Source organism: Ruegeria sp. H7, assembly GCF_056532945.1.
In genome coordinates this window covers 1,020,246-1,065,910 of record NZ_JBQFNZ010000001.1, presented here as the reverse complement: position 1 = coordinate 1,065,910, position 45,665 = coordinate 1,020,246, and the positions used below count along the sequence as shown (strand labels likewise).

Genomic DNA, 45,665 nt, shown 5'->3' with positions numbered 1-45,665 from the left:
CAACGCCTCTGATGCCCGCACTGCTGGCCATCCACCTCGGATCGGTCCTGACCTTCTTCCTGCTGACGCCCTACACAAAAATGGCACACGGCTTCTATCGGCTTGCGGCGCTGGTCCGGGATGCACAACGGAAAAGAGAAGTGTCCGCAGTCCGTTAACAGCCCGTCGCGCCTGTGTGAGCAGAAAGAACATGCAATTGGATCAAAAATTATCTTGAAGATCTCTGCGCCGCAGAACTTCGAGTTGCGGACAACGTCCGGATTGGGCCGGTTGGTCTTGATAGTTATTTAGCCGAGCTGCAGAAGCTGCAGCCGCCAATGACCTCAAGTTCCAAATGTTCTCGGGTTTTGGCAATAATAAGATTGGTCATTCTGTTTCTGACGACCTTGCCCATAAATTGATATCTTCTTCCGAACTGATTTCATCGATCTTTTTCAACTCGTCAGAACTGAAGTCGAGATTATCAACAACGCCTGCGCAGTCGACGATCTGTTCCGGCCGGGACGCACCAATCAGAGCGGTCGTCACCCGTCCGCCCCGAAGCACCCAGGCCAGAGCCATTTGCGCCAGAGTCTGACCACGTGCTTCGGCCATGTCGTTCAGAGCACGGACACTTGCCAGGGACCGCTCGTTGATCATGCCATCGAGCAACGACTTTCCTTGCGTGGCACGGCTGCCATCCGGAACATGGCGCAGATATTTTGACGTCAGAATGCCTTGTGCCAGTGGCGTGAATGCAATCGATCCTACCCCAAGATCATCCAGCGTATCGAGCAAACCGTCCCGCTCCACCCAACGGTTGAGCAGATTGTAAGAAGGCTGGTGAATTAGACAAGGTGTCCCAAGATCGTTGAGAATCTTCACCGCCTCGCGCGTGCGTTGGGAGTTGTAGCTCGAGATACCTGCGTAGAACGCGCGACCCGACCGTACGATATGATCCAAGGCACCCATTGTCTCTTCGAGCGGGGTGTCGGGGTCAAAGCGGTGGGAATAAAAGATGTCGACATTATCAAGCCCCATGCGCGCGAGTGATTGGTCACAGGACGCAATCATGTACTTGCGCGACCCCCATTCTCCGTAAGGTCCCGGCCACATGTCGTAGCCTGCTTTGGAGGAAATGATCAGCTCATCCCTGTAACCCGCGAAATCCGTTTTGAGGATCTCGCCAAATGCCTCTTCGGCTGAACCGGGTGGTGGACCGTAGTTGTTCGCCAGATCAAAGTGAGTGATCCCATGATCGAACGCCGCACGACACATGGCGCGCTTGTTTTCGTGCGGTGAGTCTGTGCCGAAATTGTGCCACAGCCCCAAGCTGACAACAGGGAGTTTTATACCGAACCGCCCACATCGCCGATACGCCATCCGCTCGTAGCGGTCCGGCTCCGGGGTGTACGGCATGGGTTTTGGCTTTGGCGGTCGTTGAGCTTTGGTCATGCGCACATATCCCGCGAAAGTCAGTCATATTGGCGGATTGAGAAATGGCGGCGGTCGTGAAACCGGCTGGGAAATCGAAACGGTAATCAATCATGCCCGGCGATTTGACCCATGCGTCAATGGTATCCCTAGTGTTTACCGAGAGTTCAAACTGAACGGGTCGCCGGGTTTGCTCTGGGTCACAGACACACTCTCGCGAACGCCGTCATCTCTGACCAAATCGCTGACGCACAGTTTCACCAAATCGCATCCGCGAAGCTTGCTGTCGACGGCCACGTTGGACAGCGCAAGGTCGCGCAGATTACGCGCCAGTTCGAGCCGCGCGTGGCTCGCCCAGACCTGTTTCGGCAGCAGCGACATTTTCTGGCCGACGGTCCGGGCCCTGTTCCAGGCTCTGCGTTTCGGGGTGACTGCGGGAAGTTGGCCTCTTGGCATATTAGGTCCTCCAATCCTCCCTCCAAGCCCAGGCATCAGCATCGCGCTGACACCTGACTCTAACTGGCGTTTAGAACGGCCGTTGTCCGGTTGCTTGTTCGTTGGGAAATGCCGTGGCAGCATTGGGCCGGTCTGAGCCCATGCCTCCCGAATGCCGCACAGCGTTCGAAGGGCGGGTTTTGAAACTTCTAGCAGAGCAGCGAAACGACTTGATCGGTTTCGGGCCTCCGCTTGCCAACATCAGGCAGTTGAGCGCACAGATGACGCCCGGCATGGCAGGTGCGTTCGCTGGCAGGTTTCAGCGCTCCGTTCGCCAGGGCGTCTTCAATCAGGCAAAGATGCCCGATCAAGACGCCGGCACCGGCCTTGGCCTCTTCTACCGCAAGGCTATAAAGGGAAAACCTCGGGCCGCGCGTCGGATCGCTTGTGGGCGTGGCTGTTGCCTTTGACCAAACGGCCCAGTCATCTGCCCAGGTCTGGTCGTGCAGAAGCGCCGCTGTCTCGAACTCTGCGCCCCGTTCCAGAAGCGCAGGTGCGCACACGGGAACAATCTCATCGGCACAAATCGCGACCTGATCGGGGGATCCATCCGGCACATCGAAGAAGATCGCCAGATCGAACAGTTCTCTCGACAGGCTCGGCGGGGCTTCCATGGCCGTGACCGAGAAGTTGATCATGGGGAAGTGCGCTCTGATCTTGTTCAGTCTTTTAGGCAACCAAAGCTGAGCGACAGAGGGAAGGGCTGCGATGTGAAAATCCACGTCCGGTCCAAGGTTTCGCAAGGCGCGCGTTGCATCCGCCAAAGCGTCAAAGGCAGATGTGAACCTCGAGATCAGCGATGCTCCGGCCTTTGTAAGCTCAACTCCTTGAGCGTTTCGGCGAAAGAGTGACGTGCCTGCCCAATCTTCCAGAGTTTTGATATGCTGGGAGATCGCACCGGGCGTGACGCAAAGCTCATCCGCAGCCGCGACAAAACTGACGTGGCGCGCAGCGGCTTCAAAGGCCCGCATGGCGTTCAGTGGTGGTCCTTTCGGACGTTTGGGGGCGACACTCATTTTTAACCTTAGTTTTTCTACGCCAAGAAATAGCAAATCTGCTTTGCGCTGTCACGCTTTGGGCGCCAGATTGGCGCAAACAGGAGGATGGTGGATGATACTTGCACAGCGAAACTGGGTTCCCGGAACGAGCGAAACTCTGGTTCAGGATATTGCCAACCAGACTGCGTCCAATACCTCGGCCGATCTTCTTGCCCGGGTTCAGGACCTCGCAGAACGGAACCGTGTGATCCACGAGGAGGAATGCTTCAACCTGAACCCGGCAACCAATGTCATGAACCCCAGGGCAGAGGCGCTCTTGTCGTCAGGTATCGGTTCGCGCCCGTCCTTGGGCTATCCCGGTGACAAGTATGAAATGGGATTGGAAGCGATCGAAGAGATCGAGGTCATCGCCGCCCAGCTGTCCGCCGAGGTGTTCGACGCCAGATTTTCTGAAGTCCGCGTGCCCTCTGGCGCGATCGCGAACCTTTACGGATTCATGGCGACGTGCAAACCGGGTGACACGATTATTGCGCCGCCTGCGTCGATTGGCGGGCATGTGACGCACCATATCGCGGGCTGTGCTGGGCTTTACGGCCTGCGAACGGTCGAGGCTCCGGTAAACGCAGATGGCTACACGGTCGATCTGGATCAGCTTCGAGTATTGGCCCGGGCCGAACGACCCAAGCTGATCACAATCGGCGGCAGTCTGAACCTGTTTGAACACCCAGTGGCCGACATCCGTACAATTGCGGACGAGGTCGATGCCAAGGTTATGTTCGACGCGGCCCATCAATGCGGGATCATCGCCGGGCGGGCATGGTCGAACCCGCTGAAGGAAGGGGCCCATTTCATGACGATGAGCACTTACAAAAGCCTTGGGGGGCCGGCTGGCGGACTGATCGTCACCAACGATGCCGAGATAGCAAAGGCGCTGGATGCCATCGCGTTTCCCGGGATGACTGCCAACTTCGATGCTGCGAAGACGGCTGCTCTGGCGGTGACCATGCTGGATTGGCGCGACTTCGGGGAAGCCTATGCCAAAGAGATGATCGCAATGTCACAAGCCTTGGCTGCGGCATTGGACTCTGAGGGGGTTTCGGTCTTCGTAGGGGCCGATGGATTTACGAACTCCCACCAGTTCGCCGTATTGGCCGAACCCTTTGGTGGCGGTCAGGCGGCGTCGAAGAAGCTGCGCCCGAATGGATTCCTTGCCTGCGGCATCGGACTGCCTGTGGCTGCGGTTGACGGCGATATGAACGGGTTGCGCATTGGCACGCCAGAACTGGTCCGTTGGGGCATGACGACGACCGATGCAAGTCAGCTTGCCGGGCTGATAAAGCGTGGCCTTAACGGCGACGATACGGGTCAGGAGGTGGCCTCATGGAGAAAAGACTTCGACACGCTCTGCTTTGTTCATTGAGACTGACAGCAGCCATTGGTGCCTTCCTGACGACAGGCGGCTTTGTCACGCATGTGAGAATTGCCGTCGAGATTTTCGCTGCGCCATGAACGAATGGCAGCGATCTCTTCCACCACGCGGCGTCCTAAACCGAGCACCTGCGGCGATTTTCGTGCTGCGCGCGCTCGCAGCGAAAATCTGAGAGATCTCCTATTGGCTCAACGCGGACCTTAGCCGCAGCGCTAGTGAATGGCCGTTGTCTATGTTGGGTCAGAATTGCTTGACGTTTGGGTCAGAATTGGATGACGCAGTTTATCCATTTGTTGAGGTTTTGGAAGTCGGTTGAGTCAGAAAACAGTGACGTTCCACAGCTTTGTCTGGCGACACATAGTTCTGCCACCAGCGACAGAACCTTGTCATTTTCGCCTCACTCCCTTTATCCAGCTTCCAGGCCGACATTATTGATCTGACTTCCTTTTGGGAAAATCAGGGCTGATTTGCAGATCAGACGCCAAAGGCGCCTGTTCCTGCTGATCTGCCACGTAGCGAACGCGGATGGGGGCGAGGCAATGCTATTCGACAATAGTGGTGCGGCCAGCAGATTATAGAAGCTGAGCTTCGTTGCGCTCTGCCTCATGAGCCAGTCGGGGTTAGTGTCGCCGTGCGCTCTTCGAATTGGAGACGCGAGAGCGCAATCCATACGGCCATGATTGGATTATGAAGTTCAGGTTTCGCGTCATAGGCCTAATATTCCCATTAGGATTGCGAATCTAACATTAATGTCAGATAATACTCTCACCAAAAATTAAGACGCAGTGGGAGGAACTAAGACAATGCGCAGAAAGACACGACTGAAGCACCTCGCCGAAAAAGTACAAAAAGGCGAGCGTATCGTCGGCATGGAGTGCCATGACACGCCAAGTGCAGTCATGGCAGAAGAGCTCGGAATGGACCTTCTGTGCTGCGGCAGTCCAGGACCCATGGGACTTATGGGCCATCCGTCCATGGCAACGGTCGACTTCGAAGAACAACTCTACATGCTGGAAGGTGTTCTCAGAGGCGCGTCGTCCCCGTTCATCATTTGCAACATGCCGAACACAACGGCCTGTATCTCGATTGAAGAGTCAGTGCGCAACGCAGCAAAAGTCGTGAAACTTGGTGCTGACGGGGTCCACATCGAACCCTCTCTTGGAACTGTAGATCACATCCGAGCAATCGTAGATGCTGGGATACCTGTTGTTGGTCATTTTGGTGTTCAAGGTGAACGTGCTGTCATGAACTCTGGTCATTCTCCCGCAGGACGAACGGCCGAAGAAGCCGCCCAGATTGTCGAATTGGTGAAGGCTTCGATTGATGCTGGTATTTTCGCGGCGCTCTTCGAGCATACATCTGTTGAGCTTACGAAGTGGTGCTATGAAAACCTACCTGTGGCCGTGGCCAGCCTTGGATCTGGCCCTCACGCGCACGGGATTTTCCATGTATCGAGCGATATCATCGGGTGCTCGGTCTTTCCTATCCCGCCAAAGCGAGAGGTTTTCGGCGATGTATGGGGCGAGATGCAACGTGCCTACGGAGCCTACTTCGCTGCCGCAACGAACGGGCAGTTTCCTAAGCCTGATCAGAGTCATACGATGCATGAGGGCGAACATCAAAAGTTCCTCGCAATGATCAACTAGGATATGGATCACACAACGCAGCCAGGCCCCGCAGATTTCTTGCGGTGGCTTGCTGCTTTGCCCTTCAAACGAGACTTATGTGTGGAATGTGGAGCCGGTCGAGCCGAGTTTTCCGCATACTTGCAGCCAATGTTTAGCCGGGTCATCGCGACCGATTCCGCGCCGCCATGCAAGTCGTTGCAATACGTCCCCGTGCAAAAGTGCCGTGCAGAGGCGTTACCGTACTCGGCAAGCAGCGTAGACCTTCTATTTTCTATGCAAGCGGCTCACTACTTTGATCTTCAAAAACATACTCATGAGGTAAGAAGGGTCTTGCGGCCCGGCGGGATTTTCGCTGTCTTTTCATGGGGAGTGGCAGAGTTGCCAATTCAGGTAACTCAGGCCTATGCGCCCGTCTTTGAAGCGATTTCCCCATTTTGGGAGACGGAGCGAAAGTGGGTTGTCAGCGGATATAAAGGTTTCAGGTTCCCGGGGCTGCGCATTGAGATCCCACAGTTCCACCTCACAAAGTGGCTTACACCAGAGGGTCTTGAGACCGAAATGGCGTCATGGTCTGGGGTCCAAGCGGCCTCCAGGGGCGGCATCGAGTTTCCAGAACCACGACTCGCGTCTTGCGGCTTGCACGAAAATACAAAATTTGAATGCAGGTGGCGTATTATCGGTCAGGTGTATCGTTACTGACTACTTCCAGACCATCGCGGCCACTGAATTGTGATGGACCACATCATTCATCGGGCAATCCGGGCAAGTCTCCGAAGCCGGAACGTTCTTGCAACCCTGGCACTTACTGACTGTCTTGGATGCTTCGACAATTTCAGACCTGAGTTCCAAAGCCTGTTGCGCTTTCTCAGAAAGCAACTCGGCAAGGTTATCCAACAACCCCCCAACAGATGATGCCGACTCATCACCGGTCTGATGTTTCAGGCGCTCTTGCGCTATTTCCGAGAGGCTGTCCAAACCGATATCCAGCAATCGCAACCGATGAATCAAGCGCGCAACCGACAAGTCGGAATCGCTGTATAGTCGCGTACCCCTTGCCGACTTTGTTGGTGCAATAATCCCAAGACTCTCGTAATGGCGCAGCATTCGCTCCGTCAAACCTGATTTTTCGACGATCTCACCGATTTTCATAGCAACGCTTCTCGTGAATGTGGGCTTGTTTATCTAACATAGTGTCAGAAAACCAGCGTTATTGCTGGTTCAATTGCTTCACCGCAGCACCGTCATGTTGTGCAAGCCTCTGCTCTGCAGACATCAGTTAAGCCCATTTCTCTCCATCGCTCGCCGCGCAGGTATTTGAGCTAAGCTCTTTATTTTGTTTGCTTCCGGCGGGAGTAGTTGCGGGAGGCTTTGGCTCTGTTTCCTCAGGTTTCCATGATGCACCACTTGCGCCGGGCGTTTTTGGTTTCGTCAAGAAACAGCCAGCCGCAATCGGAGCCGGGGCACGTCTTCACGCGAGTCAGTGCGCGCTTATCGCTCAGTATCGACAACGCGGAGATTGCGATCAGCCGAATCAAAGGCCAGCGGCGCAGGCTTAATAAAGACCGGTTTGGCAAGGCTTCAAGCCTCTGCAATTGTATATCAATGTTCAGATCTATAAATTGTGCGGGGTTCAAAATTGCACTTCTCAGGTTTGATCTGAACGCACGAATTGTCTCGTTTGACGAAGAGTGAAGCGCATTGGGCAGCCCGAGTTTCTGAGCCAAAATGTCTAAATCAGCGGTCGTTCCAATTTTCTCGTTTAGGACCTGATTGTCGTTCGTCCAGTTTGCCGTGTTCAGGGAATCCAATGCCAGCCTGCCTGTAATCTGTCGAACAATGGTGTGTGTACTGTAGTTCGTGACGCTTTCTAACCACTATAAGGGTTGATCTGCATTGCGCTTTGAACCCTACCTTTACCATGGTTAGAAAAATGCTGCGCCCAAAATATGTTATGAAAACCGTAGGTTCGTCCAGACAAGGCGGGGAGTCCTGTGCGGAGCGCTGCGGTTGGCTCCAATAACCATCTTTGTAATTCCGTTTGGAGTGGGCTTTGGAGAACCGGCCATTGAAAATGGGTTAAGCGTCTTTCAGACCGCGATGATGTAGAGATCGATGAATGGTGCGTTGATCTGATCAATATTTTGGCCGAGCGCGGGGCCCTGGATCACCTGAACCCCGAAGAACTCTTAAAGCTGGGCCAGTATCCCGTTCGAGTCTATTGCCCCGTTTTCGGTTTGCGTCGAAACGGCAGATAACCGAGCATACTTAGTCAGTGAAGCAGACAGTTAGTTAAGAATATCAGCTATGGCACCTATCAGGTTCAACACCTTGTGCGTCTCTCGGTTCACCTGATACACATAGTCTCCGGCACGCACATAATAGCCGTTTCGCCGCAGCCCATATCGGCTGGGATTGTCGATACGCACATACCCATCATAGATGTAATCCCCAACCCGATATCGTTTGACTTGCCCCGGGGGCACGCATGGAACCGCTTTCTTGGCCAATCCCGGTGGGCAATGTTTTGCTTTGGATTTAACGAGAACGGGCTGCAGTTCCGTGTTAATATCGATAATATGTTTAAGATTGTGAGAATGAGCGTCGAAGTTCGCGCTCGAAACAGGCGCGGTCTGAGCGATGAATAACGTCGCCGCGAATCCCAATGCCGTTTTCATCACTTTTGCCTCCTTTTGCGTCATATCCCAGTTATGATCTCCGTTCGGATTTATCCAACCCATAGGCGGAGAATGGCTTGTCGATGGCGACTTGAGCTATGCCGCGTTGGTTTGTTTCGCACGACATTCTCACCTAACGACCTTCCAAATCGTCAAACCGGAAGGGGCAATAGCTGGGTCGCGCGGCCAGACAATTCATTTGTTTTTGTCTCGTAAACAACATTAACCGAAGGTGAACAATGTATTCTCAATGCGTTCAACCAAGCTTGGGCATAGTGATCGAGTTGGATCGAACGACACCTAGTTCGTTTGGTGGAAACAAGGGGAATAAGATGGTCAAGCCTGCCTTTGTGACTGAAGACGACAGCAGAGCTGCTGCGATGCGAACCGCCGGCAAATCTGTTGAAGAGCGTCTGCAAACCACGATGAATTCGAGCAATGGTCGCTTCCCTCCTGTCGAAAATGCACTGACAGAGATTATTAAAAACAAGCGGCTATCCGAGGCTCACCAAAACGTCTGAAGGCGAGTCAGCTGACCCCCGAACAATTCTCGATTTCGTCCTAAATATCGGAATTGTACCTAAATCCCGTCCCATCTTGGGGCGGGATTTTCTTTGTGCGCGCCGCGGTTGCCGAAAGCCAACGCTTGAAGCGTCGAAAGGCCCTTGACCGTCCCGGCTTTCGGTACGTCCAAGAGTGGAGGTCAACAATGGGCAATCAGCTTCAGTTCATAGCCCAAGAAGCGATTTAACCTGCGCTTCAACCGCGTCGGTGACCGGTTTGTTGGCGGCTGCTTCCAAGGCTTCACGTTCAGCCAGGTCCTGCTCTTCAACAAGCTCTGCCAGTTCTTCCGCCTCTTCGACAGCTTCGTTGTAGTCAATGGCGGCCTGTCTTTCGTCATTTAGGTCCTGGGCTTCCTCGATCGAGTCGTCCAAAGCGGCCTGGGCTTCTGCCAGCTGTGCTTCGATGTCAGGATCTGTACCACCCGCGTCTTCCAAAGCCTGCTCAAGCTCTTCAACCTTGTCGCGGTTGGCTTGAACGTCGCCCAGCGCGGCTTCCAAATCATCCTCGATTTCTTGAACTGACCGGTCTGGTTGTTCCAGTCCTGCAAGAACCTCCAACTGTTCTTCCAGTTCCTCACGCAATGGCTCACCTGCCAGCACCGTGTCTCGGTACTTGGCTATTCTGCCAACCCGTGAATTGGGTGCGGCATTGGCCAGTGCAGTTGGGCTTGCATTGGCCGCGTTAAGCGCGCCCAGTTCCGAGGGATGAGCGCCAAGAAGCGCTGCAAGACGGTTGCCTTTGGTTCGGGAAACAGGGCGTTTCGACTCTTCCACAATTACAGTCTCGCGAACCGTTTTTTGCGCCTTGGCCTTTTGCGCTCCACGTGTTGTCGTGGCGCCCTTGCGAGTGGATTCTGTTTTGCGGGCTTTGCTTTTTCCTTTGAACAAGTCCTTCAGAGAGAACCCTCCGCCTTTCTTCTGACCGGACCGAGCAGACTGAGACTTTGTTTTACTCTGTCCGGATTTCCCGGCCTTGCTGCCGCCACGGCTTTTGTCGGCCCCTTTCCCGCGACCGCTATTGCCAGCAGAGCTGCGATCCCCGCTGTCGCCCTTAGCGCCGTTGCCGTTGCCACCACCATTACCGTTGCCGCCGCCATTGCCATTGCCGCCGCCATTACCGTTGCCTGGCTTGGCATAGGCAAAATCGGGAGTTGCGACAGTGGCGACAATGGCTGTTGAGCCCAACAAGGCGATTGCGATTGTCGAGGCTTTCAGCAGTCCGCAATTGGTGGTTTTCATCTCAATCTCCTCACAACTCACAGCAACGGCTGTCAGCATTCACAGCTTAGCCGCTGTATCCGGGCAGCATGATCCCTGGTCGAATCAACAAAGTTGGGCTGCATTAAACTTGAGGTCGCTTGAACGCAGGGCTAACTGCTTGTTCATCATCGGTTCACGTCCGGCCTTATAGTCTTCGTCGACTGTGTTTGAGGGTGTAATGCAAGCCAAAGTGTTATTTCTGGTTGTGGCTTTGCTGACCGTCTTGTCCGGAGGGCAAGCGGATGCGGACGCGCGTGAACTCAAACAGTCTGAACTGCGCATGGCGACGTTGTCCGGCAACGCAATACGGCTGAACCGTGTCATCAAGGGCGTGGAAAAAGCCTTCGGTGGAACGCCAGTCGATGCGCGCGCATTCAAAACGGACAAGATTTACTATCGTATTCTGGTCAAAAAGCCGGGCGGAAAGATCGTCAGTGTGATCGTAAATGCCCAAACCGGCACAGTCGTCTCGAACCGTTCAAGTATCGGGCGCGAGATTTCCGAGGCCGCACGCAATTCAACCAAATCCAAAAGCAATAATGGTCAGAGCGCCTCTGCCACCCGTGGAAACAGCGCAGGTCGCAGCAATGCCGGCGGCAACAGCAACGGTGGTGGCAACGGTAACAGCGGTGGCAATGGTAACGGTGGCGGCAATGGCGGTGGCAACGGTAACGGAGGCGGCAATGGCGGCGGAAACGGGGGCGGCAACGGCGGTGGAAATGGCAACGGTAATGGCGGCGGCAATGGTGGCGGCAATGGTGGTGGAAAAGGCGGCGGTAAAAAATAGCGTGAAGCTGACGACCCTTTACCTATAGTTTCTCGATATGCGAATACTCCTTGCTGAAGACGAACCCCAGCTTTGCGAGCAAGTGAAAAAGCTGTTGGGTGCGGAAGGCCGCGTGGTCGATGTGGCAAATAATGGGACGGATGCCCTGCATCTGGGGTCGACCGAACCGTACGACATGATCATCCTCGACATTGGCCTGCCCGAGCGTGACGGTATCTCGGTTCTGCGTGAATGGCGCAGCGCGGGTGTCAAAACCCCGGTTTTGATCCTGACTGCCCGAGACGGCTGGAGCGAACGTGTCGACGGCCTGGATGCCGGCGCGGATGACTATATGACCAAGCCGTTTCACATGCCCGAGCTGGCCGCGCGGGTTCGTGCCATCTTGCGACGCCAAAGCGGCCAGTTGAACCCCGTGATAGAAATGGGGGATGTCTCACTGGATACACGAAACGGTCGGGTCAGTGTAGGAGGCATTCCTGTCGATTTGACCGCGCAGGAGATCGCAGTTCTGACCTATCTGGCGCATAACATTGGTCGTATGGTGTCACGCACTGAGTTGTCCGAACATATCTACGAATATGACGGCGACAGAGATTCCAACACGATTGCCGTATTCGTTACACGCCTGCGCAAAAAACTGGGCTCCGATTTGATCACTACCGTCAGGGGGCGGGGCTACATGATCGATCCAACCTGATGCTCTCGTTGCGTCAACGGGCCTTACTCGGTGGTATCGCCTCGGGAGCTTTGTCGGTAGGCGTTGGTACGTTGGTGGTGTTTTCCTACATCAATACGCGCGTTCTGGATCAGTTCGACGGAGCGTTGCAGGACCGGCATACCCAACTTGTCGTTGGTCTCAGCGCCACCACGGATGACCCTGAAACCTTGCGACAATTGGTGTTCGACCCGGCCTATGGCACGCCTTACTCGGGACGCTATTGGCAAGTAACGGACAGTGCCGGGGCCATCTATACGTCTGCCTCGCTCTTCGATGAAACGATTGCCGAACCTCCAAGCGCAAGTGGCGAAACAACCGTTTGGAACACCATGGGCCCGGATGGTGAGGCCATTCGCAGCGTCTACCAGAAGATTACGTTCGAAGACGGGACGGAATGGGGCGTAACAGTCGCCGAAAGCAGAAGCGAACTGATCAACGAACGCAGCGCCGCACAAAGAAACTTGCTACCGGTCTTCGGCTTGGTCGGTTTGATCGGCGTGGCCAGTTCTCTTTTGCTGATGTCCGCCATTGTCGGCCCGCTCAGGAAATTGCGCGCCGATGTGGCCCATCGCTGGGATCAGGGCGATGATCTGGTTCCCAAAGACTACCCGGACGAGGTTTCCCCCTTGGTGGAAGATCTCAATAAATTGCTGCATCGAAATCGCGAAATTGTCGCCGGTTCGCGAAGGCAGGCGGCGGATCTGGCGCATGCGCTCAAAACACCGACGGCCATCTTGCGAAACGAATTGGCCGAACTGGCAGACGCCGGAGCACATACCGAGCCCGCGGAAGAGGCCCTGACCCGAATAGACGCGCAGCTTAGCCGTTCACTCGCGCGCATGCGTGCATCAAACACCGGAGAGCTGACGCATTCCAGGACAGACCTATCGAATTCGGTCGAACGGCTGTCCCGGCTGTTCTCGGTCATGGCAGAGCGCGAGGGGAAGACGCTTGTCTCGGATTGCGAGGCTGGTCTTCGCGTCCGAATGGACCCTCAGGACATCGAGGAAGTGATCGGAAACCTTCTCGACAACGCCCTTAAGTGGAGCCGGGCAACATTCCAAATCACCGCGAAACGCACGGACAGCGGTATCGAACTTTGCGTGGAAGATGACGGGCCCGGTATTCCGGAAAGTGCCCGAGATGAGGTCTTGCGTTCCGGCAGTCGGTTGGACACTTCTATAAGGGGGACAGGGTTGGGCCTGTCTATTTCCGTGGATTTGTTGGCTGCATATGGTGCGAAGCTAGAACTCGGAGCATCGAAACGTTTAGGCGGCTTGGCTTGTGAAGTGACGATTGATCTATGAGAAAAGCGTATCGTCAAATGTAGCTGGCGTCTCGGCTCTGTTCCCACACTACGCTAAAGTCTCTGGTTAATTCAAAAGTAGACCTTGTAGAAGTTGTAGGGAGAAGGGGCAACAAGGGACGCCCCTCAGTTCAAATTGGCCTGGACTATGGCTTCAGATATTTACTGATAGCCGCAATACCTGCTTCGGCGCAGATGTCTTCGAATTCCTTGCCATCTGCATCCTCACCAAGAGAACCGACAATTCCGATGCAACCGATGACGGCGCCTTCGTAAACGATCGGGATGTCCTCTGAGAGGGTAACCAGGCCGATTTAATTGAAGACAGCACCTAACGTAGGTTCATGCTCATTTTGGGCCTCAATCACCGAGGACGCTTCGCGGCGTGATGCGGCCGTGTTTGCTTTGCGGCTGTTGGTGTGAACGGTGTGGGGAAACGCGCCTTCGCGTATCAGTTGGACGCGGGGCTACGCGCGTTGGTTTGCGACCGTAACCGTGGTGGCAAATCCCATACCTGCGCAGCTTTGAGATGCGACTGTGGCCGCAGTTTGTGCCCATTCTAGGGGAATACTCATTTCCATGTACGGATCGGCCAGCGCAGCGCCGGTCAGCAAAGCCGAGGAGAAACAGGGTGTCTTGGCAAACATATTCATTTTGACGTCCTTTTCCGAGAGGTAGTTGGGCGAGTGGTTGAAAGGAAGGATCTGCACTGGCCGTCGTTTTGCAGTTTTAAACGTGGCTCTGCGAAACTAATTTGGACCAGCTCTACACACGCGTTGACGAGGTCGTGCGTTTATGCGGCGCACATCTTATGTCGCACGAACCGGCAGGTGTATTGGGGATGTTGGCAGGTCTCCTCAGCCAATGGGTAAGGCGACGCTCGGATTTGCTGGGGCTGCATTGAACAGCATGCTGGCAAGCTTTGACATGCGGCCTCAGCCCGTCGATGACTGGAGTGTACCGATCCTTGCAGCCGCCCAACAGATCGGGGTGTGAACCGTCGCTACTGCCTATCCACCCATCGGTCCCGTAGGACGCATCTGGACAGAGCCGAACCCAAATTGGCCGAGGCTGGTGTTTCGCTGCACCGGGTGAGGCGCAAGTACGATAGTGTCGCCTGGCCCCACGCAAAATCCGGCTTTTTCACTTTGAAAAAGAAAATCCCAACCATTCTGGCAAATCTGAACTTGTTGCGATGAATCGTTCCGGCGCGCGCAAACGGCGGCGACCGGGGCAAAAGAAGAACAATTATTTGCCAAAGGTACGGCGCGTCATATTTCGCTTCTAAACAGAACGTGCCGGAACGACCATGCCCATTGCCACAATCCTTCTGCCCAACCAGCTATTTACCGATCATCCGGGTTTTGCAGAGCCCCCGGAGCTGGTGGTTCTGTTCGAGGATCCATTGTTCTTTGGCGACGCGAGATATCCCGCGCGGATGCATAAGCAAAAGCTCTGGCTCCATCGGGCCAGCATGGCGCGTTACCAGCAGGATTTGATCGCCAAAGGTTTGAATGCCGAAATTTACCCTTATGAAATGCGGACAGATGCTTGCACACGTCTGTTTCAGCGGCTGGCAAGGACAGGGATTGATCGCGTCGTAATGGCGGATCTGGTGGATTTCATTGCGCGAAATCGAGTCGAAAAGGCCGCAGAGATTGTGGGTATCGCTCTGGAGATACGTCCATCGCCCGGCTTTCTGAACACAGGTGCAGATAACGCGGCGTGGATCACAGGCCGAAAACGTTGGTTCATGGCCGAGTTCTACAAAAGTCAGCGTCGTCGTCTGGATGTCTTGATGGACGGCGATCAACCAATGGGGGGCCGGTGGAGCTTTGACGGGGATAATCGCAAAAAGGTTCCAAAAGCGCTGCTTGGCAGTTTGCCGTGGATTGATTGGCCCACGCATGGCGCCGTTGACCAGGCTGCAAAGGATAGCGTGATCTCTGAGTTTCCGGACGCGCCTGGGTCGCTGGACAGGCTTTACTATACGACATCGCATGGGGCCGCAGCGGATTGGTTGCAACAATTCCTCGAACGCCGGTTTCGTCAGTTCGGCGATTTTGAAGATGCCATCGTTGAAGGGGAAGGCTGGCTTTGGCACGCTGTTCTGACACCCGCGCTGAACATCGGGCTGCTGACGCCCAAACAAGTGCTGGACGCGACGCTTGAACACGCGCAGACACGGGATATCCCCCTCAATTCGGTCGAGGGGTTTATCCGACAGATCATTGGCTGGCGAGAGTTCATGCGCGCCACCTATGAACATCTTGGCGTCGAGATGCGGACCACCAATCATTGGGGCCACAGCCGCAAGATGCCCGCCTCTTTCTACAATGGCACCACCGGCATCGACCCGATTGACGACACAATCGGGCGCATTCTGCAGACTGGCTATTGTCATCACATCGAACGGCTGATGGTTCTGGGAGGTTTTATGTTCCTGTGCGAGATCGACCCTGATGAAGTTTATCGCTGGTTCATGGAGATGTTCGTGGACAGCTATGACTGGGTCATGGTTCCAAACACCTATGCCATGAGCCAGCACGCCGATGGTGGGCTGATGACCACCAAACCCTATTTTTCGGGTTCAAACTATATCCGGAAGATGAGCCATTGGGGCAAAGGCCCTTGGGCAGAGGTTTGGGACGGCCTGTATTGGCGTTTCATTTTCAAACATCTGGACAGGCTTGCACAAAATCCGCGCTGGTCGATGATGTGTAAAACGGCAATACGGATGGATTCGGAGACCAAGAAAAAGCACCTGATCGTCGCCGAGGTTTTTCTGACTCGGCAGCAATGAAAGCGCTACCGGACATTGACCTGTTACCCGATAGAGTCTGTTACGAAGTCCGTTCCAGAATGGCCGAAAAGGTGTTTCTGGCTTGTTTTCGCCAAACCAAAGAGGTTCAGGCTTTGGCTCAAGGATCTATTCGGCCACACATCCTCAGCATTTGCGGGTACGGTTGCCATCAACAGTGATATCCGGAGTAGTTGGGCAAAGGCGATCAACCTTGGCTTTAGTCAAGTTCTCGACAAGACGCATCTAGCGAAACCCATCTTCCCCGTCCGAGTGCAGTTTTGGACCGCGTTCTTCGATAGGTTCAATTGCGTTTTCAACCGTTCGATTGGGCGCCGCTTGGACATCGGTGATGCGTGTTGTGGATGGTTTTGCCCATTTCACCGCGTTGCGGAGAACCAGTCGAACAGTCTCGTCATGATACGTGGGATAGGTTTCGTGCCCTGGCCGGAAATAGAAGATGTTACCGGCCCCGCGGCGGTAGGTCAGGCCTGACCGGAAGACCTCGCCGCCCTGAAACCAACTGACAAAAACCGTTTCAAGCGGGTCCGGAACGCTGAAAGGCTCGCCGTACATTTCTTCATGCTCGAGTTCGAAATAGTTCGGCAGCCCTGACGTGATCGGGTGTCCGGGGGCTGTCACCCAAAGGCGTTCGCGCTCACCAGCTTCGCGCCAGGTTATTGAGCATGGCGTGCCCATGAGTTTTTTGAAGATTTTGGAAAAATGCGCCGAGTGTAACAGGATCAATCCCATCCCTCCCCAAACGGCATCTGAAATGCGATCTACAACCTGGTCCGAGACGCCGCCATGTGCGGCGTGCCCCCACCAAAGCAGCACGTCCGTTCCGTCCAGTCGGCTTTGGGGCAAACCATGTTCCGGTTCCTGCAAAGTTGCGGTTGTCGCTTCGATTTCCGGGTCTTGGTTGAGCGCGCCGGCGATACAGTCATGCATACCACGGGGGTAAATCGAGGCGACTACCTGATTGGTCTGTTCGTGGACGTTTTCGCCCCATACGACGGCGCGGATCATGATGAAAGGCTCCGATTAGCGGTTGTTTCGTGGCGCGGCGGTGCTTGCACGTGGGATTAGTTCGGGGGCGATAATGATCGGTTGGTCGGCCCCTTCTTCTTCGTTCAGGATCGACACGAGCTTTCGGCAAGCCAGACGTCCCCAGTCGCGGCGTGGCAGGCGTATGCTGGACAGGCCCGGGTTGAAAATGGCGGCATAGGGCATGTCATCATAGCCGATGACAGAAATATCTTCCGGCACCCGCACTCCGGCGCGCACCAGCCCGTGCAGCAATCCGGTGGCTGTTTCATCGTTGTGAACGAATACCGCAGTCGGCAGATTGCCCGATGCCAGCAATTGCTCGGCTGCCTCCAGACCATAATCGACCGAGAGCTGACCCATCAATTCACGGTCTTTTTGCAGTGGGATGCCCGCGTTTTTCAACGTCTGGTTAAAGCCGTGATAGCGGCGCTCGAACCCATTGGTGTGTAGCGGTCCACACACCTGAGCGATATCGCGGTGCCCAAGTTCTATGAGGTGCCCGGCGGCCAGACGCCCGCCTAAGACGTCATCCGTTCGCACTGTCGGCAGATCAATTTCTTTGTGCCCGCCGCAAGAAACGACCGGCGGGCCTGAATAAACGCCGTTGGCGTCGCTGGGCAACAAATCCTCGAGAAAGCCGTTTGTGTTCAGGATCAGCCCGCCAGCCTTGTTCATCAACAGCATGTCCGAGAACGCACGCTCGCTTTCGGCGTCTTCCGAGGTGTCGCCTATGAGAAGGACGTAACCATGCGCGCGCGCTTCTTCTTCGATGCCCTTGAAGAATTCGGCGAAAAAGGCATTCGTGATCTCAGAGACCAGAACGAGCAGGGTTTTACTGCGCCCACGCCGCAGGTCGCCTGCCGCCTGATTGGCCCGATAGCCCAGCCGTTTCATGATCTCGAACACGTGCTCGCGCGTTGCGGCTTTCACATCGTCCGGGCGCGACATGGCTCGACTGACGGTTGCGATCGAGACACCAGCCTCGCGAGCCACATCTTTGACGGTTGGACGCTTTGAACTCATATCTTCTTCCAACTTGATTCAGGCGGCGATCGGCCGCCCTTGGTCATTGAATTTATGGATGAATCCCGGTTGGGGTCGCAAGTGGATGGTGTCTCCTACATCTTGGTTCTGCTGACCATCAAGGCTTACGGTCAGAACACCTGCATCCGGAACCCGCACATATAGAATTGTGTCGTGGCCCAGCCGTTCCACCAGAGTCACTTTGCCTTCCCATGCGTCGTCAGCCTGACCGACGGCAAAATGCTCGGGCCGAATGCCCAAGGTTGAAGCACCTACGGCTTGAGCATAACGCCCCTTGACGAAGTTCATCTTGGGCGAACCGATGAACCCCGCGACAAACTCGGTGGCGGGGTGGTTGTACAGGTCCATTGGGCTGCCGACCTGTTCGATATAGCCGCCGTTCAGGACCACGATGCGATCCGCCATGGTCATCGCCTCGACCTGATCATGGGTGACGTAGATCATCGTTGTTGCCATACGTTGATGCAGTTCACTGATTTCCACCCGAGTTTCCGAACGAAGCGCCGCGTCAAGATTCGAAAGCGGTTCGTCCAGCAGAAAAACCTGCGGGTTGCGGACAATGGCGCGACCGATGGCCACGCGCTGCCTTTGACCACCGGACAGCTGGCCCGGTTTACGGTCAAGGAATGGGTCAAGTTTCAGCGCATCGGCGGCCTCTTGCACCTTCTTTTGGATTTCATCTTTCGAACGGCGCTCAAGATTGAGCGAGAACCCCATATTCTCGGCCACTGTCATTTGGGGGTAAAGCGCATAGGACTGGAACACCATGGCAATGTCGCGTTGGCGCGGCGACAGATCGTTGGCGCGTTTGCCGCCAATCATCAGATCGCCTCCGGTCACTTCTTCAAGGCCTGCAATCATCCTGAGCAGCGTAGATTTTCCGCATCCTGAAGGGCCGACAAAGACGATGAATTCCCCGTCTGCAATTGACAGGTTGATGTCATGAAGCACTTCGACATTACCATAAGCCTTGGACAGGTTCCTGAGTTCAACTCCAGCCATCTCTTCCTCCCTTACCCGGCCGCCAGTGGCGCACGGATGATGTTTCTTACGGTGTCCAAAGACGCAGCTTGCAGCCGCCGTTCAGGGGACCCTGACAAAATCGCTTCAACGTCATGCAGGATCATATCTCCAATCGGGTGGCGGCCACCTTCCACGGCAGCTGCACGGTGCGGCGACCAGATGACATTGTCGACCAATCGCAGCGCGGCGCGCTTGGACACCGGTTCTTGTGGGAACACGTCGCTGGCGACGCGAATGCGGCCAGCGCTGGCGGCCTCAACAAGAGCGTCGAAATCGACGAGATGAGACCGGCTGATCACAACAACCAGCGTCCCGGGTTTCATCTTTTCGATAAGGGTTCGGGATACAAGCTGATAATTCTCGTCGGTGGGCGTTGCCGCGATGACGACAAGGCGGTTGTTGGTGGTCACTTGCTCCAAGTCGCAGAATTCGACACCGTCAAACGTTGTTCCGCTTGCTTTCAGCCACGGATCATAGGCTTCGATCTTTGGGGAAAATGGCGCAAGAAGGCGTACGCATTCCTGCGCGATGGACCCGAACCCGACAAACCCAATGCGTTGACCGTAAAGCGAGAAATCCGTGCCGATATTGTCGTTGAACCACCTTTCGGATCCGGCGCGGAAGCGTTCGTGCTCATCAACGATGCCGCGACCGCCTGCGATCATCAGACCAAGCGCCATTTCCGCGACCGAGCGTCGAAATCCCGGCGCGCAAGACAACACTTCGATACCGCGCTCGAAACACGCATCATAGTCGAGACCGGTTTGAAAGGTGCCCGAAACCTCGATCACCGCGCGTAGGTTTTTGGCAGCATCCAGGTCCTGCCGGTTCAACTCCGGCCTGGCGGCGGCGACAAACTCTGCGTCCGGCAGCCGTGCGAGAAAATCCGCCCGCGGCATCGCCCAGTTTACGCCACCATGAATGTCGCAAAGCTCGCCCAGGGCCGTGTAGGCAGACGGTCGGAATAATTCTTCCAACTGGCGAAAGTGTTGATCTAGAATGAGAAGGGGTTTCGACATGTTTCGCCTCACTTCACCGCGCCCGCGGTCATGCCGCGCACGAAGTGGCGTTGGAAGAACAGGAACAAAAGAACGACCGGGATCGCCATGATCACGGTACCGCTGGACAATCCGGTCACGTCGCGGGTCATGGTCCCCTGAAAGTTCAACAGACCCACCGACAGCGTGCGCATTTCGTCCTGGGTCAACAGAAGCAGTCGCAGCAACAGATCGTTCCAGCTCCAGAGAAACTCAAGCAGTGCGGTTGTGACCACTGCGGGTGTGGCAATCGGCATGACGACGCGGCGGTAAATCTGAAACTCGGTCGCACCGTCGATCCGGGCCGCTTCGTGCAGCGCCTTGGGGACGCCCTGAAAAAACGATGAGAACATGAAGACGAAAACCGACACGGCCAGGGCAAGGTCCGCGAAGATGACACCCAGATGGGTGTTGAGAAGGCCAAAGGACCGAACGATTTGAAAAAGCGGCAGGACAATGGCCGTCACAGGGATCATCAATCCAATCAGGAACAGGATTTGCAGCACCACCTTGCCGCGAAACTCCATGAAAACCATGGCATAGGCCGCAAGCGAGGCGATAAAGATCATGACGACAGCATCAACGACCGAGATGATCAGGGTGTTGAAGAAATACACGCTAAAGCCACCATCGGTCCAAACGCGCGCATAATGCTGGAAGGTCAGGCTGATCGGCGGATACCACGGCGGGTTCACCAATTCGGTCGTGGGCTTGAGCGATGTGAAGACCGTCAGAATGAGCGGAGAGACCATCACAACAGCGATGACGCCCAGAATGAACAGCAGAATCCAGCGTCCCATCACCGATCCTCTCTGTTCTGAATCTGCATGTAGATGATCGTTGCAATACTGACGATCACCAGCAGCGCGACGCCAATGGCCGACCCATAGCCATACTGGTTCTCCAGCGCCCCGCGTTTGTACATGTAGGTCGATAGAATTTCGCTGAACCGGATCGGGCCACCCTGAGTTGTGGCCCAGACGATGTCGAAGACCTTGAACGATTGCGTGAGTGTCAGAATAAAGACCACAGCCGTCACAGGCCTCAGGGCGGGCAAAGTGACATAGCGGAAGGATTGCAACGGATTTGCGCCATCGACCCGCGCGGCTTCGTACAGGTCCTCGTCAACGGCCTGAAGTCCGGCAAGGAAGATGATGACGCTCAACCCGATTGTCGACCAACTATGTGCCAAGGCCAGCGCGTATAACACCACATCGGGGCTGCCCAGCCAGGGGGAGGCGAAAGCCCCCAACCCGATATTCTCAAGCACCTGATTGATGACACCTGTCGGCTGATACATCCACCGCCAGATCGTGGCGACGGCCATCGGAGAGATCACGACCGGAAGAACGATGCATGTCTGGATCAGCAATCGCGCTTTCCAAACCCGCGCGAGCATAGCGGCAATCACCAGGCCAAGACCGACATTGATAACGATGATCACGCCGGACCAGACAAATGTATTCCGAAAAGCCTCCCAGAAGATCTTGTCAGAGAACAGTTTTTGATAGTTCTCCAACCCGACAAAATTCCGCTCGGGGCTGATTCCGTCCCAATCGGTAAAGGAATATTCCAGCACCGAATAGGTCGGGTAGATCGCAAAGACGATGTAGATCGTCAGCGCGGGCAGCAGAAACAGAACAGGGTTCAGGCGCTGCGCTAATTTGGAATCCGGGTCGAGAAACATGGCTCCACCTTCGACTAATGCGAGTCGTTCTTTGGGAGTGCGCCGGTCCACAGGCACGGCGCCCATGGACCGGCGTTTTGCCGAAAGGCCTTACCGTTCGGCGATGCCACCGGGCAGCATGATTTCACCGGCTTCCTTCGCGGCGGCCCATGCGGATTGCATTTCCGCAGTGAATTCTTCGGGCGTCATGACATCCAGAAGCAGGGCTTGCAGCCCATCATAAGAAACCGTGGTCAGGCTTCCCGGTGTGATGGTGTCCAGAAACGCCGGAACGGATCCGTTTGCCGCGTGATCGTCCGATGCTTTCCAGATGTCCACGGCCAACGCGGGCATCTGGGCCTCGCTCAGCGCCTGATCAAGTGGACCGACCGGAACTGTGCCGGCGTTCAGCAGCGCGACGCGACCTTCTTGCGACGCGAACATGTAGTTCATGAAGTCAATCGCGGCGTCTTTGTTGTCAGAGCTTTCGCGAATGTACCAGCCACTGCCGATAGAGTTGGTGGGGTGGATTATCTGGCCATCTTCAAGTGGCGGCACGGCGAAGACGCTAAAGTCGTCGATGCGATCACCTGCGGCCTCGGTTCCGCCTCCGATCACCCAAGGTCCGGTGAAGGTCATCGGCACTTCACCGGCCCAAAACCGGTCCATCAGTTCACCATATCCGATTGCAACCGGTGTCGGCCCGAACCAGCCCGCTTTGCCCATCTCTTGCAGTTTTGCCGAGGCAGCCACAAAGGGCTCGTCAGTCCATGCGCCATCGCCAAATAGAACGTCCTCGATACCTTCGGGACCCGCGTAGCGACCAAACATCATGGACTGCCAATGCGACACGGGCCATTTGTCGGCAGCGCCGAGACCAATGGGTGTATCAAAGCCCGCCTCTTGCAGTTTCGCCACGGCGGCTTCCATGTCAGCCCATGTGGTGGGCACGGAAATTCCGTGTTCGTCAAAGATTGCGCTGTTGTAGAACATACCGGTCGTCTCGACCTCATTGCCAAAGGCCCAAAGCTTGCCGTCGCTTGATGTCTGCACCACGATGCCTTCGGGGATTGTGCTGCTCCAGTCATTTGCGAAATAGGCATCTGTCAGATCGGCGACGAGGCCGCCCGCAATAAGGGCCGCCGGTTGACCCGGGCCGGTTCCAAACGAGAAAAGATCAGGCCCTTCGCCAGCCGAAAGGGCGGGGATCAAAGCGGGGTTAAACAGGTCGGAAGAGTTCTTGACGATTGTCACCGTAACATCCGAATTCTGCGTATTATAGGCTTCGGCGAGATCATCGTAGACATTTGTTTGACCGGGTTCCCCGGCAACCCAAACAACCACTTCCGACTGTGCGTATGTCATTATTGGCACTAAAGAAATCGCAGTTGCGATCGCACTGGCTGTGACAAACCTTTTCATGTTTTTCCTCCCAGTTTCGATGATTCTTTGTTCAAAATGTATACGATTACATAAAAATGTAAACGAATACATTTTTTCAATACTGTAGGCCGGCGAAATGCAGGCCTCGAAATTTGAGATCCTCCGTTCTCAAACAATTGCCGGGCGTCGCGCTGAAACAGTGTGCACACCCGTACTGTAAAGCGAGGCATCATCAACGTTGCTTGGATCGGCTTGGCGGTTCACAACCGCGGGGCAACGGTATCAAAACCTGCGATTCCGGGTGCCAGAAAACAAAGTTGTTTCAGCACTTGTTTAGCGACGGTTTCGATGGCGAATCATTGCTTTCACGAAATGTTCGGAAAACGCTTCCGTTGCCTTTCGGCTGCGAAAATCATCGTTGCGCTTCAGCGTGGGTCCCTGGTTCCATCGTTTTTAGTCGCCATAAATCCGCTGCGTGGCGAAAAGTCGATAAGCATTTGAAAATAATAAGGTAAATTTTCCAAAACGCGCGGTAAGTGTTTTCGGCGGGTCCTGAATATTCAATTATGAAACGTTTCATATTGACAGAAAAGCGATTCGATGGCTTCGTATAAAGACGGTGGATCGGCGTGAAAGATTGCCTTTCCGAACAAGCTGAAAACCTAGGGAGGCTCTTATGAAGCTCATGAAATTCGCTGCTGCGGCAGCGACCGGAATTCTATTGTCCGCAGGTATGGCGGCGGCTGACGATAAACCGGTCGTTGGCCTAATCATGAAGTCGCTGGCCAATGAGTTTTTTCAAAACATGCTGGTTGGGGCAGAGGCGCACGCTGTCGAGCGTGGCGACTATGAACTGATTGCCGTCGGGATGCAGAACGAGACGGATTTTGAATCCCAGATCAATGCGGTCGAGAACTTTATCACGCAGGGCGTCGATGCAATCGTCGTTGCCCCGGCAGATTCCAAGGCGATGGTCCGCCCGCTGAAACGCGCGATGGAAGCGGGGATCATTGTGGTCAATTTTGACGTCGCACTGGACGAAGGCGCGAAAGAACAGCAGGGCGTGGAACTGGCTTTTGTCGGCCCGGACAATCGCGGCGGGGCGAAACTGGCGGGTGATGCCTTGGGCAAAGCTCTGGGCGAGGGCGGCAAGGTCGTTATCATCGAAGGCAATCCCGGTGCAGACAATGCCAATCAGCGGCGCATGGGCTTCGAAGACTCGGTTGCGGAATACAAGCTTGACCTGCTCGACAGCCGTACCGCGCATTGGGAAACCGAAGAAGCCAACCAGGTTTTTTCGACCATGCTGACGGCAAACCCCGATATTCAGGGCGTGATGGCAGCCAATGACTCGATGGCCATCGGTGTGGTCAAGGCGCTGGAATCTGCGGGGCGCGACGACATTCTGGTGGTCGGATTTGACGCGATCCCAGCGGTTCTTCCGATGATCGAGGATGGTCGCTTGCTTGCGTCGGTGGATCAGTTTGGTGCCGATATGGCCGCGAATTCGATCGATCTCGCCCTTGAAGTCATCGCCGGTGGGCCGCAACTGGAAGGGTGGGTCAAGACCCCTATCGAGTTGGTTACCAAATAAGGTGGAACTCTCGCGGATGCCCGTTACCCCTCTAATCGGGCATCCATTACTCTGGCTGAACAAGGTCGAACCAATGTGCGCTGATACCTCTCTCCTGACTGTGAAGAAACTGCGAAAGTCCTTTGGCGGCGTGCATGCTCTTGACGGGGTTAGTTTTGACCTGATCGCGGGCGAGGTCCATGCACTTGTCGGCGAGAACGGCGCCGGAAAATCGACCCTTATCAAGGTGCTTTCCGGCGTCCACCCTTTTGATGAAGGCACAGTTGAACTGGACGGGCAACCGTATAAGCCATCAAACCCGCATGACGCAAAAGCAGCTGGAATTCAGGTGGTTCATCAGGAGTTCAATCTGCTCAACGATCTCAGCGTCGCGGAAAACATCTCGATCGAACATCTCCCGCGCAAACGGTTTGGCATTCTGGACCGGGGCGAAATGAAGCGCCGGGCGCGGCTGGCATTGGATGCAATCGGGCTAAGTGACATCGACGTTTCGACCCCCGTAAGAACACTTGGGATTGCGCATCGGCAGTTGGTTGAAATCGCCCGCGCCCTGCAAAGCGAAAGCCGCATCCTTATTCTGGACGAGCCGACAGCCACGCTCACCGAGCGCGAAACCGAGCGGTTGTTCAAGATCGTGGACGGGATCAGAGCGAAGGGCGTAACCGTCGTGTTCGTATCGCATCATCTGGAAGAGGTCTTTGCCATTTGCGAGCGTGTCACCGTTTTCCGCAATGGTCAGACGGTCGTGACCAAAGACATAACTGACGTAACATCAGCAGACGTTGTCCGGTATATGGTCGGGCGCGAGTTGGAGGTCGATGCCGCGCATGGGCGCGAGGTCAAACAAAGCAGTGACATCGCCCTTTCGGTTCGAAACCTGCGCACCATGGCCAATCCCGGGCCCGACGGCGTTTCTTTTGATCTGCACAAGGGCGAGATTCTTGGGATTGCCGGATTGGTGGGTGCCGGACGCACCGAAGTTCTGCGGGCCATATTCGGGGCCGATCCAACTGTGTCGGGACAAGTGTTCCGCGACGGTGCGCCGTTGAACATCAAAGGCCCAAGGGATGGAATCTCGGCCGGGATCTGTTTCGTGACGGAAGACCGTAAAGAAGAAGGTCTGATCCTCGATATGCCGATAGCGGCAAACACGACGCTGGTTGATCTGGCCTCGGTAACAAAGCGCGGGCTTCTGGATTTTGCCGAAGAAAGACGACTGGCGACCCAAAGCGGTGCCAGACTGCATTTAAAATACGGGAAACTGTCGGATGCGGCCTCCAGCCTGTCCGGCGGCAACCAACAGAAAGTCGTTTTGGCAAAATGGCTTGCACGGAATCCCGACATTCTATTGCTGGATGAGCCGACACGCGGCGTCGATGTTGGTGCCAAGGCAGAAATCTACTCGATCCTGCGCGATCTGGTGTCCGAAGGTATGTCCATGATCGTTGTCTCTTCGGAACTGCCCGAACTGATTACACTGGCGGACCGTATTCTCGTCATGGCCAATCACCGCATTCAGGGCAGCCTGGAACGGACGGAATTTTCACAGGAACGAATTCTGCATCTCGCCTACGGGCAGCAGAGCGACACTGAAAGGAAAACGGCATGAGCACGATTGAATCAATTCCGCCTGCATCAAGGGAGAACGCTGTGTCTTTACGATCTATCGTCAACAATGCAGGTATCGGATTGGCCCTGCTTGTGATCGTGGTTTTCTTTTCGATTGCCAGCGAACATTTTCTGTCCGCCAATAACATCACCAACATCCTGACGCAGATTACGATCAATCTGATCCTGGCCGTTGGAATGACCTTTGTGATCCTGATCGGCGGCATCGATCTGTCCGTCGGGTCCGTCATGGCCTTCGCCGCCATTGTGGCAGGCAAAGCCATCACACTGCCCGGAATTGGCGAAACAGAGCTGATCATTCTGGCCGTATTGGCCGGTGTTCTGGCGGGAACCTTGTGTGGGGTTTTGAATGGGGCCATCAGTGCCTATTGGGCTTTGCCCTCTTTCATCATCACTTTGGGTATGCTGAACATTGCCCGGGGCGCAGCGCTTCAGATCTCAGACGCGCAAACGATCTACTCTTTTCCGTTTGCCTTCGAAGAGTTTGGCTCAAAACTGATCTATGGCGTGCCGGTGGTCTTTCTGGTTGCGCTTGGGTTGGTCGCAGTTGCATGGTTCGTGCTGAACCGCACCGTTTTCGGGCGTCTGATCTATGGGATCGGCAACAATGAAGAGGCCGTGCGCCTGGCCGGTCATCCCGTGTTCTGGTATAAGGTCGCAGCCTTTTCGATTTGTGGCATGACCGCCGGGATAGCAGCGATCATATATATGGCACGTCTGAACATCTCCTCTCCGATTGCAGGAATTGGGTTCGAACTGAACGCAATTGCGGCCGTCATCATTGGTGGCACCAGCCTAAGCGGTGGTCGTGGATCAGTCATCGGAACGCTTTTGGGGGCCATCATCATCGGCGTTTTGGCCAATGGTCTGATCCTGATCGGCCTGAGTGACTTCATGCGGCAGATGATCACCGGTGTTGTCATCGTGGTAGCGGTCATTCTTGATCATTATCGCGCAAAGTATTCGGCGGCGTGAAACGCGGCGTCCTCCTGAACCGGCACCTGAGTGCCCTCGTCGCCGAGCTTGGCCACCTCGATGAAGTTGTGGTGGCAGATGCAGGGCTGCCACACCCTAGGGCCGTACCCATAATCGACCTTGCTGTGACGGCCGGCGTGCCCGATCTGCAGCAGGTCCTGACAGCACTGGGAAGTGAGTTGATTGTGGAACACGCGATACTTACGACCGAAGCCAGCACGATAGTCACCGGCAAGATCACTGACCTGCTGACCGTCTGGCCCGCCAATCATGGGGCGGCGGTAGGACAATCCGTCCTGCCCCATGCAGAGTTCAAGGCGCGAACATCACAGGCAAAGGCAATCATTCGCACAGGTGAAACGACACCTTTCGCAAATGTCATTCTGGTGTGCGGGGTGGCGTTTTGACCCGTATTTCTGTTGTAGGAAGCATCAATGTCGATCTGACATCGTATCTCGAGCGCTGGCCTGGAGTGGGCGAGACGGTCGCGGCGGGCAGCACCCAGATCACACTTGGCGGCAAGGGTGCCAATCAGGCAGTGGCCGCTGCAAGGCTGGGCAGTCAGGTGACGATGATCGGCGCCGTCGGCAAAGACAGTTTTGGCCACGACGCCGTTGCCGACATTCGGGCAGCGGGCGTCGAATTGCGGGTTGCCGAGTTGCCGGATCGATCCTCGGGCATGGCATTTATCGATGTTGGACCCGATGGAGGGAATATCATTCGTCTTTCGCAAGGGGCGAATGCTGTCATGGACGCGAAGATGGTTGAACGCCACGCGGATGCCCTGCGGCAAAGTACTGTTGTGCTGCTTCAAAACGAGGTTCCGATCTCTGCATCTCTGGCCGCCGCGCGCATTGCGCATGAAGCCGGAGGATTGGTCATCATGGATCCCGCGCCCGCGCCCGTTCCGTTCTGGAGTGAATCGATCCTGAATGCCTTCGACATCATCACACCCAACACGCATGAAACGCACCTCATTCTCGGAACGTTGCCAACCACACTGGATGAGGCACGCATCGCCGCGCGCGCGCTGTGTTCTTCGGTGCGGCGGGGCGCGATAGTTACAATGGGCAGGCTGGGTGTCGCCTGGTGCATTGATGGCGAGGACGGTCAGATGACCGCGCCGAATGTTCCCGCAATCGACACTGTTGCAGCTGGTGATTGCTTTAACGGTGCCCTTGCACACGGATTGGCCGCCAAAGAGACCATCGATCAGGCCATAGTAACCGCAATGGATGCAGCGGCGTTTGCAACCACGCAGCGCGGGGCGTCAACATCCGCGCCCTTCAAACACCAACTGGAAAGTTTCAGGAAAAGGTCATATTCCCACTGTTTGGCAAATGGTTGAGAATACCAACTGTGGCCGTAAACTACTCGGCCAGGCTAAATCGGGTTCGGATATGGCAACAGTAAAAGATGTGGCCAGGCTTGCGGGGGTCTCGGTCGGGACGGTGTCGAAAGTTCTGTCGCATGACAGCACGGTAAAACCAGCGCGACGGGAAAAGGTTCTTAAGGCGGTCGAGGATCTTGGCTACAAGCCAAATCAGGCCGCGCGCGCATTGCGCACGAAGAAGGTGAATGTGATTGGACTTGTTGTTCCGGATATCACCAATCCGTTCTTTGCAAAGCTGGCGATGAGGATCGAAAAAGAGGCGTCAGCGCGCGGCTACACCGTGATGCTGACAACAACCATGGACGATCCGGAAACAGAAGCACGTCAGATCTCGGCATTGCTCGAACAGTCGCTGCACGGGCTTGTCATTGTCGCAACAAACGATTCCAGCAACGCCACACTGGGGAACTCTGACATCCCGATCGTGTCTCTGGACCGTCGCTTCGGCACCGCGGGACTTGTGAGTATCGATCATTCCGCATCGGCCGCAAAAGCGGCCGAGTATCTGCTTGATCTTGGCCATAGACGGATAGCCTACCTGGCCGGTCCACAAGACACCGAAGTTGGCAGGCTTAGAAAGCAGGGTTTTGTCGAAGCTGTCGAACGGTTCGCATCGAGTGCTGACGATGTGGCACTTAATGTACTGGAAGGCACGTTTGACTATGACAGCGGCGAGGCACTTGCGCGGCAGGTTCTCACCCAATCTGAAACGCCCAGACCAAGTGCGATAGCAACCGGAAATGATCAGATGGCAATTGGTGCGCTGCGGACGGCAAACGATCTTGGATTACGAGTGCCAGATGACCTGTCAGTAGTCGGGTTTGACGACATTGACCTTGCACTACACGTAATCCCCCGCCTGACGACCGTTTCACAACCTGCATTGGAACTTTGCCACGCCGCGGTAACCCGTCTGCTGGATGGGAAGAGCGTTTCCGATGAAGATCTTATGATTGAAGGTTCTGTCGTCGTTCGAGGATCTTCAACTGCCCCCAGGTAAAATCCACAGGAAGTTTACAGTGCCTCGTGCGAAGCGACCTCAACGGAAATTCGCACGATTGGAGCAGGCCTACCCACCATTTCGCAGTTGGTGAGCGGTTGCTTTAACTTCATTGATGCGCCCACTCCGATTGACCCCAATTCACCAGATGTAGGTCGTGTACGAACACCGTCTAAACAGCGCCCAGACAGAGCTTCTTCAACCAGATTGAAAACGGGTTCCCGTGATCGGCACGGAACATCAGTGCGGCCGTCGCTTTAGGCATCGCAAACGGAGTTGGTTGGGCCGACATCCCCAAAAGCCGTGCTGTTTTCTCGAACGGCGCGCGCAATGTCGTTATGAGCGCATCTGTCTCCGAAGCGAGGTTAAGCGCAGCAGAAAAGTTTGATGCGTAGCAAACGACATGGCGATCGATGCCGTGTTTTCGGAGCATCTTTTCGACCGGCCCTTCTTGCGCACCACCTAATCCAACAAGGACATGTCGAGATGCGCTCCAAACCTCTGTTGTCGGATTCCGGCTGTATTCATGCGTTTCGGGCGTGAACGTGCACCACTCGAGTGGCGCAATTCTGTGCAGAACCAGGTTCGTGTCCGATTTTTGGCGGCCAAAGCCCAAACCAATGTCTGCCTTGGAGCTTAAAACGGCTTGCCGCGCCATGTTCCCTTCAAGGAACTCAACGGAAGCGAGCGGAGCCGCGTTTGCGAGGTCGCCGATGAAATCCGTGAACAGCGACGTGCAAAGATCCGGCGTCGCAACATGAATGCGGCGTGTGGTCGTAGCAGGGTCAAACTCGAAATCGGTTGTGAACATCAATTTTGCGGCTTCGGCCGCGGCCGTTACACGGGGATGTAACTTTTCTGCAAATGGAGTGAGCCGCATCGTCCATCCCTCACGAACAAGAATCGGATCGCGAAAATGGTCGCGCAATCTCGCAAGGCTGTGCGACATTGCAGACTGTGTGCGACCTACGGCGTAAGCTGCGTCCGAAACGGATCGTCGGTCCAGAAGCGCATCCAATGCGGTGATCAGGTTCAAGTCGAGGGCTGCGAGGCTTCCATTAATCTTGCTCATGCAAGCATTGTATTCATCGATTTGATTCATGTCATCTGCTCTGTCAGCGTTGCAGTATCATGAGCCGAGAGGGGATAAGACTGTGAAACTGGCCTCGAAAACACTTTGCCTCCTTGCTGCCAGTGTACTGGCCACACCTGCCCTGGCACAGGATAGAGCGTTTGATCTTAACGGGACTTGGGAAAGCATTGCTTGCGAACTGCGCCCACAGGTCGGGCAGGATGGCGTCGCACCTTGGTACCTTAAGCGTTCGATCACGTTTGCACCCGGCCGCATCGATGCGCATTTCACCACTTATTCCGATGCCAACTGTTCCGCACCGCTTCTGGAGTTGAAGTTTGGCGGTGACGTCAACATCCTAGGGGCATCCGAAGTGGCGCAGGGCGCACTTAATGTTGATCTGATCGTCAACGACTATCTGACCATCACGCCGCAGTTGGAAGGCTTCGCGGGGTTTCTGAACTCAGCCGAGACGGGCGCTTGTGGACCTGAAGAGTGGTCCGTCGGCAATGAGCAGGACGTGTTTGAAACCGGATGCTCAGTCATGGGGATAGCGGCGAATGCGCCTACCACAGAATATGAGGTGCTCTATGTCTCAGCCGGCCATCTCTACTTTGGCGCGCGGCCTGTTGACGGCATGCCACTGGCCCAACCCGACGATCGTCCGACAGCTTTGCAGATGCCACTCAGGCGATTGAAGGGAGGAAAGACCCAGAAAGTAGGCGCGGATGATCTGCGTGTGCCGAATCATGTTGAGATCGTCATGTTTGAACAAGCCGACGGCGCAGACCCCACGGATGTTCGGTCGTTTTTTGAGACCATCACGCAAAAAATGAACCAGAACGACACTCTCCTCTACCGTACCGTGGGCCAAGGTGAAAACGGTATTTGGCTTTGCGTAAACTATTGGACCAATCGCCCAGATATGGAGACCCTGAACGCGCAAGCACAAAGCTGGGCGGACGAGTTTGCGGCCATGGGCGAACTGGTCAAACCAAACAGCTTTCGACTGACCAGCTACGACACGGGGCTCTAGCGATGCAGTGTTCATCTCGCTTCAGCCTGACCGTTCGCTTTCACCAAACGAACGGTCGTTCCGTCTCGCCGTCCTGACCTCTTCCGCAACCTAAATCGATCAAGCGGAGCGAATGCCCTTGTTGCGGATTGCGCGGGCAACGTTAGCGAGCAAGATCGAACGGCCGCTTTGGGCCGTCCACAAACTTCTCGATATCGCTGTAGAGTTTCAAGACTGTCTCCGCCAAATCGACCTAAAGAGGTCGAAGCACGCTATCCGCATGCCGCCCTACATAGCCTCCAGCGTGTGTGCGAGACCGTTTCGGATGTGATCTTCCAACAGCTTCTTTGCGGTGCTCGCGTCTCTGGCCAATGCGGCATCGAACATGCCCTTGTGCTCCTTGACTGCCTCTTCACCGCGATAGGTCAGTACGAGCATCTGATACCGCAGATACTTGTCGTAGATGATCGAGTGCAGAGACAGAAGGTTTTTGGAGTTGCAGGCCGCGATCATCGCTTGGTGAAACTCCCAATCATATCGTTTCCAGGTTTCTTTCTCGGACTCGTCGCCCTTGAGAAGCTGCTGCTCCATCAGGTGCAGTTTGTGGTGTGCGGCAACGAGGTTGCCTTCCCAGTCCGTGTCGCCGTTCGCAATGGACAGTTCCAAAGCGTGGCATTCCAACAGGACCCGAAGCTCAGAAATCTCGGTCAGGTCTTCTCGTGAAACTGGCGTGACCAGGAAACCCCGTTGTTCGGGTGCTTCGACAAATCCGTCGCTGGCAAGCCTGTTCAGGGTTTCGCGAAGTGTCGACAGGCTTGCCGAATAGCGTTCCTTCAAGGCGTCCAGCTTCAGTTTGGAGCCGGGCTGCAGCTCTCCGAAGATGATATCCCGCTTGATGCGTTGATAGGTGCTTGCACCTATCGTAGACGGCTGCTTCGCCATGCGTTTCACCCGATATTCTTGGTTTCTTCGCTCAATTAGCATTTTTCAGGGGTATCAGCAATCCAAACTGATGTATGGTAAAAATAAAAATATCATACATTATTGCGGAATCGCAAAAACCCCAATACGGTCGCGGTCAAGTTGGGCAACGCTGCTCGGTCGAACATTCAGGTTTCGGAGATGTCCGAACCCTCCGGAAGGAAACACAGTGTCTCAGAACTTTCGCATTGCCATCATCGGCATTGGCCTTGTTGGACGCCGCCACGCGGACGCGATCCGGGCGTTGCGTCATGTCGATCTTGTGGCGGTCGTCGATCCCAGCGACGAGGGCCGTGCATATGCCGCCGAGCATGGTGTCGCGTGTTACAAGACCCTTGAGGATATGTTTGCCCACCAATCACCGGACGGCGCTGTGCTTGCGACCCCGACGACGTTGCATGTTGAACAGGGGCTGACATGCGTCCGACACGGGTGCCCTGTTCTGGTCGAAAAACCGATTGCTGTCGAAGCCAATGCAGCGCTTGCGCTGGTACAAGAGGCCGCGAAGGCAGATGTGCCGCTCATGGTCGGGCATCATCGACGGTACAACCCTTTGATCAAGTCCGCCAAGGAAGCGATTGCAGACGGGAAGATCGGCGATGTTCGCGCGGTTCATGCGAATTGCTGGTTTTACAAGCCAGACGCGTATTTTGAGTCCGCGCCCTGGCGCAAGAAACCCGGAGCGGGGCCCATCTCGGTCAATCTGGTCCATGACGTCGATCTTCTGCGCTATCTGGCCGGAGAGGTCGTGACCGTACAGGCGCAGTCCGCCGCATCGCAACGCGGATATGACAACGAAGATGTGGCTGGGGCGTTGCTGACATTCGAAGGCGGCGCGATCGGGACAATAACCGTGTCCGACAGCATCGTTGCCCCGTGGAGTTGGGAGATGACGTCCCAGGAATATCCGATTTACCCATCAACCACGGAAAGCAGTTATATGATCGGGGGATCTCATGGGTCCTTATCCGTCCCTGACCTTCGGCTCTGGAATTATCCGGGCGGGCAACGGGATTGGTGGACTCCGATCTCGTCAACGGCTCTGAAAAAGGGGGCTTCGGACCCTTTGGTCAATCAGCTCAGGCATTTTGTTGACGTGGCGCGCCACAAGGCAGAGCCGATTGTCTCCGGGTGGGAGGGGCTGAGGACGCTTCAAGTCATTGAAGCAATACAAAATTCCTGCCGGACGGGGGAAACCGTTAGGATAGAAAGCTATCAGCAGTCACCGCAGGCTCAGGTCTCAGTAATCTAAAATATCAGATATTTTGTAAAAAATCTTGCAAAATGTCCAAAATAGGTCAAAACTCGGAATCGTCAAAAAAACATCATGATGTCTCAGGGAGGAGCAAAGTGATTACCAAACTTACCCGCCGGGCTGCTGTATCAGCCCTGGTCGCAACCGGTGTTCTGTTCAGTGCAACAAATGGTGTGCTGGCAGAAGACAAAGTGCAACTGCGCCTCGCAACCTCCGGCTCGGAGACCGACCAGCGTTCGGTCGCCATGGCCGAAGTTTTTGCGCCCATGGTCGCCGATTTCGCAAGCTACGAGCCCAGCTATAACGGCACCATCTTCGCGCAAGGCACCGAGCTGGACGCCATCAGCCGGGGCAATCTGGAAATGTCGATCACCTCGGCGCAGGAACTGGCACAGTTCTTCCCCGAGTTTTCGATCTTTACCGCCGGCTATGTCCATCAGGACGCGGCGCATCAGGTTGCCGTCTTCAACGATCCCCTGATGGATGCCTTCAAGCAAAAAGCCGAGGATGAACTGGGCGTTAAACTGCTGTCGGTCATGTATCTGGGCCGTCGTCAGGTGAACTTGCGCCAACCCAAGGATGAATTGACGGTCACAACTCCGGCCGATCTGGAAGGCGTGAACTTGCGGATGCCGGGCACTGATGCGTGGCAGTTCCTTGGCAAGGCGCTGGGTGCTGCCCCAACTCCGATGGCCTTCTCTGAGGTCTATACTGCGCTGTCCACCGGCGCTGTTGACGGCCAGGACAACCCGCTGCCGACCGTGGTGGATGCCAAGTTCTACGAAGTGACCAATCAGATAATCCTGACGTCCCACCTGGTTGACCTGAACTACATCGCCATCGGCAAAGAGGTCTGGGACGGATTGACGCCGGAACAACAGGCCAAGGTTCAGGAAGCTGCGGACGCAGCAGCGGAATCGGGTCGCCAGAAGCAGCTTCAGAAGGAAGAGGATCTGGTCAGCTTCCTGAAAGAGCAGGGCATGGAAGTCTATGAGCCCGATCTGGCCGCGTTCCGCGATCAGGTACAGTCCATGTATCTTGAAAGCGAGTTTGCCGGGTCGTGGCCGGACGGCGTTCTGGAACAGATCAACGCGCTGGGCAACTAAGACCAATCACGGAAGGGAGAACCACCATGAAAGGCTTCATAAAGGGGTTCTCCCGACTGACCGAAGCGATTGCCGGCGGGATGCTGGCGGCAATCTTCCTGATCTTCCTTCTGCAAATTCTGTTGCGGTACTTCTTTACCCCCGCCGGATGGACGCTTGAACTGATCGGCATCCTCTGGGTCTGGGTGATCTTTTTCAGCTGCGCCTTCATCGTACGTGAACGGGATCATGTGAAGTTCGACATCATCTACCTGTCGGTGCCCCGACGTGTCCGTCAGGTCTTTGCGATGCTCGCAGCCGCCGCCATCGTCATTGGGATGCTCTACAGCTTTCTGCCGACCTGGGACTACATCGACTGGATGAAAATCCGCAAGACCGCGACGGTTCGCAACCCGTTCTCGGGCGAGAAGGTACCGCTGCGCACGGTGTTTTCGATCTATGCCGTGTTCATGCTGGTCGTAGCCGCACGCTATGCATGGCTGTTCTTCGACATCATGCGCAACGGCCCACCAAAAACTGAACTTGAAATGGTCGTGGGATTTAACGTGGTCGACGATCATCCCCGCGTTGACGTGGAAGACGACGAGGACGCAAGCAAATGAGCTTTGAACTTCTTTCCTGCCTGCTGACCCTTTTTGTTCTGGCAGGCATCGGGACACCTATCGGCTATTCCATCCTGTTGGCGTCACTGATGTATCTGGGTGTCGCTGGTCTGGACGTCGCGCTTGCGGGTGAGAAGATCCTGCAAGGCTTCTACAAAAGCACGATCCTGCTTGCCGTGCCGTTGTTCATCGTCGCCGCCAATATCATGAATGCGGGGTCGATCACGGACCGTCTGCTGAACTTCTGCGTCGCTGCGGTCGGGCGGTTCAAGGGCGGTCTTGGGCATGTCAACGTGGTGGCGTCATTGATCTTTTCGGGCATGTCCGGCTCGGCAGTTGCGGATGCGGCAGGGATCGGCAAGATCATCATTGAGATGATGACCAAGGATGGCCGCTACAGCAGAGGTTATGCCGCTGCTATTACCGCGGCGTCGGCGACGATCGGCCCGATCATTCCGCCCTCGATTCCAATGGTCCTTTACGCGCTGGTGTCGAAAGCCTCTATTGGCTCGCTGTTTTTGGCCGGTATTCTGCCGGGCCTGATTATGGGCGTCGTCCTGATGGCGATGAACTACTATCTGGCTGGAAAGCGGAACTTTGCACTGGAAGAACCTGTTCCGCTGCGCGAGTTGCCCGCAAAAACTGCCAATGCGTTCCCCGCACTGCTTATGCCCGCGATCCTGCTCTATGGTATCTATGGCGGCGTCACCACGCCGACCGAGGCCGCCGCCGTGGCTGCCTTCTACGCCCTGCTGCTGGCCGCATTGTTCTACCGCGCACTGACCTTCCGTGGCCTTTATCAGGTGTTCGTCGACAGCGCGCGGTCTTCCGCCGCTGTGGGCGTGGTCATTGGCGGTGCGTTCATCCTGAACTTCATCGTCATTCAGGAACAGATTCCACAGTCGATTTCGGCCCTGCTGGAGGGTTCGGATGTTAGCCCGATTGTGTTCCTGATCCTGGTTAACCTGCTGATCCTTGCGCTGGGTTGCGTGCTGGACGCAACAACGATCATTCTGGTGATCGTGCCCCTGTTTATTCCCACCTGCGAGGCGCTTGGGATCGATCTGGTGCATTTCGGAGTGCTGGTCGTCGTGAACTCGATGATCGGTCTGATCACGCCGCCCTATGGCATTCTGCTTTTCGTGATCAACGCCGTGACGGACATTCCGCTGCGCGAAATCATCTCGGAAATCTGGGCCTTTCTGGCGGTGCTCATCTTCGCGCTGATGATCATGATGTTGATGCCTGATCTGGTCCTGTGGTTGCCGCGTCTGTTCGGGTATCAGGGGTAATGTGCCTGTCGGTTTCGACAACCTCCATACCCGGCGATCTGGCAGAGAAACTGCATGCCATCGCCGGGGCTGGGTTTGACGGCGTCGAGTTGCACGAACCTGACCTGACCGCGTTTGACGGGCCGCCTTCGCACATCCGCGATATTGCGTCGGACCTCGGTCTGAAGATTTGCCTGCTGCAGCCGTTCCATAACCTCGAAGGTCAGACCGGCCCGGGGCGGGAACGCGCCTTTGACCGGCTAAGGCGTAAATTCGATCTGATGGATGCGTTGGGCACAGATCTTTTGCTTGTGGGGTCCGCGTTCGAAGTGGGCACTGATGCCACCGAAGAACAGGTGATCGCGGACCTTGGCGAGGCGACCGAAATTGCCAAACAGATAGGGCTGCGTCTGGCCTATATGGGCTTGCCATGGTCCGATCTTGTTCACTCGGATGAGCAGGCGTTACGCATTGTCGAGGCAATTGACAGCCCTCATTTCGGGTTGGCCCTGAACTCATTTTTCTCGCTTGCCGACGGGTCCAAACCAGCCCGTCTTAGGGACACCCCCGGAGAGCGGTTGTTCCATGTACAACTGTCCGACGCGCCCCGGCTTGAGATGGATATTCGCAGGCTCAAACGGCACTTTGGGCTTTTGCCGGGGCTTGGGGCGCTGAACCTTGCGGGCTTTGTGCGGGTGTTGTCCCGCGCCGGGTACAAGGGGCCCTGGTCCATCGCCCGCGTCAACGAGGCGGCCCCCCAACCCGGAGGTCGCACACTGGCCCGAGACAGCTACAGGTCGCTGGTAAACCTTCTGGATGAGGTGTCGCGGACCGAACCAAGCGCAGATTATGGCATCCCGAAACTGCCCGAACGTGTCTATGCGTCAGGCTTTGAGTTCGTCGAATTCACAGCCGACGAGGTAAGCGGTGCGCAGCTGGCAGACATGCTGTCAGCCATGTGTTTTCGAATGGAGCGAAAGCACGTCAGCAAATCCGTCGAGCTGTGGCGGCAAGGCGCGATCAACATCGTGGTGAATACCGAAAAGGAAGGTTTCGCCCATTCAGCCTTGCTGGGCCACGGCCCATCGGTCTGTGACATGGGATTGCGCGTCAAGGATGCGGATCAGACGGTTCAGCGGGCTACCGCGCTGGGGGCCCCGGATTTTTCGCAGCCGGTAGGAACCGGAGAGCTGGATATCCCGGCCATTCGGGGTGTCGGTGGTAACGTCGTTCATTTTATCGATGAGAAATCCGATCTGCATCGGGTGTGGGATATCGAATTCGAGCCGGTTGCGAAAACAAAGGCGACCCAACCCGCCGGTCTGCGTCGCATCGACCATCTGGCCCAGACCATGCGCCACGATGAGATGCAAAGCTGGCTGCTCTACTACATTTCGACCTTTGAGATGGCAAAGTCGCCCATCGTGAACGTCGCCGACCCGTCGGGTGTTGTGCAAAGCCAGGCTATCGAAAGCCCCGAGGGCGAAGTGCGCCTGAACCTGAACGGGGCCGTTGGTCGTCGGACTCTGGCGGCCTCATTCCTTGAAGATGGCTTTGGGGCGGGCGTTCAGCACATCGCCTTTCAGTCGGACGACATATTTGAAACCTCGGCGCAATTGCGCAAGTCCGGCTTTCCCAGCCTGACGATTCCGGAAAACTACTACGCCGATCTGCAAGCGACTTTCGGGTTGGATGACGATCTGATCGCCCAGATGCGTCAGGGCAACATCCTTTACGACCGGGCAACGGGTGCCGAGTATTTTCAGATCTACAGCCGCCCCATCTTTAACGGTTTCTTCTTCGAAATTGTTGAACGCCGCATGGGCTATGCCGGGTACGGCGCGCGCAACGCGCCCATTCGCCTTGCTGCACAAAGCAAAACCCAAGCGGTGAAAGAGGTGCAGACGCAATGACCACACAGATGACAAATGATGAGCGCGCGGTCCGCGATTGGTGGCGAACCTCGATCATCGACATGAAACCCGGCCAGATCGCTTTTCGTGGCTATCCTATCGAGGACCTGATCGGGAACGTCTCGTTCCCGCAGATGATCTGGCTGATGGTGCGGGGCGATCTGCCCAGCGACGCGCAGGCGCGTTTGTTCGAGGCTGCATTGGTCGCAGGCGTGGATCACGGCCCACAGGCCCCGTCGATCGCGGCGGCGCGTATGGCTGCGACCTGCGGGGTTGGTCTCAACAACGCGATGGCGACTGCGGTGAACATGCTGGGCGATGTACATGGCGGGGCAGGGGAGCAATGCGCCGAGCTGTATTATGATATCGCCGCCCGCATGGATGCGGGGGCTTCGTTGAATGACGCGGTTCGGGACGGTCTGGACAGCTGGCGCGAGACCTACGGCAAGATCGTATCGGGCTTTGGCCACAGGTTCCACAAACCCGTCGACCCACGCGCGCCCCGGCTGATGCAGCTTGTTCGTGATGCGGCGGCAGAAGGCACGGTTTCCGGCCGCTTTGCCGATATCGGAGAAGAGGTGCAGGCCGAGCTTGGCCGCCAACGCGGCGGTCGGCCCATCGCCATGAATATCGACGGTGCAACGGCGGTGATCTTTTGCGAACTTGGCTTTCCCGCGCCCCTGTCGCGGGGGCTGTTCTGCCTGTCCCGCTCGGTTGGAATACTCGCCCACGCCTGGGAACAGATGGGCCAGGGCGGTCGGAACAAAGGGCCCATGCCCCCGAATTACTTACCCCTCTACGAAGACAGGAATGATGACAAGTGAGACATCGAAATCCTTCCGGGTCGGCCTTATCGGCTGTGGTCGTATCAGCGATATCTATCTAAAAACACTATCAAAATTTTCGAACGTCGAGGTCGTGGCCTGCGCCAGCCTCGATCCTTTGGAAAGCCGCGCCAAGGCGGATCAATACGGCATCTCCAGGGCCTGCACGCCAGATGACGTGTTCGAAGATCCAACGATTGACTGCGTTCTGAACCTGACAATACCAGCCGCCCATGCCGAAATCAGCCTGCGCGCGCTGGAGGCGGGCAAGCACGTCTATTCCGAGAAGCCACTGGTCATGAACCGAACGGATGGAAGGGCGATCGTGCACATGGCCTCGGAAAAGGGGTTGCTGGTCGGCTGCGCGCCCGACACGTTTCTGGGCGGTCGTTGGCAGACCGTTCGTCGGTTGATCGATGAAGGCGCGATTGGGAATCCAACAGGGGTTTTCGCCCATGTCGGTACCCACGGGACAGAACGCCACCATCCCAACCCGGATTTCTACTACAAGGCGGGTGGCGGGCCCTTGCTGGACCTTGGGCCATACTACCTGACTGCCATGATCTGTTGCCTTGGTCCCGTTGACCGCGTCGCAGGAATGGCGCGACGCACGTTCGACAAAAGGATGATCGAAAATGGCCCGCGCAACGGCGAATGGATGGATGTCGAGGTCGACACACACTCCCTGAGCCTGCTGCAGTTCTCATCCGGCGCAATCGGGTCGATGACCATGAGCTTCGACATCTGGGACAGCGAAGCGCCCCGGTTCGAGATTTATGGTGAAGACGGGACCATCAGCATCCCCGACCCTGACCCGGTTCATGGTGCCAATATCTTTCAAGGGGATGTCTGGCTGAAAACGCGGGAGACCTCGCGCTGGTCTCATCAGCCTCGTCCAACCGGTCGCGAAGACTGGCAGGTGGTCGAAAACAAACACGGGTTTAACGAAGACAGCCGTGGCCTCGGCCTGTTGGATCTTGCCCTGGCGGCACAAGAAGGACGCCAACCCCGTGCAAGTGGTGCGCTGGCCTACCACGTGTTCGAGGTCATGGACGCGATTGAACGGGCACCGAAATTCGGTGCCTACCAGACAATAGAAAGCCGATGCGAAGCGCCTGCACCTCTGCCGTTCGATTTCCTGAACGATGAGAGGAAGGAGCTGGTCCATGCCGATTGAGACACTCGACTTTGCACAGCCATTCTTTCGCGTCCAGCACATCACTGATGAAGACAGAGTATCTGTCGAGGGTCGTGCCATTGTTCTGAACCTCGGGGGAAGGGACCTCGCGGTCGAGGATCAGACCGTTGCGCCGCTTTCGTCGGTGATCGTGCAGAACAGCACCGTCCAAAACGTGGAACGTGCGGTCATTGTTCATGGTTTCGACGCCCACGCCGATGACAATGCGCTGTTCGCATGGGTGAAGGATACATGGCCTTCAGCCTTTGATGTTCGCCAGGAAGAGCGTCTGCGCGGTGTCAGCCACTATATGTCGCCAAAGGTCTTCGTGGGTAACGTTGGACTGACCATGTACCACTCGGGCTCGGTTCCACTGAATGTCGGATTGCACAAGGATCATCCGTTCTGTCCGGTTCCGGGGTTTCGCGAAGTGCATACGCAAATCGTAGGCTTTGGCAAAATGCAGCAATGCCGCGAACGGGACGTTGAGACGCTCTATCTCGAAGAATTCATGGCTCCCGGCGCGACGCACAAGCCGATGTATGACGCCGAAGGCAACTATCCTTGGCATCAGTACGAGACGATTACCCCCAGCATCTTCATGGCGGTTGAAATCCTGCCCGAAGGCGCAAGGGCCCCGGACATGGAGGTTCAGAATGGCTGAGCGGCTTCTACCCGAAACCCTGAATTTTGACGGTCCTTTTCCCCGATTGTCTCGCCGTTTGCGGCTGGGCGTTGTTGGCGGTGGGCGTATCTCGGTCACGCAGGCTACGGCGGCCCGGATGACCGACCGGTGGGAGGTCGCCGCAGGTGCGCTCAGTTCCGACACCGCACGCAGCAAGGCGCGCGGGGCCGAGTGGTTCCTGCCAGCAGACAGGTGCTATGCGTCCTTCGACGAGATGGCAAAGGCCGAGGCGGCGCGCCCGGATGGTGTGGATGCGGTGATGATCACCACCCCGAACCACGTTCATTTCGAAGCGGCCAAAGCGTTTCTGGAGGCGGGCATTGATGTGCTGTGCGACAAGCCCCTGACCAACGAAGTTGCCGAGGTCGAGGGGCTTGAGGAGATCGCCGCGTGCACGGGGCAGGTCTTTGCTGTCGGTTATGCGATGTCGTGTTTTCCGGTGATCCGGCAGGCGAAGCAAATTGTCGCCGAAGGCGGCATCGGTAAGATCAACCAGATCCACGTCGAGTTCATGCAAGACTGGATGACGCCCGAAGATGTGGCCGATGCGCCTCATGTAAAGTGGCGGCTGGACCCGAAGATTTCTGGCCCGACCAGTTGTGTCGGCGATATCGGCACCCATGCCGCGCATCTCGCCAGCTTTGTCTCGGGCCTGCCCATGACCGATCTGAGGGCCGAGTTTCATGTCTGCGGCGCGCCAAAGCCTTTGGAAGACACAGTGTTCATGTTCACTCGCTATCAAAATGAGGTTCCGGGAACATTGATGGCAACGCGCCTTGCCCCCGGAAACCGGGGCGGGTTGCGGTTGCGGATCTTCGGCAGCGAAGGGGGCTTGGAGTGGGACCTTGAGAACTCGGAACAGCTGAAGTTCAATCGGTTTGGTGAACCGGATCGTATCATCAGCCGAGGTCACGGGCACGGCATCGGCCCCGGTGCGGAACGTCTGATCCGGACCGCGCGCGGCTTCCCCGAGGGGATTATCGAAGCCTGGGCCAACCTCTATACGGAATTTGCCATGGCCGTGGCCGCGCGCCGGGATGGTGTCACCGTTCCGGCAGATTGGCTTGCGTATCCCGGCGTCGGTCAAGGCGCGGATGGCGTCCGATTCATTGACGCCTCTGTGCGCTCTCAACAGTCCGGAGGCGATTGGGTCACCATCTAAAGCCCCGCCAACACAAAGGTTAAACACGCCCGGGCTGTTACCCGGGCGTTTTCAGTTCCTCCCCAGCATTAAAAGTTGATATTTTTAAAAATATCAGATATTTTTTACTACGTGTGATGAATTTGAGATTCGCAGACACGTGGAGCTGTCGTTCATGGTGAAACCCGAAGAGGCTGGCGCAGGCCCCTCTCTCTATTCCTTGGCGCATCTGACGCTGATTGGATGTACGCCGCCCGAGCTGGTCTATATCGCCGCGCGGGCCGGATACGATGCCGTCAGCCCCCGGTTCATTCCGATGCATGTGCCCGGTGAATTCACTCAATCCCCGATCGACAAGGCGCAGGTGCAGGCCACCAAAACTGCTCTTTCTACCACCGGCCTGAAGGTTCTGGATATCGAGATTGCGCGCATCACCGAAGATGTCGATCCGCGCAGTTTTGAACCTTCTCTGGAAATCGGCGGGGAACTGGGCGCCAAGCGCATGATCATGAGCGCGTGGACCAACACCCGTGATGATCGTGACTTTCTGATCGACGTCTATTCCGAAACCTGCGAACTGGCCGCGCCCTACGGGCTGACCGTAGACCTTGAGTTTCCAAGCTTTTCCCGCCTGCGCACCTTGGATGAGGCGCTGGATATTGTCCGCGCTTCCGATCAACCCAATGGCGGTATTCTGGTCGATACGCTCTACCTGCACCTCAGTCGCGTGGATCTGGGAGAGCTGTTGCACGTCCCCTCGGACCTGTTTCACTTCCTGCATATCTCTGATTGCCTGCCCGGCATCGCCGATACGCGCGAGGGCATGATCCAGCTGGCCCGTGATGCGCGGCTTTACCCCGGCGAGGGCTGGATCGATTTCACCGGCATCATCGAACGGATGCCACCCGTCGACTATTCCATCGAACTGCCCAACCAAAGCCGCGTTGCCGAGTTGGGATATGAAGAACACGCGCGTCGCTGTCTCAGCCACGCCAAGCGAACATTCGGTGCGGCGCGGTCACAGCGCCGTATGCCCGACGCAGCCATTCTAAAACACCAAGAGGATCACCATGGGCAAAGAGCTCACTGAAAATGACCGCAACATGGCGGGTGACATGCTGGCACGCGCCCGCGCTGCCATTGCCGAAATCGAGGATTGGGATCAGGACAGGCTGGACCGCCTGTCTCAGGCCATTGCGTGGTATGCGGGGAACGAGAAAACCTTCACGCGTCTGGCCCAGCAAGGCGTGGACGAAAGCGGTATCGGAGATCGCGAAGGGCGTCCTGCGAAGCGGTTCAAGATTCACATGGTTTTGCGCGATGTCCTGCGCACGCCGTCGACCGGGATCGTCGAAGTCGACGAAGAAAAAGGGCTGGTGAAATACGCCAAACCTGCCGGTGTGATCGCATCCCTGATCCCGATGACCAACCCGGCGATGACACCGCCGGTGACCGGCGTTTCCGCCGCGAATGCCCGGAATGCGGTCATCTTCAGCCCGCATCCACGAACCGCCCATACCACCTTCGAGATGGTCGAGGTCATGCGCGCCGCCTGCCGGGCCGCCGGTGCCCCCGAGGATTTGTTTCAATCTATTCGCAAACCGTCGATCCCATTGACGCAACATCTGATGGAGATCTGCGACCTGACGCTGGCGACCGGCGGTAAGCCCATGGTCAAAGCGGCGTATAGTTCCGGACGTCCGGCCTATGGCGTTGGCGCGGGCAATTCGTCCATCGTCATCGATGAGACAGCCGATCTGGATATCGCCGCGCAGAATACGCGTATTTCAAAGACGTCCGACTTTGGCTCGGGATGTTCAGCCGACGGTAACATCATCATCCAGCGCTCGGTCTACGACGATATGGTCAAAGCGCTTGAAGCCGAAGGCGGGTATCTGTGTTCGGACGAAGAGAAGGCCATGCTCGAAGCAGCCATGTGGGACGAAAAGGGCAACCGCACGTTCCCGACCATCGCCTGTCCGCCGCAGCAAACGGCCAAAGTTGCCGGGTTCTCGATCCCCGAAGATCGCAAGTTTCTGATGGTCGAAAATCAGGGGCAAATCGGGCCGCAGCACAAGTTCTCTAAGGAGAAACTGACAACTCTGATGGCGCTTTACCATTTCGACACGTTCGATGATGCGCTGGATACAGTCCGCCAGATCTACAACACCGGGGGCAAGGGCCATTCCTGCGGCATCTACAGCCACAATGACGATCACATCGACCGGCTCGCGCGTCTGGCTCCGGTCAGCCGCATGATGGTGCGGCAGCCTCAGTCCAAGGCCAACGCCGGTGCATGGACCAACGGTATGCCCATGACCAGCAGCCTTGGTTGCGGCATCTGGGGCGGCAACATCACCAATGAAAACGTCACCATGAAACATATGATGAATTACACCTGGGTCAGCCGTCCGATCCCCGAGGATCGCCCCTCGGAGCCGGACCTGTTCGGTGAGTTCTACGGGCAGGAGGTCGCATGATGGACGGAGCGAAACTGGACGGCAAAACCGTCGCCGAACATATCGTTGATTTCCTCGAACGCCGTGACGTCAAGCATGTGTTCGGGCTTTGTGGCCACACGAACATCGCGGTTTTGGCCGCGTTGGCCGAAAGCCCGATTGATTTCGTCACGGTGCGCCATGAACAAATCGCCAGCCACGCGGCGGATGCATATGCCCGCGTGACGGGCAAGGCCTCGGTGGTTTTGTCACACCTCTCCCCAGGTTTGACAAACTGTGCCACCGGGGTCGCCAATGC

General features: G+C 56.2%; 44 protein-coding genes (1 of these 44 only partly in view). 27 read left to right on the top strand and 17 right to left on the bottom strand.

The window, feature by feature from the left end:
* Positions 1–366: 366 nt before the first annotated feature.
* From mgrA to ACR0AC_RS04975, 3 genes are all read right to left on the bottom strand, one after another.
* Positions 367–1,398: an L-glyceraldehyde 3-phosphate reductase gene (gene mgrA / locus ACR0AC_RS04985; protein ID WP_480872226.1), complete on the bottom strand. Its 1,032-nt coding sequence runs from the start codon at positions 1,396–1,398 to the stop codon at positions 367–369.
* 171 nt (positions 1,399–1,569) lie between these two features.
* On the bottom strand, positions 1,570–1,869 hold the full coding sequence (locus ACR0AC_RS04980) for a site-specific integrase (protein ID WP_480872209.1): 300 nt from the start codon (positions 1,867–1,869) through the stop codon (positions 1,570–1,572).
* 188 nt (positions 1,870–2,057) lie between these two features.
* Complete coding sequence (locus ACR0AC_RS04975) at positions 2,058–2,924, bottom strand: LysR family transcriptional regulator (RefSeq protein WP_480872207.1); 867 nt, start codon at positions 2,922–2,924, stop codon at positions 2,058–2,060.
* A gap of 94 nt (positions 2,925–3,018) precedes the next feature.
* Between ACR0AC_RS04975 and ACR0AC_RS04970 the strand changes: the two genes are divergently transcribed.
* The 3 genes from ACR0AC_RS04970 to ACR0AC_RS04960 all read left to right on the top strand — a co-directional run bounded on the left by ACR0AC_RS04970 (position 3,019) and on the right by ACR0AC_RS04960 (position 6,662).
* On the top strand, positions 3,019–4,326 hold the full coding sequence (locus ACR0AC_RS04970; protein ID WP_170456599.1) for an aminotransferase class I/II-fold pyridoxal phosphate-dependent enzyme: 1,308 nt from the start codon (positions 3,019–3,021) through the stop codon (positions 4,324–4,326).
* An 812-nt stretch (positions 4,327–5,138) separates the two neighbouring features.
* Positions 5,139–5,981 carry a 3-methyl-2-oxobutanoate hydroxymethyltransferase gene (locus ACR0AC_RS04965; protein ID WP_170456597.1) on the top strand — a complete coding sequence of 281 codons (843 nt, stop codon included), beginning with the start codon at positions 5,139–5,141 and terminating at the stop codon, positions 5,979–5,981.
* A gap of 3 nt (positions 5,982–5,984) precedes the next feature.
* Positions 5,985–6,662 (top strand): class I SAM-dependent methyltransferase, encoded by a 678-nt coding sequence (locus tag ACR0AC_RS04960; protein WP_480872204.1) that lies wholly within the window; start codon positions 5,985–5,987, stop codon positions 6,660–6,662.
* On the opposite strand, the gene ACR0AC_RS04955 is transcribed toward ACR0AC_RS04960, so the two are convergent.
* The 3 genes from ACR0AC_RS04955 to ACR0AC_RS04945 form a co-directional block, all read right to left on the bottom strand.
* The gene (locus tag ACR0AC_RS04955; protein ID WP_480872202.1) at positions 6,663–7,112 is read right to left on the bottom strand and encodes a MerR family transcriptional regulator; all 450 of its coding nucleotides are present in this window, start codon (positions 7,110–7,112) and stop codon (positions 6,663–6,665) included.
* 233 nt (positions 7,113–7,345) lie between these two features.
* Entirely contained in the window at positions 7,346–7,771 is a 426-nt protein-coding gene (locus ACR0AC_RS04950) for a CGNR zinc finger domain-containing protein (protein WP_170622689.1), read from the bottom strand.
* 477 nt (positions 7,772–8,248) lie between these two features.
* Entirely contained in the window at positions 8,249–8,638 is a 390-nt protein-coding gene (locus ACR0AC_RS04945; RefSeq protein ID WP_480780098.1) for a hypothetical protein, read from the bottom strand.
* A 332-nt stretch (positions 8,639–8,970) separates the two neighbouring features.
* Here ACR0AC_RS04945 and ACR0AC_RS04940 point away from each other — a divergent pair, with 332 nt between their 5' ends.
* The gene (locus ACR0AC_RS04940; protein ID WP_170456588.1) at positions 8,971–9,159 is read left to right on the top strand and encodes a hypothetical protein; all 189 of its coding nucleotides are present in this window, start codon (positions 8,971–8,973) and stop codon (positions 9,157–9,159) included.
* Positions 9,160–9,366: 207 nt separating this feature from the next.
* Here the strand turns inward: ACR0AC_RS04940 and ACR0AC_RS04935 are convergent, their stop codons facing one another.
* On the bottom strand, positions 9,367–10,440 hold the full coding sequence (locus ACR0AC_RS04935) for a hypothetical protein (RefSeq protein ID WP_480780099.1): 1,074 nt from the start codon (positions 10,438–10,440) through the stop codon (positions 9,367–9,369).
* A gap of 232 nt (positions 10,441–10,672) precedes the next feature.
* Between ACR0AC_RS04935 and ACR0AC_RS04930 the strand changes: the two genes are divergently transcribed.
* Genes ACR0AC_RS04930 through ACR0AC_RS04920 form a run of 3 tightly spaced genes read left to right on the top strand, consistent with a single transcriptional unit; the run spans position 10,673 to position 13,273 of the window.
* The gene (locus ACR0AC_RS04930; protein ID WP_480872200.1) at positions 10,673–11,248 is read left to right on the top strand and encodes a PepSY domain-containing protein; all 576 of its coding nucleotides are present in this window, start codon (positions 10,673–10,675) and stop codon (positions 11,246–11,248) included.
* 37 nt (positions 11,249–11,285) lie between these two features.
* Positions 11,286–11,945, top strand: coding sequence for a response regulator transcription factor (locus tag ACR0AC_RS04925; protein ID WP_170736664.1), 660 nt, complete (start codon positions 11,286–11,288; stop codon positions 11,943–11,945).
* A 50-nt stretch (positions 11,946–11,995) separates the two neighbouring features.
* The gene (locus ACR0AC_RS04920) at positions 11,996–13,273 is read left to right on the top strand and encodes a sensor histidine kinase (protein ID WP_170622691.1); all 1,278 of its coding nucleotides are present in this window, start codon (positions 11,996–11,998) and stop codon (positions 13,271–13,273) included.
* A gap of 466 nt (positions 13,274–13,739) precedes the next feature.
* On the opposite strand, the gene ACR0AC_RS04915 is transcribed toward ACR0AC_RS04920, so the two are convergent.
* Positions 13,740–13,925: a hypothetical protein gene (locus tag ACR0AC_RS04915; RefSeq protein ID WP_170456580.1), complete on the bottom strand. Its 186-nt coding sequence runs from the start codon at positions 13,923–13,925 to the stop codon at positions 13,740–13,742.
* 656 nt (positions 13,926–14,581) lie between these two features.
* Between ACR0AC_RS04915 and ACR0AC_RS04910 the strand changes: the two genes are divergently transcribed.
* A complete protein-coding gene (locus ACR0AC_RS04910; protein ID WP_480872197.1) occupies positions 14,582–16,075 on the top strand; it encodes a cryptochrome/photolyase family protein in 1,494 nt (497 codons plus the stop codon).
* A gap of 243 nt (positions 16,076–16,318) precedes the next feature.
* Here ACR0AC_RS04910 and ACR0AC_RS04905 read toward each other — a convergent pair whose 3' ends face one another.
* The 7 genes from ACR0AC_RS04905 to ACR0AC_RS04875 form a co-directional block, all read right to left on the bottom strand.
* Positions 16,319–17,101 carry a ThuA domain-containing protein gene (locus ACR0AC_RS04905; protein WP_480626434.1) on the bottom strand — a complete coding sequence of 261 codons (783 nt, stop codon included), beginning with the start codon at positions 17,099–17,101 and terminating at the stop codon, positions 16,319–16,321.
* A gap of 15 nt (positions 17,102–17,116) precedes the next feature.
* Positions 17,117–18,145 carry a LacI family DNA-binding transcriptional regulator gene (locus ACR0AC_RS04900; RefSeq protein WP_170456576.1) on the bottom strand — a complete coding sequence of 343 codons (1,029 nt, stop codon included), beginning with the start codon at positions 18,143–18,145 and terminating at the stop codon, positions 17,117–17,119.
* 18 nt (positions 18,146–18,163) lie between these two features.
* Positions 18,164–19,168 (bottom strand): ABC transporter ATP-binding protein, encoded by a 1,005-nt coding sequence (locus ACR0AC_RS04895; RefSeq protein ID WP_480582939.1) that lies wholly within the window; start codon positions 19,166–19,168, stop codon positions 18,164–18,166.
* Positions 19,169–19,179: 11 nt separating this feature from the next.
* Complete coding sequence (locus ACR0AC_RS04890) at positions 19,180–20,208, bottom strand: NAD(P)-dependent oxidoreductase (protein WP_480872194.1); 1,029 nt, start codon at positions 20,206–20,208, stop codon at positions 19,180–19,182.
* A gap of 8 nt (positions 20,209–20,216) precedes the next feature.
* On the bottom strand, positions 20,217–21,026 hold the full coding sequence (locus ACR0AC_RS04885) for a carbohydrate ABC transporter permease (RefSeq protein WP_480582933.1): 810 nt from the start codon (positions 21,024–21,026) through the stop codon (positions 20,217–20,219).
* Complete coding sequence (locus tag ACR0AC_RS04880) at positions 21,026–21,913, bottom strand: carbohydrate ABC transporter permease (RefSeq protein ID WP_480780103.1); 888 nt, start codon at positions 21,911–21,913, stop codon at positions 21,026–21,028. The genes ACR0AC_RS04885 and ACR0AC_RS04880 overlap by 1 nt, the downstream gene beginning before the upstream one ends.
* Before the next feature lie 90 nt (positions 21,914–22,003).
* Complete coding sequence (locus tag ACR0AC_RS04875) at positions 22,004–23,257, bottom strand: ABC transporter substrate-binding protein (RefSeq protein WP_480872192.1); 1,254 nt, start codon at positions 23,255–23,257, stop codon at positions 22,004–22,006.
* 694 nt (positions 23,258–23,951) lie between these two features.
* Here ACR0AC_RS04875 and ACR0AC_RS04870 point away from each other — a divergent pair.
* From ACR0AC_RS04870 to ACR0AC_RS04845, 6 genes are all read left to right on the top strand, one after another.
* Entirely contained in the window at positions 23,952–24,869 is a 918-nt protein-coding gene (locus ACR0AC_RS04870) for a substrate-binding domain-containing protein (protein WP_480626433.1), read from the top strand.
* Positions 24,870–24,942: 73 nt separating this feature from the next.
* Positions 24,943–26,478 (top strand): sugar ABC transporter ATP-binding protein, encoded by a 1,536-nt coding sequence (locus ACR0AC_RS04865; protein ID WP_480872190.1) that lies wholly within the window; start codon positions 24,943–24,945, stop codon positions 26,476–26,478.
* 41 nt (positions 26,479–26,519) lie between these two features.
* Positions 26,520–27,473 (top strand): ABC transporter permease, encoded by a 954-nt coding sequence (locus ACR0AC_RS04860; RefSeq protein WP_480626431.1) that lies wholly within the window; start codon positions 26,520–26,522, stop codon positions 27,471–27,473.
* Positions 27,470–27,880, top strand: a complete 411-nt coding sequence (gene rbsD / locus ACR0AC_RS04855; protein ID WP_170456563.1) for a D-ribose pyranase — start codon at positions 27,470–27,472, stop codon at positions 27,878–27,880. The genes ACR0AC_RS04860 and rbsD overlap by 4 nt, the downstream gene beginning before the upstream one ends.
* Positions 27,877–28,821 (top strand): ribokinase, encoded by a 945-nt coding sequence (locus tag ACR0AC_RS04850; protein ID WP_480626430.1) that lies wholly within the window; start codon positions 27,877–27,879, stop codon positions 28,819–28,821. The genes rbsD and ACR0AC_RS04850 overlap by 4 nt, the downstream gene beginning before the upstream one ends.
* A 52-nt stretch (positions 28,822–28,873) precedes the next feature.
* On the top strand, positions 28,874–29,866 hold the full coding sequence (locus tag ACR0AC_RS04845; RefSeq protein WP_480872188.1) for a LacI family DNA-binding transcriptional regulator: 993 nt from the start codon (positions 28,874–28,876) through the stop codon (positions 29,864–29,866).
* A 172-nt stretch (positions 29,867–30,038) separates the two neighbouring features.
* Here ACR0AC_RS04845 and ACR0AC_RS04840 read toward each other — a convergent pair whose 3' ends face one another.
* Complete coding sequence (locus tag ACR0AC_RS04840) at positions 30,039–30,968, bottom strand: LysR family transcriptional regulator (protein WP_480872186.1); 930 nt, start codon at positions 30,966–30,968, stop codon at positions 30,039–30,041.
* Positions 30,969–31,020: 52 nt separating this feature from the next.
* Between ACR0AC_RS04840 and ACR0AC_RS04835 the strand changes: the two genes are divergently transcribed.
* Entirely contained in the window at positions 31,021–31,974 is a 954-nt protein-coding gene (locus tag ACR0AC_RS04835) for a hypothetical protein (RefSeq protein WP_480872184.1), read from the top strand.
* A 267-nt stretch (positions 31,975–32,241) separates the two neighbouring features.
* Here ACR0AC_RS04835 and ACR0AC_RS04830 read toward each other — a convergent pair whose 3' ends face one another.
* Positions 32,242–32,895, bottom strand: a complete 654-nt coding sequence (locus ACR0AC_RS04830) for a GntR family transcriptional regulator (RefSeq protein WP_480872182.1) — start codon at positions 32,893–32,895, stop codon at positions 32,242–32,244.
* Between the two features lie 208 nt (positions 32,896–33,103).
* On the opposite strand from ACR0AC_RS04830, the gene ACR0AC_RS04825 reads away from it, so the two are divergent.
* From ACR0AC_RS04825 to ACR0AC_RS04770, 12 genes are all read left to right on the top strand, one after another.
* Positions 33,104–34,186 (top strand): Gfo/Idh/MocA family protein, encoded by a 1,083-nt coding sequence (locus ACR0AC_RS04825; protein ID WP_480626428.1) that lies wholly within the window; start codon positions 33,104–33,106, stop codon positions 34,184–34,186.
* A gap of 98 nt (positions 34,187–34,284) precedes the next feature.
* A complete protein-coding gene (gene dctP / locus ACR0AC_RS04820; RefSeq protein WP_480626427.1) occupies positions 34,285–35,295 on the top strand; it encodes a TRAP transporter substrate-binding protein DctP in 1,011 nt (336 codons plus the stop codon).
* Positions 35,296–35,321: 26 nt separating this feature from the next.
* Positions 35,322–35,897, top strand: a complete 576-nt coding sequence (locus ACR0AC_RS04815) for a TRAP transporter small permease subunit (protein ID WP_170521464.1) — start codon at positions 35,322–35,324, stop codon at positions 35,895–35,897.
* A complete protein-coding gene (locus ACR0AC_RS04810; RefSeq protein ID WP_008755425.1) occupies positions 35,894–37,189 on the top strand; it encodes a TRAP transporter large permease in 1,296 nt (431 codons plus the stop codon). Before ACR0AC_RS04815 ends, ACR0AC_RS04810 begins: the two co-directional genes overlap by 4 nt.
* A complete protein-coding gene (locus ACR0AC_RS04805) occupies positions 37,189–39,081 on the top strand; it encodes a bifunctional sugar phosphate isomerase/epimerase/4-hydroxyphenylpyruvate dioxygenase family protein (protein WP_480780110.1) in 1,893 nt (630 codons plus the stop codon). Before ACR0AC_RS04810 ends, ACR0AC_RS04805 begins: the two co-directional genes overlap by 1 nt.
* Before the next feature lie 8 nt (positions 39,082–39,089).
* Positions 39,090–39,905: a citryl-CoA lyase gene (locus ACR0AC_RS04800; RefSeq protein WP_480872224.1), complete on the top strand. Its 816-nt coding sequence runs from the start codon at positions 39,090–39,092 to the stop codon at positions 39,903–39,905.
* On the top strand, positions 39,895–41,082 hold the full coding sequence (locus ACR0AC_RS04795) for a Gfo/Idh/MocA family protein (RefSeq protein ID WP_480872179.1): 1,188 nt from the start codon (positions 39,895–39,897) through the stop codon (positions 41,080–41,082). Before ACR0AC_RS04800 ends, ACR0AC_RS04795 begins: the two co-directional genes overlap by 11 nt.
* On the top strand, positions 41,072–41,746 hold the full coding sequence (locus ACR0AC_RS04790; protein ID WP_480872177.1) for a hypothetical protein: 675 nt from the start codon (positions 41,072–41,074) through the stop codon (positions 41,744–41,746). Before ACR0AC_RS04795 ends, ACR0AC_RS04790 begins: the two co-directional genes overlap by 11 nt.
* Positions 41,739–42,929 carry a Gfo/Idh/MocA family protein gene (locus tag ACR0AC_RS04785; protein WP_480872175.1) on the top strand — a complete coding sequence of 397 codons (1,191 nt, stop codon included), beginning with the start codon at positions 41,739–41,741 and terminating at the stop codon, positions 42,927–42,929. The genes ACR0AC_RS04790 and ACR0AC_RS04785 overlap by 8 nt, the downstream gene beginning before the upstream one ends.
* Positions 42,930–43,083: 154 nt before the next feature.
* The gene (locus tag ACR0AC_RS04780; protein ID WP_480872174.1) at positions 43,084–43,998 is read left to right on the top strand and encodes a sugar phosphate isomerase/epimerase family protein; all 915 of its coding nucleotides are present in this window, start codon (positions 43,084–43,086) and stop codon (positions 43,996–43,998) included.
* On the top strand, positions 43,979–45,388 hold the full coding sequence (locus ACR0AC_RS04775) for an aldehyde dehydrogenase family protein (protein ID WP_170622710.1): 1,410 nt from the start codon (positions 43,979–43,981) through the stop codon (positions 45,386–45,388). Before ACR0AC_RS04780 ends, ACR0AC_RS04775 begins: the two co-directional genes overlap by 20 nt.
* Positions 45,385–45,665, top strand: partial view of a thiamine pyrophosphate-binding protein gene (locus ACR0AC_RS04770; protein ID WP_480872172.1) — the beginning only. It continues 1,504 nt past the right edge of the window; 281 of the gene's 1,785 nt are visible here — the first part of the coding sequence; it begins with the start codon at positions 45,385–45,387; its stop codon lies off the right edge, out of view. Before ACR0AC_RS04775 ends, ACR0AC_RS04770 begins: the two co-directional genes overlap by 4 nt.

What these genes read in the sequence shown, in the direction of transcription:
- ACR0AC_RS04830 (WP_480872182.1), bottom strand. Translation starts at nt 32,895, where the DNA reads ATGGCGAAGCAGCCGTCTACGATAGGTGCAAGCACCTATCAACGCATC.
- ACR0AC_RS04910 (WP_480872197.1), top strand. Translation starts at nt 14,582, where the DNA reads ATGCCCATTGCCACAATCCTTCTGCCCAACCAGCTATTTACCGATCAT.
- ACR0AC_RS04935 (WP_480780099.1), bottom strand. Translation starts at nt 10,440, where the DNA reads ATGAAAACCACCAATTGCGGACTGCTGAAAGCCTCGACAATCGCAATC.
- mgrA (WP_480872226.1), bottom strand. Translation starts at nt 1,398, where the DNA reads ATGCCGTACACCCCGGAGCCGGACCGCTACGAGCGGATGGCGTATCGG.
- ACR0AC_RS04800 (WP_480872224.1), top strand. Translation starts at nt 39,090, where the DNA reads ATGACAAATGATGAGCGCGCGGTCCGCGATTGGTGGCGAACCTCGATC.
- ACR0AC_RS04900 (WP_170456576.1), bottom strand. Translation starts at nt 18,145, where the DNA reads ATGAGTTCAAAGCGTCCAACCGTCAAAGATGTGGCTCGCGAGGCTGGT.
- ACR0AC_RS04940 (WP_170456588.1), top strand. Translation starts at nt 8,971, where the DNA reads ATGGTCAAGCCTGCCTTTGTGACTGAAGACGACAGCAGAGCTGCTGCG.
- ACR0AC_RS04780 (WP_480872174.1), top strand. Translation starts at nt 43,084, where the DNA reads ATGGTGAAACCCGAAGAGGCTGGCGCAGGCCCCTCTCTCTATTCCTTG.
- ACR0AC_RS04785 (WP_480872175.1), top strand. Translation starts at nt 41,739, where the DNA reads ATGGCTGAGCGGCTTCTACCCGAAACCCTGAATTTTGACGGTCCTTTT.
- ACR0AC_RS04815 (WP_170521464.1), top strand. Translation starts at nt 35,322, where the DNA reads ATGAAAGGCTTCATAAAGGGGTTCTCCCGACTGACCGAAGCGATTGCC.
- ACR0AC_RS04880 (WP_480780103.1), bottom strand. Translation starts at nt 21,913, where the DNA reads ATGTTTCTCGACCCGGATTCCAAATTAGCGCAGCGCCTGAACCCTGTT.
- ACR0AC_RS04915 (WP_170456580.1), bottom strand. Translation starts at nt 13,925, where the DNA reads ATGAATATGTTTGCCAAGACACCCTGTTTCTCCTCGGCTTTGCTGACC.
- ACR0AC_RS04845 (WP_480872188.1), top strand. Translation starts at nt 28,874, where the DNA reads ATGGCAACAGTAAAAGATGTGGCCAGGCTTGCGGGGGTCTCGGTCGGG.
- ACR0AC_RS04965 (WP_170456597.1), top strand. Translation starts at nt 5,139, where the DNA reads ATGCGCAGAAAGACACGACTGAAGCACCTCGCCGAAAAAGTACAAAAA.
- ACR0AC_RS04975 (WP_480872207.1), bottom strand. Translation starts at nt 2,924, where the DNA reads ATGAGTGTCGCCCCCAAACGTCCGAAAGGACCACCACTGAACGCCATG.
- ACR0AC_RS04960 (WP_480872204.1), top strand. Translation starts at nt 5,985, where the DNA reads ATGGATCACACAACGCAGCCAGGCCCCGCAGATTTCTTGCGGTGGCTT.
- ACR0AC_RS04980 (WP_480872209.1), bottom strand. Translation starts at nt 1,869, where the DNA reads ATGCCAAGAGGCCAACTTCCCGCAGTCACCCCGAAACGCAGAGCCTGG.
- ACR0AC_RS04905 (WP_480626434.1), bottom strand. Translation starts at nt 17,101, where the DNA reads ATGATCCGCGCCGTCGTATGGGGCGAAAACGTCCACGAACAGACCAAT.
- ACR0AC_RS04865 (WP_480872190.1), top strand. Translation starts at nt 24,943, where the DNA reads ATGTGCGCTGATACCTCTCTCCTGACTGTGAAGAAACTGCGAAAGTCC.
- ACR0AC_RS04945 (WP_480780098.1), bottom strand. Translation starts at nt 8,638, where the DNA reads ATGAAAACGGCATTGGGATTCGCGGCGACGTTATTCATCGCTCAGACC.
- ACR0AC_RS04795 (WP_480872179.1), top strand. Translation starts at nt 39,895, where the DNA reads ATGACAAGTGAGACATCGAAATCCTTCCGGGTCGGCCTTATCGGCTGT.
- ACR0AC_RS04840 (WP_480872186.1), bottom strand. Translation starts at nt 30,968, where the DNA reads ATGAATCAAATCGATGAATACAATGCTTGCATGAGCAAGATTAATGGA.
- ACR0AC_RS04890 (WP_480872194.1), bottom strand. Translation starts at nt 20,208, where the DNA reads ATGTCGAAACCCCTTCTCATTCTAGATCAACACTTTCGCCAGTTGGAA.
- ACR0AC_RS04955 (WP_480872202.1), bottom strand. Translation starts at nt 7,112, where the DNA reads ATGAAAATCGGTGAGATCGTCGAAAAATCAGGTTTGACGGAGCGAATG.
- ACR0AC_RS04970 (WP_170456599.1), top strand. Translation starts at nt 3,019, where the DNA reads ATGATACTTGCACAGCGAAACTGGGTTCCCGGAACGAGCGAAACTCTG.
- ACR0AC_RS04805 (WP_480780110.1), top strand. Translation starts at nt 37,189, where the DNA reads ATGTGCCTGTCGGTTTCGACAACCTCCATACCCGGCGATCTGGCAGAG.
- ACR0AC_RS04790 (WP_480872177.1), top strand. Translation starts at nt 41,072, where the DNA reads ATGCCGATTGAGACACTCGACTTTGCACAGCCATTCTTTCGCGTCCAG.
- ACR0AC_RS04925 (WP_170736664.1), top strand. Translation starts at nt 11,286, where the DNA reads ATGCGAATACTCCTTGCTGAAGACGAACCCCAGCTTTGCGAGCAAGTG.
- ACR0AC_RS04895 (WP_480582939.1), bottom strand. Translation starts at nt 19,168, where the DNA reads ATGGCTGGAGTTGAACTCAGGAACCTGTCCAAGGCTTATGGTAATGTC.
- ACR0AC_RS04810 (WP_008755425.1), top strand. Translation starts at nt 35,894, where the DNA reads ATGAGCTTTGAACTTCTTTCCTGCCTGCTGACCCTTTTTGTTCTGGCA.
- ACR0AC_RS04775 (WP_170622710.1), top strand. Translation starts at nt 43,979, where the DNA reads ATGGGCAAAGAGCTCACTGAAAATGACCGCAACATGGCGGGTGACATG.
- ACR0AC_RS04870 (WP_480626433.1), top strand. Translation starts at nt 23,952, where the DNA reads ATGAAGCTCATGAAATTCGCTGCTGCGGCAGCGACCGGAATTCTATTG.
- ACR0AC_RS04885 (WP_480582933.1), bottom strand. Translation starts at nt 21,026, where the DNA reads ATGGGACGCTGGATTCTGCTGTTCATTCTGGGCGTCATCGCTGTTGTG.
- ACR0AC_RS04875 (WP_480872192.1), bottom strand. Translation starts at nt 23,257, where the DNA reads ATGACATACGCACAGTCGGAAGTGGTTGTTTGGGTTGCCGGGGAACCC.